The sequence below is a fragment of the Streptantibioticus rubrisoli genome, from assembly GCF_024436055.1.
Taxonomy (GTDB): Bacteria; Actinomycetota; Actinomycetes; order Streptomycetales; family Streptomycetaceae; genus Streptantibioticus_A; species Streptantibioticus_A rubrisoli.
Genome location: NZ_JANFNH010000001.1, coordinates 1 through 56,023, shown reverse-complemented (window position 1 = coordinate 56,023; position 56,023 = coordinate 1). Strand labels below are relative to the sequence as shown.

General features: G+C 70.8%; 52 protein-coding genes and 1 pseudogene (1 of these 53 cut by a window edge). 31 read left to right on the top strand and 22 right to left on the bottom strand.

From position 1 onward, the window contains the following. Positions 1-526: the 5' end (the start) of a LysR family transcriptional regulator gene (locus NON19_RS00265; protein WP_255924441.1), read on the bottom strand. Its footprint begins 539 nt before the window's first position; the window shows 526 of its 1,065 coding nt (coding positions 1-526); its start codon is at positions 524-526; the stop codon falls past the left edge of the window. Between the two features lie 471 nt (positions 527-997). Here NON19_RS00265 and NON19_RS00260 point away from each other — a divergent pair, with 471 nt between their 5' ends. Both NON19_RS00260 and NON19_RS00255 read left to right on the top strand, forming a co-directional pair. Further along, the gene (locus NON19_RS00260; protein ID WP_255924440.1) at positions 998-1,555 is read left to right on the top strand and encodes a hemerythrin domain-containing protein; all 558 of its coding nucleotides are present in this window, start codon (positions 998-1,000) and stop codon (positions 1,553-1,555) included. 24 nt (positions 1,556-1,579) lie between these two features. After that, positions 1,580-1,990 carry a phage holin family protein gene (locus NON19_RS00255; RefSeq protein ID WP_255924439.1) on the top strand — a complete coding sequence of 137 codons (411 nt, stop codon included), beginning with the start codon at positions 1,580-1,582 and terminating at the stop codon, positions 1,988-1,990. Positions 1,991-2,184: 194 nt separating this feature from the next. On the opposite strand, the gene NON19_RS00250 is transcribed toward NON19_RS00255, so the two are convergent. After that, on the bottom strand, positions 2,185-2,517 hold the full coding sequence (locus NON19_RS00250; RefSeq protein ID WP_255924438.1) for a cupin domain-containing protein: 333 nt from the start codon (positions 2,515-2,517) through the stop codon (positions 2,185-2,187). Positions 2,518-2,587: 70 nt separating this feature from the next. Between NON19_RS00250 and NON19_RS00245 the strand changes: the two genes are divergently transcribed. From NON19_RS00245 to NON19_RS00235, 3 genes are all read left to right on the top strand, one after another. Then, positions 2,588-3,535 (top strand): helix-turn-helix domain-containing protein, encoded by a 948-nt coding sequence (locus tag NON19_RS00245; protein WP_255924437.1) that lies wholly within the window; start codon positions 2,588-2,590, stop codon positions 3,533-3,535. 61 nt (positions 3,536-3,596) lie between these two features. Continuing rightward, positions 3,597-4,139 carry a nucleoside-triphosphatase gene (locus NON19_RS00240; protein WP_255924436.1) on the top strand — a complete coding sequence of 181 codons (543 nt, stop codon included), beginning with the start codon at positions 3,597-3,599 and terminating at the stop codon, positions 4,137-4,139. 76 nt (positions 4,140-4,215) lie between these two features. Further along, a complete protein-coding gene (locus NON19_RS00235; RefSeq protein ID WP_255924435.1) occupies positions 4,216-4,824 on the top strand; it encodes a mycothiol-dependent nitroreductase Rv2466c family protein in 609 nt (202 codons plus the stop codon). A gap of 134 nt (positions 4,825-4,958) precedes the next feature. On the opposite strand, the gene NON19_RS00230 is transcribed toward NON19_RS00235, so the two are convergent. Continuing rightward, positions 4,959-5,516 carry a DinB family protein gene (locus tag NON19_RS00230; protein ID WP_255924434.1) on the bottom strand — a complete coding sequence of 186 codons (558 nt, stop codon included), beginning with the start codon at positions 5,514-5,516 and terminating at the stop codon, positions 4,959-4,961. Positions 5,517-5,800: 284 nt separating this feature from the next. Here NON19_RS00230 and NON19_RS00225 point away from each other — a divergent pair, with 284 nt between their 5' ends. Beyond that, complete coding sequence (locus NON19_RS00225) at positions 5,801-6,424, top strand: hypothetical protein (protein WP_255924433.1); 624 nt, start codon at positions 5,801-5,803, stop codon at positions 6,422-6,424. 153 nt (positions 6,425-6,577) lie between these two features. Here NON19_RS00225 and NON19_RS00220 read toward each other — a convergent pair whose 3' ends face one another. Next, positions 6,578-7,087: a hypothetical protein gene (locus tag NON19_RS00220; protein ID WP_255924432.1), complete on the bottom strand. Its 510-nt coding sequence runs from the start codon at positions 7,085-7,087 to the stop codon at positions 6,578-6,580. A 168-nt stretch (positions 7,088-7,255) separates the two neighbouring features. Continuing rightward, on the bottom strand, positions 7,256-7,711 hold the full coding sequence (locus tag NON19_RS00215; RefSeq protein WP_255924431.1) for a transglycosylase SLT domain-containing protein: 456 nt from the start codon (positions 7,709-7,711) through the stop codon (positions 7,256-7,258). Between the two features lie 655 nt (positions 7,712-8,366). Between NON19_RS00215 and NON19_RS00210 the strand changes: the two genes are divergently transcribed. Further along, positions 8,367-10,247 carry an ATP-binding cassette domain-containing protein gene (locus tag NON19_RS00210; protein ID WP_255924430.1) on the top strand — a complete coding sequence of 627 codons (1,881 nt, stop codon included), beginning with the start codon at positions 8,367-8,369 and terminating at the stop codon, positions 10,245-10,247. Positions 10,248-10,399: 152 nt separating this feature from the next. Here NON19_RS00210 and NON19_RS00205 read toward each other — a convergent pair whose 3' ends face one another. Continuing rightward, positions 10,400-12,223: a putative Ig domain-containing protein gene (locus NON19_RS00205; RefSeq protein WP_255924429.1), complete on the bottom strand. Its 1,824-nt coding sequence runs from the start codon at positions 12,221-12,223 to the stop codon at positions 10,400-10,402. Positions 12,224-13,064: 841 nt separating this feature from the next. Between NON19_RS00205 and NON19_RS00200 the strand changes: the two genes are divergently transcribed. From NON19_RS00200 to NON19_RS00185, 4 genes are all read left to right on the top strand, one after another. Then, entirely contained in the window at positions 13,065-13,451 is a 387-nt protein-coding gene (locus tag NON19_RS00200; protein WP_255924428.1) for a hypothetical protein, read from the top strand. Next, positions 13,448-14,281, top strand: a complete 834-nt coding sequence (locus tag NON19_RS00195; RefSeq protein WP_255924427.1) for a transcriptional regulator — start codon at positions 13,448-13,450, stop codon at positions 14,279-14,281. Before NON19_RS00200 ends, NON19_RS00195 begins: the two co-directional genes overlap by 4 nt. A 34-nt stretch (positions 14,282-14,315) precedes the next feature. Next, entirely contained in the window at positions 14,316-14,768 is a 453-nt protein-coding gene (locus NON19_RS00190) for a roadblock/LC7 domain-containing protein (RefSeq protein ID WP_303653192.1), read from the top strand. A 73-nt stretch (positions 14,769-14,841) separates the two neighbouring features. After that, complete coding sequence (locus NON19_RS00185; RefSeq protein WP_255924425.1) at positions 14,842-15,216, top strand: hypothetical protein; 375 nt, start codon at positions 14,842-14,844, stop codon at positions 15,214-15,216. A 215-nt stretch (positions 15,217-15,431) separates the two neighbouring features. Here NON19_RS00185 and NON19_RS00180 read toward each other — a convergent pair whose 3' ends face one another. Next, positions 15,432-15,842, bottom strand: coding sequence for a Fur family transcriptional regulator (locus tag NON19_RS00180; protein ID WP_255924424.1), 411 nt, complete (start codon positions 15,840-15,842; stop codon positions 15,432-15,434). 305 nt (positions 15,843-16,147) lie between these two features. Between NON19_RS00180 and katG the strand changes: the two genes are divergently transcribed. Next, positions 16,148-18,367 carry a catalase/peroxidase HPI gene (katG, locus tag NON19_RS00175; RefSeq protein ID WP_255924423.1) on the top strand — a complete coding sequence of 740 codons (2,220 nt, stop codon included), beginning with the start codon at positions 16,148-16,150 and terminating at the stop codon, positions 18,365-18,367. A gap of 93 nt (positions 18,368-18,460) precedes the next feature. Here katG and NON19_RS00170 read toward each other — a convergent pair whose 3' ends face one another. The 4 genes from NON19_RS00170 to NON19_RS00155 all read right to left on the bottom strand — a co-directional run bounded on the left by NON19_RS00170 (position 18,461) and on the right by NON19_RS00155 (position 23,154). Next, a complete protein-coding gene (locus NON19_RS00170) occupies positions 18,461-19,345 on the bottom strand; it encodes a hypothetical protein (RefSeq protein WP_255924422.1) in 885 nt (294 codons plus the stop codon). After that, positions 19,240-21,093 carry an asparagine synthase-related protein gene (locus tag NON19_RS00165; RefSeq protein WP_255924421.1) on the bottom strand — a complete coding sequence of 618 codons (1,854 nt, stop codon included), beginning with the start codon at positions 21,091-21,093 and terminating at the stop codon, positions 19,240-19,242. The genes NON19_RS00170 and NON19_RS00165 overlap by 106 nt, the downstream gene beginning before the upstream one ends. 183 nt (positions 21,094-21,276) lie before the next feature. After that, on the bottom strand, positions 21,277-22,185 hold the full coding sequence (locus NON19_RS00160) for a COX15/CtaA family protein (protein ID WP_255924420.1): 909 nt from the start codon (positions 22,183-22,185) through the stop codon (positions 21,277-21,279). A gap of 177 nt (positions 22,186-22,362) precedes the next feature. After that, entirely contained in the window at positions 22,363-23,154 is a 792-nt protein-coding gene (locus NON19_RS00155) for an SDR family NAD(P)-dependent oxidoreductase (protein WP_255924419.1), read from the bottom strand. Positions 23,155-23,211: 57 nt separating this feature from the next. Between NON19_RS00155 and NON19_RS00150 the strand changes: the two genes are divergently transcribed. After that, on the top strand, positions 23,212-24,636 hold the full coding sequence (locus tag NON19_RS00150) for an amidase (protein ID WP_255924418.1): 1,425 nt from the start codon (positions 23,212-23,214) through the stop codon (positions 24,634-24,636). 5 nt (positions 24,637-24,641) lie between these two features. Further along, complete coding sequence (locus tag NON19_RS00145; RefSeq protein WP_255924417.1) at positions 24,642-25,208, top strand: TetR/AcrR family transcriptional regulator; 567 nt, start codon at positions 24,642-24,644, stop codon at positions 25,206-25,208. Positions 25,209-25,272: 64 nt separating this feature from the next. Here the strand turns inward: NON19_RS00145 and NON19_RS00140 are convergent, their stop codons facing one another. Beyond that, the gene (locus NON19_RS00140; protein WP_303653301.1) at positions 25,273-25,485 is read right to left on the bottom strand and encodes a PP2C family serine/threonine-protein phosphatase; all 213 of its coding nucleotides are present in this window, start codon (positions 25,483-25,485) and stop codon (positions 25,273-25,275) included. Positions 25,486-25,651: 166 nt separating this feature from the next. On the opposite strand from NON19_RS00140, the gene NON19_RS00135 reads away from it, so the two are divergent. From NON19_RS00135 to NON19_RS00120, 4 genes are all read left to right on the top strand, one after another. Continuing rightward, positions 25,652-26,440 carry a methyltransferase domain-containing protein gene (locus tag NON19_RS00135; RefSeq protein WP_255924416.1) on the top strand — a complete coding sequence of 263 codons (789 nt, stop codon included), beginning with the start codon at positions 25,652-25,654 and terminating at the stop codon, positions 26,438-26,440. Positions 26,441-26,600: 160 nt separating this feature from the next. Beyond that, positions 26,601-27,101: a hypothetical protein gene (locus tag NON19_RS00130; protein WP_255924415.1), complete on the top strand. Its 501-nt coding sequence runs from the start codon at positions 26,601-26,603 to the stop codon at positions 27,099-27,101. 5 nt (positions 27,102-27,106) lie between these two features. Then, positions 27,107-28,360 (top strand): MAB_1171c family putative transporter, encoded by a 1,254-nt coding sequence (locus NON19_RS00125; protein WP_255924414.1) that lies wholly within the window; start codon positions 27,107-27,109, stop codon positions 28,358-28,360. After that, positions 28,357-29,148: a class I SAM-dependent methyltransferase gene (locus tag NON19_RS00120; RefSeq protein WP_255924413.1), complete on the top strand. Its 792-nt coding sequence runs from the start codon at positions 28,357-28,359 to the stop codon at positions 29,146-29,148. The genes NON19_RS00125 and NON19_RS00120 overlap by 4 nt, the downstream gene beginning before the upstream one ends. A 9-nt stretch (positions 29,149-29,157) precedes the next feature. Here NON19_RS00120 and NON19_RS00115 read toward each other — a convergent pair whose 3' ends face one another. Continuing rightward, positions 29,158-29,991 carry an isocitrate lyase/PEP mutase family protein gene (locus NON19_RS00115; RefSeq protein ID WP_255924412.1) on the bottom strand — a complete coding sequence of 278 codons (834 nt, stop codon included), beginning with the start codon at positions 29,989-29,991 and terminating at the stop codon, positions 29,158-29,160. Between the two features lie 837 nt (positions 29,992-30,828). On the opposite strand from NON19_RS00115, the gene NON19_RS00110 reads away from it, so the two are divergent. The 4 genes from NON19_RS00110 to NON19_RS00095 all read left to right on the top strand — a co-directional run bounded on the left by NON19_RS00110 (position 30,829) and on the right by NON19_RS00095 (position 37,843). Further along, the gene (locus NON19_RS00110) at positions 30,829-34,758 is read left to right on the top strand and encodes a Pls/PosA family non-ribosomal peptide synthetase (RefSeq protein WP_372513939.1); all 3,930 of its coding nucleotides are present in this window, start codon (positions 30,829-30,831) and stop codon (positions 34,756-34,758) included. Between the two features lie 78 nt (positions 34,759-34,836). Next, entirely contained in the window at positions 34,837-36,252 is a 1,416-nt protein-coding gene (locus NON19_RS00105; RefSeq protein ID WP_255924411.1) for a M1 family metallopeptidase, read from the top strand. Positions 36,253-36,421: 169 nt separating this feature from the next. After that, positions 36,422-36,952, top strand: a complete 531-nt coding sequence (locus tag NON19_RS00100) for a universal stress protein (protein WP_255924410.1) — start codon at positions 36,422-36,424, stop codon at positions 36,950-36,952. Positions 36,953-37,057: 105 nt separating this feature from the next. After that, positions 37,058-37,843 carry a VOC family protein gene (locus tag NON19_RS00095; RefSeq protein ID WP_255924409.1) on the top strand — a complete coding sequence of 262 codons (786 nt, stop codon included), beginning with the start codon at positions 37,058-37,060 and terminating at the stop codon, positions 37,841-37,843. A 6-nt stretch (positions 37,844-37,849) separates the two neighbouring features. Here NON19_RS00095 and NON19_RS00090 read toward each other — a convergent pair whose 3' ends face one another. The 4 genes from NON19_RS00090 to NON19_RS00075 all read right to left on the bottom strand — a co-directional run bounded on the left by NON19_RS00090 (position 37,850) and on the right by NON19_RS00075 (position 41,710). Next, a complete protein-coding gene (locus NON19_RS00090; protein ID WP_255924408.1) occupies positions 37,850-38,896 on the bottom strand; it encodes a chitinase in 1,047 nt (348 codons plus the stop codon). A 252-nt stretch (positions 38,897-39,148) separates the two neighbouring features. Then, complete coding sequence (gene pcaG / locus NON19_RS00085; RefSeq protein ID WP_255924407.1) at positions 39,149-39,709, bottom strand: protocatechuate 3,4-dioxygenase subunit alpha; 561 nt, start codon at positions 39,707-39,709, stop codon at positions 39,149-39,151. After that, complete coding sequence (gene pcaH / locus NON19_RS00080; protein ID WP_255924406.1) at positions 39,706-40,341, bottom strand: protocatechuate 3,4-dioxygenase subunit beta; 636 nt, start codon at positions 40,339-40,341, stop codon at positions 39,706-39,708. Before pcaH ends, pcaG begins: the two co-directional genes overlap by 4 nt. A 172-nt stretch (positions 40,342-40,513) precedes the next feature. Then, positions 40,514-41,710: a thiolase family protein gene (locus NON19_RS00075; RefSeq protein ID WP_255924405.1), complete on the bottom strand. Its 1,197-nt coding sequence runs from the start codon at positions 41,708-41,710 to the stop codon at positions 40,514-40,516. 182 nt (positions 41,711-41,892) lie between these two features. On the opposite strand from NON19_RS00075, the gene NON19_RS00070 reads away from it, so the two are divergent. Then, positions 41,893-42,711, top strand: coding sequence for a hypothetical protein (locus NON19_RS00070; protein WP_255924404.1), 819 nt, complete (start codon positions 41,893-41,895; stop codon positions 42,709-42,711). A gap of 7 nt (positions 42,712-42,718) precedes the next feature. Here the strand turns inward: NON19_RS00070 and NON19_RS00065 are convergent, their stop codons facing one another. Then, entirely contained in the window at positions 42,719-43,468 is a 750-nt protein-coding gene (locus NON19_RS00065; RefSeq protein WP_255924403.1) for a GntR family transcriptional regulator, read from the bottom strand. A 223-nt stretch (positions 43,469-43,691) separates the two neighbouring features. Here NON19_RS00065 and NON19_RS00060 point away from each other — a divergent pair, with 223 nt between their 5' ends. The 5 genes from NON19_RS00060 to NON19_RS00040 are packed head-to-tail and all read left to right on the top strand — an operon-like array spanning position 43,692 to position 48,334. After that, positions 43,692-44,840, top strand: coding sequence for an ABC transporter substrate-binding protein (locus NON19_RS00060; protein WP_255924402.1), 1,149 nt, complete (start codon positions 43,692-43,694; stop codon positions 44,838-44,840). Then, the gene (locus tag NON19_RS00055) at positions 44,840-45,781 is read left to right on the top strand and encodes an ABC transporter permease (RefSeq protein WP_372513938.1); all 942 of its coding nucleotides are present in this window, start codon (positions 44,840-44,842) and stop codon (positions 45,779-45,781) included. The genes NON19_RS00060 and NON19_RS00055 overlap by 1 nt, the downstream gene beginning before the upstream one ends. Continuing rightward, positions 45,769-46,647 (top strand): ABC transporter permease, encoded by an 879-nt coding sequence (locus NON19_RS00050; protein ID WP_255924401.1) that lies wholly within the window; start codon positions 45,769-45,771, stop codon positions 46,645-46,647. Before NON19_RS00055 ends, NON19_RS00050 begins: the two co-directional genes overlap by 13 nt. Continuing rightward, positions 46,644-47,681, top strand: a complete 1,038-nt coding sequence (locus NON19_RS00045; protein WP_255924400.1) for an ABC transporter ATP-binding protein — start codon at positions 46,644-46,646, stop codon at positions 47,679-47,681. Before NON19_RS00050 ends, NON19_RS00045 begins: the two co-directional genes overlap by 4 nt. Further along, on the top strand, positions 47,678-48,334 hold the full coding sequence (locus tag NON19_RS00040) for an HAD family hydrolase (protein WP_308213642.1): 657 nt from the start codon (positions 47,678-47,680) through the stop codon (positions 48,332-48,334). The genes NON19_RS00045 and NON19_RS00040 overlap by 4 nt, the downstream gene beginning before the upstream one ends. 27 nt (positions 48,335-48,361) lie before the next feature. On the opposite strand, the gene NON19_RS00035 is transcribed toward NON19_RS00040, so the two are convergent. The 3 genes from NON19_RS00035 to NON19_RS00025 are packed head-to-tail and all read right to left on the bottom strand — an operon-like array spanning position 48,362 to position 51,974. After that, on the bottom strand, positions 48,362-48,766 hold the full coding sequence (locus NON19_RS00035; protein ID WP_255924399.1) for a DUF3592 domain-containing protein: 405 nt from the start codon (positions 48,764-48,766) through the stop codon (positions 48,362-48,364). 14 nt (positions 48,767-48,780) lie between these two features. Further along, positions 48,781-49,467 (bottom strand): response regulator, encoded by a 687-nt coding sequence (locus NON19_RS00030; protein ID WP_255924398.1) that lies wholly within the window; start codon positions 49,465-49,467, stop codon positions 48,781-48,783. Beyond that, a complete protein-coding gene (locus NON19_RS00025; protein ID WP_255924397.1) occupies positions 49,464-51,974 on the bottom strand; it encodes a sensor histidine kinase in 2,511 nt (836 codons plus the stop codon). Before NON19_RS00025 ends, NON19_RS00030 begins: the two co-directional genes overlap by 4 nt. Before the next feature lie 570 nt (positions 51,975-52,544). Between NON19_RS00025 and lnt the strand changes: the two genes are divergently transcribed. After that, on the top strand, positions 52,545-54,134 hold the full coding sequence (gene lnt / locus NON19_RS00020) for an apolipoprotein N-acyltransferase (RefSeq protein ID WP_255924396.1): 1,590 nt from the start codon (positions 52,545-52,547) through the stop codon (positions 54,132-54,134). On the opposite strand, the gene NON19_RS00015 is transcribed toward lnt, so the two are convergent. Then, entirely contained in the window at positions 54,106-55,032 is a 927-nt protein-coding gene (locus tag NON19_RS00015; protein WP_255924395.1) for a Gfo/Idh/MocA family protein, read from the bottom strand. The two genes, lnt and NON19_RS00015, sit on opposite strands and share 29 nt — an antisense overlap. A 169-nt stretch (positions 55,033-55,201) precedes the next feature. On the opposite strand from NON19_RS00015, the gene NON19_RS00010 reads away from it, so the two are divergent. Together NON19_RS00010 and NON19_RS00005 are read left to right on the top strand one after the other, a co-directional pair. Next, positions 55,202-55,705: a DinB family protein gene (locus NON19_RS00010; RefSeq protein ID WP_255924394.1), complete on the top strand. Its 504-nt coding sequence runs from the start codon at positions 55,202-55,204 to the stop codon at positions 55,703-55,705. Between the two features lie 111 nt (positions 55,706-55,816). Beyond that, positions 55,817-56,023 (top strand): annotated as a pseudogene (locus tag NON19_RS00005) (hypothetical protein); the annotation flags it as partial.

Here is a 56,023-nt window from a genome sequence, read left to right as displayed (position 1 = left end):
GCAGGGCGAAGACGGGCTCGGTGACCAGCGGGCACAGTACGACGCCTGCGTGCGGCGGGAGTTCGTGGCCGGGGTTGTCCCCGACGACGGCCGCCTCCAGGCGCCCCGCGGCCAGGTCATCAAGGAGCGGCGACGGGGAGTACTGGCATCGGGTCGACACCTCCGCCGCGGGGAGCACGCCCCGTACCGCCAGGACGAGATCGGCCAGCAGGGGGGCGCCCACCGAGCCGAGTCGGACACGGTCGGGGGCGCCTCGGGGCCGGGTGGCACGCGCGGTGTCGGCCAGCAGGTCGTCGATGCCGGGCAGGATGGCCCGTGCCCGGGTGAGCACCAGTTCCCCGAAGGGCGTGGGCACCGCCCCGGCCTGCCCGCGCTCGAAGATCGTCCCACCCAGCATGACCTCGATGCGCCGCAGCTGGGCACTGAGCCCCGGCTGCGTCATGTGCAGCGACACCGCGGCGCGGGTGAGACTTCCGGCCTCCGCGATCGCGCAGACCACCCGCAGATGCCGTACCTCCAGGTCCATGCCGCGGATGTTATGAACGGGAGGAGGTTCCCAACAGGGCTGGAACACGCGCGGTCTTGTGTGACATGTCACATGCGGCATTCCCTCGAACCGTGACGGCAGGCCTCCTGGCGACAGAACTCTTGGCGGACAGGACTGTTGAGGACTGGCCTCTTGGGGACCTCCCACCATGCCTGCGGCGGTGGTTGACGCGGCATCGACGCCTCGGTCGTCCGACCGCCGACCTGGGGTCCGACGCCCGAGCCGCCCTCCCATCGCTCCCGCGCAGCAGCATGCCCTTGGGTGGCACGCCGGTGGGGTGGGCAGTCCCCGGCAGCGAGCGGCCGAGTCGACCGGCTTCGGGGACGGCATCGTCCGAATGCCGTGCTGTGGGGAGATGTGCGCGTGTCGGCGGCGGCTTCGGGTAACCGTGCTGCGACGGTGAACTGGCCCGGCCACCCCCGGCTGGAGAAATTGGGAGAGGAAAACGGTATGGGACATGGTGGCAATGTCATCGCGGAGCTGACGGCGGACCACCGGGAGGTCGACGATCTGTTCGCCAAGATCGAGACGCAGCCGGTCGGCGACAACCGGCGCAGGGAACTGGTAGATGAGCTGACGGTCGCGCTGGTGCGGCACCTGGTCGCCGAAGAGCAGTACCTGTACCCGGTCGTCCGCAGGTATGTGGACGACGGTGACGACCTGGCGGACAAGGAGATCGAGGACCACGCGGGCATCGAGCGGCTGCTGAAGGACCTGGAAGGCCGTGCCGCCGAGGACGATCAGTTCGACCACTTGGTCGCCAAACTGAGGCTTGACGTGACTGAGCACGTTCGCGACGAGGAGGGCCGCCTCTTCGCGCTCTTGGCGGAATCCTGCGCGCCCGAGGTGCTGGACGAGCTCGGGGAGAAGATCCGCAAGGCCAAGAAAGCGGCTCCCACCCGCCCGCACCCGTCCGCGCCCGACACCCCTCCCGCCAACAAGATCTTCGCCCCCGGCGCAGGCATGGTGGACCGCGTGCGCGACCTGCTCACCGGCCGCCACCACTGAGCCCCTTCGTGAAAGGCGTACACGATGACGGAACAGCAGCCGGACCAGGGTTCGCCGACTGATTCCGGAACCGCAGCGGGCGGGCTTTCCGATGCCGCTGGGCGGCTGTCGCAAGACGTGGCGTCGTTGGTCCGCGCGGAGATCGACCAGACCAAGGCCGAGTTGGTGGCCACGGTTCGCCGAGCGGGCCTGGGCTCGGCGGCCGTGGCCGGGGCCGGGACCTGCGGCGTTCTCACGCTCGTGATGACGCACCAGACGGTGCTACGCACACTCGAACGCCGCTGGCCCGCCCACCGGGCTGCTGCCGCCCTGACGTGTGTCTACGCGACGTGCGCCGCGGCTTTGGCGTGGTATGGCTGCGACAAGCTGCAGCAGGCCCGTGCCGCGTCGCGGCAGGCACTGGAACAGATGGGCCGCGAGACAGCGGACAGCTGACGCCGCTCCGCGCCGGGAAGGTCGCACAGTGGTCCATGCCGCCGTACTCGCCCAGCGCAGGAGAACACTCGCCATCCCGCCGGACGCACGGCTGATCAACGGGGGCGGCGACACTGCTGTCCTCGCACGAGGCCGCGTGTCGCACAGGAAGGCCGCCCCCTGATGACGCATCAGATGGCACTGAAGGAAGCCGCCTAGCCTTCCGGGTAGAAGACGAACAGCGTGCAGCCCGTTGTCGTCTGCGGGACGTGGGAGGAGCCTGCGGGGGCGTGGATGAAGGAGCCTGCGGGGAGGTCCCGGTCGCCGTCGTTGAAGACTCCGGAGACCACGAAGACCTCCTCGGGGCCCGGCTCGTGGATGTCGACCCCCTGCCAGCACGTGTTGGGGTCCATCTCCAGCACATGAGCCTTCGCGCCGTTGTCCCCGCTCCACAGCGGGCGCAGGCGGATACCTGGGAACAACTCCTGAACCGGTGCGTCCTGCACGGCGGACCACACATACCCAGTCATGTTCTGTTTCGTCGTCATGGTGTCAGCCTGGCGGCCAGTAGCCGCCCCGCCGAGTGTCAGGAATGACATCGTGCGGTACTTTCCCGCCATGCATCGAGTAGTGGCACTCGTCCGCCCACCGCAGTCCACCTTCGAACTCGCCTGCGCGGCCGAGGTGTTCGGCCTCAAGCGGCGGGAACTTCCCGCGCGCTACACGTTCAGCGTGTGCACCGAGCGTCCCGGCCCCGTCGCCACACTCGCCGGGTACGACATGGTCGTGCCCGACGGCCTGGACGCACTCAGCCAAGCGAACACCGTCGTCATCCCGGGATGGCTGCCCATCGAGGAGCCGCCCTCGCCCGCAGTCCTCCAGGGCCTGCGCCGCGCACACTCCCGCGGAGCGCGGATAGTCAGCATCTGCTCCGGTGCTTTCGCGCTGGCGCACACAGGCCTGCTGGACGGACGGCAGGCGACCGCGCACTGGGCGCAAGCTGGCGAGTTGGCCGACCGCTTCCCGGCCGTCCAGGTCAACCCGGACGTGCTGTACGTGGACCACGGCGACGTCGCCACCAGCGCAGGCGCCGGTGCCGGCATCGACCTGTGCCTGCACCTGGTCCGCTCCGACCAGGGTGCCGGATACGCCGCGCACGTCGCACGGCACATGGTCATGCCGCCTCACCGCGAAGGGGGGCAGCTGCAGTACTCGGCGCCACCGCGCCCCGTACACATCGACGGCTCCCTCGCCCCGCTACTGCAGTGGGCGACCGGCAGACTCGACCAACAGCTGACCACTGAGGACCTGGCCGCCCACGCGGGCCTGTCCACGCGCACGCTCGCGCGGCGCTTCGCCGATCAGCTCGGCGCCAGCCCAGGCCAGTGGCTGCTGGCCCAACGGATCGCCGCGGCACGGGAGTTGCTGGAGTCATCCGACCTGCCACTGGACGCGGTCGCCCGCCGCTCCGGCCTTTCCTCGGCCACCAACCTCCGCAGACGCTTCCTCCGCTCCCTGGGCACAACGCCGGGCGCCTACCGCCGCGCGTTCCGGGCAGAGCCGTGATGCGGCTGTCGTGGGAACCTGGTACCTGGTAGGTGAAGCGCCCAGGCCGGAGAGCATCAGTATGCCGACGAGGATTCTGCTGGAGGGCCGCCCGGGCAGCGGCAAGACGACCGCCGTGCGCCGACTGGCCGCGTTGCTGCGCACCCGTGAGGTCGCCGGATTCACCACGGAGGAGATCCGGCAGACCGGCACCCGGGTCGGCTTCGCACTGGAGACGCTAGCGGGCCAGCGCGCCGTGCTCGCCCATGTCGACTTCCCCGGACCACCGCGGGTCGGGCGCTACGGCGTCGACCTCAGCGTCATGGAACGCCTGGCGCTTCCAGCGCTGAAGCCTCCGCCACCTGGTGCGCCCGCCGAGCGACTGCTGATCGTCGATGAGCTCGGGCGGATGGAACTGGCGTGCTCCCCGTTCCGGGACGCGGTCCGGGCGCTGTTCGAGGCCGACGTCGATGTCGTCGCCACTGTCCACGCGCACCGCGACCCGTTCACGGACGCCCTCAAGGGCCGCGCCGACATCGAACTCGTCCATCTGACATCGCAGAACCGTGACATGCTCCCCCAGGAACTGGCGGCACGGTTGGAGACCCGGTACCGCCCCCGGTAGGCCTACTGGATTGGCCCACTGGAACAAACCTGGATTGGCCAGTGCAACAGGCCATTACGACGCTTACGTTGGAGACATGCCAAAGACCCGAGTCGACTTCTACTTCGACCCCGCTTGTCCCTTTGCCTGGATCACCTCGCGCTGGATCCTCGAGGTGGAGCCGCTGCGCGACCTTGACGTCCGCTTGCACGTCATGAGCTTGTATCTGCACAACGAGGGCAACGAGTTGCCCGACTGGTACCGCGACCTCGTCGACCGCTCCCTCGGTCTGGTCCGGGTCGCCGTGGCCGCGGCCGAACAGCACTCCAACGACGTCCTCCGCGGCCTGTACACCGCGTTCGGCACCCGGATCCACGTGAAAGGTGAGAAAGACTTCGACACCGTCGCTGTCGAGTCCCTGGCCGAACTCGGCCTCCCCGCAAGCCTCGCGGAGGCGGCTCGCACGACCGACTACGACGCCGCCCTCAAGCGCAGCCACGACGCGGGAAAGGATCCTGCGGCGGGTGGCTATGTGGGCACGCCCACGATGCACATTGACGGAACGGCCTTCTTCGGCCCGGTGTTGAACAGCATCCCACGTGGTGCGGAGGCGGCGCGGCTCTTCGATGCGGTGCGGACGCTATCGGCACATCCGGACTTCTTCGAGCTGAAGCGGGAGCGCACCGGTAGCCTGCGGTTCGACTGACGCGTTGTGCCTGGCGGGCGTTGGGTGCTCTTCGACGACGCCGAGGTCATCAGCATCACCCGCTATGGCGGCGATGGTAAGCCACCGCACCGTCATCAATGACCCGCCACACAGTCCTTCACCCGCGCCGCTGGTCAGCCCATGCTTTTGGCGCCGTCCAGGGACTCACGGATGATGTCGGCATGGCCGGCGTGCTGAGCGGTCTCGGCGATGATGTGCATCAGCACCCGGCGGGCCGACCACTGCGCGCCGGGCTCGAACCACGGGGCTTTCGGCAACGGCCGCGTGGCCTCCAGGTCGGGCAGAGTGGCGACCAGGTCGTCGGTCCGGCGGGCCACCTCGGCGTAGTCGGCCAACACACCAGCCAGCGTCTCACCGGGCAGCAGCCGGAACTCGTCAGCCCGCCGAGCCCAGTCGGCCTCGGTCATGGCCGTGAAGTCTCCCATCGCGGATGGGCCGTTCAGGATGAAGTCCACCCAGTTCCGCTCGACCGCGGCGACGTGCTTGATCAAGCCGCCCAGGCAGAGCTCGCTGGCGGTGGTCCGGAGTCCGGCCTGCTCGTCGGTGAGGTCACGGGTGGTGAAGCGCAGGAAGTGCCGGTGCTTGGCCAGCATCTCCAGCAACTCGGCGCGCTCACCGGTGACGGCCGGAGCTCCGGCCAGGTCGCGGGTGGTCCGCTCGTCAAAGGTCATGGTCTGCGCCTTCCGGTGTTCGGTATTCCGTCGGTCAAGGACCACACTAGGAGCCATTGCGGTCAGGGCCTGTCCTAAAACGCGAAGGAAAGAAGGCAGAGCGCAGCGACGGCGGAGTCCCGTCACTCGCACCGCCGCGGCCGCCGCCCGGATCGGCAACCGGAGGCCAAGCGACCCTGGCCAAGGCCTCCCGGCTTCGGCCGCGAACCCACAGTCCGAACGATGAGCACGCATCGGTCGGCGGATCCGCACCGCTGACCCGGGACATTTGTCCTACCGAACTGATGACGGCCGCATCTGCCGGTGTGAACTGGCGGCTTGGCAGCATGGTCGACGCCACCAGGGAGGTGGCGCGCAATCCTCAGGGGGACGAGATGGCCAGCACTCCGACGTCGCAGCCGCAGGCTTTGCAGTCGATCGACGCCCCGTCGGTCAACGCACCGACGAGCGACGCACCGACGCCCGACGTTCCGTCGGCCACCGCATCGTTGACGGGCAGGTCGGCGATGGATCTCTCCCAGGTCAAGCCGCTTCCCGCGTGGTTCTTCGCGTTCGAGGGTGTGATGGGTGCGGCGTACGACCTGTGTCATGTATGGGCAGGTGCCTGGATGGTGCTGGTCGCGCTGGGCGCGGCGAATCTGGCCATCGGGCTGACGGTGCTGGGCAAGCGCCGGAAGTTGATTCGGGCGATGCTGAAGAACTCCCGCACTCGCCTCATCGCGCTCGCGCTGATCGCCGCCCGCCTCGGTGCCCATGTGCTGCTCGGTCTGGTCGGTGCCCAGGTGACGTCCGCAGCCGGGCATCTCGCCTTCGCCGTCGTCATGGCCTCCGCGACCGTCGCGCTGCTCTGGTTCGACCAGCGCATCACCTTCCGCACCCTCGGCCTGCCGACCGCCAAGTCCGCCTGAACCGCAGATCGCTCAGGCACCGGATGAACCATCGGCGTGCGTCGGGAACAGCGGCACGATCGGCGGCCGGAACCAGCTTGCGGGACCTGCCGACCAGCGACGGGCTCCCCAGCGAACACGGTCGGTGCCACTGCCTGCCGCGCGTCGTGCTGTTCAAGCCCAAAGGAGGCGAACAGCCCCGAGCGACTCGCCCACGACAACGACGGCCGTCCCATCCTCCGGCTGCACCAGCCGCGCGGTGACATCGTCACGCTCGGCCTGCACACCGCGATAGGGCGTGCCGTCGATCCGCATCGCCTCGGGCATGTCCTCGACCGTCACAGGAGGTTGGGTCGCCTGGGCGGTCAGCCACTCCTCGACATCAGCCTCAGTCACCAGGTCGGGGACGTGGGAGAAGGAAGCGACCGCGTCGATCAGCAGGTCCACCGTCGTCACTCCCGGCCGTACCGACGACGGGTGCCGGAGGGTCTTGACCTCGGCCCGCGGGTAGCGAACGTGGATCTCCCACGTCTCCTCCGACCCGTCGGGCAGGCTGCCTGCCGCGTAACCGATCAGCCCCATCGGCTCGTTGGCCAGGACCGCGATACGCCGTCCTAACGCCCTACGCGCCCATGCCACCGTCCGCACCTCATGCGACGGCGGCTCCTCGTTGCTGAACTGCATATCCCCACCTACCAGTTGGTCTCCTGCCTTGAGTGTCTCGCGCCTGGCGAGGCCAGGACCAGGTAGGGCCGAAGGGATCGAGTCACTTCGTCAAGCGGTGCAGCTGTTCCGGTGCATGCCGCGCGGGGTGGGAGTCTCGCCTGAGGGCTGGAGCCTTTGGGTTTGGGCTCAGTAGGCGGAGTTGACCTTGTCGATCGAGCCGTAGCGGTGTGCCGCGTAGTTGGCGGAGGCGACGATGTTGGCGACCGGGTCGTAGATGTTCGAGGACGTGCCAGCCACGTGGTAGGCCTTGAACGTCGGGTCGATCACCTGCATGAGCCCCTTCGAAGGGGTGCCGATCTTGGCGTTGGAGTCCCAGTTGTTGATGGCGTTGGGGTTGCCAGCGGACTCGCGCATCAGGTTGCGGTGGATGCCGTCGTAGCTGCCGGGGATGCCCTTTTCGTGCATGACGACCAGGGCCTGCTTGATCCAGCCGTCGACGTTGCCGCCCGGGGTGGCCGCGGAGGCGCTGGGGGCGCCGGCGGTCGCGGCGAGTACCGACAGGCCGGTGGCGGCGAGGCCGCTCAGGGCGAAGGTACGGGCCTTGGTCAGACGGCGGGTCGAAGACTTGGGGAAGCGCAGCATGCGAGGGTTACCTCTTTCGTCGGGGACCCCAGAAGCATTAACCAGGCATTCCGGGCAAAACAAGACATAGGAATCGGCGCATACTCCGAAGCCGCTTCGTATGAGGCAATTCGCTGGCGGGGGCGAGCCGCAGCCGCTGCGGGCCGACGACCACTAAGCGGCGTCGTATGTGACGCGCGCCATATCGGGGGCATCACAGCGGGCGCCAATAAATGTGACGCGGGTCATATTGCGCGCGTCACACGATTACGCCGGGGACAGAAAAACCCTCCAGGAGCAATAGGAGTAGGAAGGCGCATCGGACGGCTCAAGATGCAGTTGCCGCCCCTCGCGAAATCCGCAGCAGAGCGCGAGGCGACCGTTACTCAAGACGCGCAGTCGGCGCGGTTGCCGTCGGCGAGGTCCGGCAGCGGGCACGGGCGCGACGCAGGCCGCCGCGGCCTCGGTGCACCAGCGGGCTGGCCGCAACCGCGAAGGCCGTCGTGCGTGGCCGGGTGCAAGCCCTCTTTCAGCCAATCAGCAGCAAGATCCAGGCCCGATGGCTGCGAAGGGCCGTACCCACCACCCGTGCGGTGCCGGGCCACAACGCCGTCTGAAATCGAGTGCGTTCGATTCAGCGGCGGCCTCGTTGTGCTTTTGGGATGGGGAGGCAAGCGTGACCGACACCGTAGAGCACGTCGAAGAGTTGGACTTCAACCTCGCGCGGGATCCGTCGTGGAAGAGCGTTCAGGCGATCACCGCACGAGGGATGGCCGCGCGGCTTCCCCGGCTCGTGGTCCGGTCGTTGGGGATGGCGTGGCGGGCGGACAGGGCATCGGTGGCCGGCCTGCTGGCCTGCCAGACGGCGTCCGGCGTGGTACAGGCGCTCGGATTGCTGGCCACCACCGGCACCATCACCGCCATCATCGGGCACGGGGACATCGGCCACCGGCTGTGGGCGGCGTGGCCATCCCTGGCGGTGCTCGCGGGCGCCTCGGGAGTACGGGCGTTGTTCGGGGTGGTGATCTCGTGGCTGTCGTCCCGACTGGGGCCGGTGATGGCTCAAGAGGCCGAGCTGATGATGATGACCGCCGCGGTGAACGTGGAACTGGCCGCGTACGACAGCCCCGGATTCTCGGACCGCAAGGAGGCGGCCGAGATGGGCGTTCAGATCGGGCAGGACATCATCCAAGAGGGCCAGGACTTCATCGCCGCGTGCGCGTCGCTGGCGGCCGGTGCGGCGGTGCTGACCGCCGTGCACCCGGTGCTCCTGCCGCTGCTGCTGTTGGCCGCCTTCCCGCAGGGGATCGCGCAGGTGCAGTCGGCGAAGGCCAGTTACCTGGCCAACCTGGAGATGATCGGGCACCGGCGCATGCTGGCGTTGCTGCGCTGGCACACGACCGACAAGTACACCGCCGATCAGATCAGGTCGGCGACGATGGCGCCGTTCCTCCTCGACCGGGCCAGGCGCATCACCGACCGGGTCCGGGACGCTCAACGCCGGGCGTTCGCACGCGGGGCGCGGATGTCGCTGCTCGGATCCGTAGGCGGTGGGATGGCGCTGGTGGTGGTGTGGTCAGCGGTGGTGTGGCTGCTCGCGTCCGGACGCGTGTCGGTCGCTCTGGCGGGAACGGCGGTCTTCGCTCTGCGCTCGGCGAACGCGTCGGTTCAAGGGCTGGTGTCGGTGGGAGCGCGGATGTTCCGCACCGGCATGTACCTGGATGACTGGACGAAGTTCCTGGACGAGGCTGGGGGTTACCAGATGCGGCGCGGCCAGGTGGCGCCGAAGGACCCGCAGGAGATCCGTGTGACCGGTCTGGTGTACCAGTACGAGGGCGCCAAGCGAAACGCCTTGGACAACGTCGACTTGACGATCCGCCGGGGCGAAGTGCTCGCCCTGGTGGGTGAGAACGGGTCAGGCAAGACCACCCTCACCAAGCTGTTGACCGGCCTTTACCTGCCGACCGGCGGAGCCGTCGAATGGGACGGCATCGACATCCGGGAGATGGATCCCGTGATGTTGTGGCGGCGGATCGCGATGGTGCCGCAGGAGTTCGCGCACTGGCCGCTGAGCGCGCGGGAGAACGTCACACAAGGGCAGGGGCAGGACGCCCCGGGCGCCGAGGCGGCGTTGTGGGCGGCGCTGGAGGCATCCGGGGCCGACGAGGTGGTGAACCGGTTGCGGTCGGGGTTGCGGACACTGCTGGCCCGCGAATGGGTCGGCGGCGAGGAGTTGTCCGGCGGCCAGTGGCAGCGCATCGCGCTCGCCAGGGCGTTCTACCGCCCAGCAGGTCTGCTGGTGCTCGACGAGCCCACCTCCGCGTTGGACCCGCGGGCGGAGCACCGGATCTTCACCGGGCTGCGGCAACTCGCCACCTCCCGGGCGGTGGTGCTGGTGACGCACCGGCTGACGAACGTGACCGTCGCGAACCGGATCGTCGTCCTCGACCAAGGCCGGATCGTACAGTCCGGCACGTTCGCACAGTTGTCGACCCAGCCGGGGTTGTTCCGGGAGCTGTGGGAGCTGCAGAACGACCGGAGCAACGACACGAGGTAGACGACGAGGTGACGGCGCCGAGTGGAGCGGACCGGTACGGGGTGACGTGCATGCCCTCCCGCGCGTAGCTCAGCGACGGCCCGTGGCCCCGCCCGTAGAGTGCGGGGGCAGGGTCACGGGCCGCTGGCACAGCCCCGTCCAGGGGTGATGGGTCAGGACGCGTTCAGCGCCGTGTCATCGATGACGAAGCTGGTCTGCAGGCTGGAGTCCTCCGTGCCGGTGAACTTCAGCGTCACCGTCTGTCCCGCGAACGACGACAGGTCGAAGGACTTCTGCACGTACCCGCTGGCCGCGTTCACGTTGGAGTACGTGGCGAGCGTGGTGGAGTTCGCCTGGACGGTCAGCTTGTCGTAGGCGGTGCTGCCGGTCTCGGCGGTGTCGATGTGCAGCCAGAAGGAGAAGGTGGCCTTGCAGCCGGCCGGGATCGTCACCGTCTGGGAGAGTGTGTCGGTGTGCGTGGTCCCGTAACCGTCCAGCCAGGCGTCCCACGAGCCGGAGTGCGCGGGCTCGGACGCGGAGTTGTTGATGACTCCGGAGCTCGCGCTCCACGGGGAGGCCGTACCGGTCTCGAAGCCGGGGTTGCCCAGCAGTTGGCCGCCGGTGCATCCGCTGCCGCTGCCGGATCCGACGGTCCAGGAGAAGGTGGTGCTGCCCGAGGCGCCGGTGCTGTCCGTCGCGGTGACCGTCACGTTGGAGCTGCCCGCGGTGGTCGGCGTGCCGGAGATCAGGCCGGTCGCGGAGTTGATCGTCAGCCCGGCGGGCAGGCCGGAGGCCGAGTAGCTCAGCGTCGCCGAGGAGGACGAGTCACTGGCGGCGATCTGGAGGCTGGCCGCGGTACCGACCGTACCGGTCTGGCTGCCGGGGTTGGTCACCGTGACGGTGTTGGACGAGGTGCCGCCACCGACGATCGGGTGGGTCATCTCGCATCCACCAGCGCCGTTGTTGAAGTCATTGGACCAGGTGGACTGCATCGGGAAGGTGCCGGTGGAGAAGGCGACGTTGGCCGTGGCGCCCTGACCGGTCTTGATCCAGGCGCACTTGTCGCCGTCCTCCGCGCCGCTGCTGTCGGTCCAGCCTCCGGCGGGGTTCTGGTCGGTGATCGTCTCGGCGTACTCGTGCCCCTCGACGATCGTCACACCGTCCAGCGTGCCGGGGCTGTTCACCGACCCCTGGCCGCAGCTGGCGCCCGCGTCGGTGACGTACGGCAGGTTGGTGAAGGCGAGTTGGCCGTACGGGGAGCTGACCGCGCCGCCGCTCAGGGTCGAGTCACCGGTGTAGTCGTGCCAGGCGCAGAAGTTGCCGCTGGAGGTGTTGAAGCCGTCCGGGGTGGTGCCGGTGGGCGAGACGATGACGTACTGGTTGTCGCGGTTCGCGGCGGCGGAGGTGTTGCCGAAGTGGCCGGAGGCCTTGACGGCTTCGGCACCGATCTGGTTGCCGGTGGCGCTGCCCGGTGCGGCGGCGGAGGTGTCCACCCACACGCCCGCGAGGGCGCCGCCCGCCGGGTAGCCGACGTGCGCGGCGGTGCTCGGGCAGCTCTGCGAGCCGGTCGCTATGCCCTCGCAGTACTGCGTCATCACGCCCGACCAGGTCTCGTTGCCGGTCCCCAGCCCCTTGAACAGGGCCTGCAGGCGGGGAGCCATGCCGTTGGGGTCACCGCTGAGCGTGGTGTACCCGTTGCTGTCGGTGCCCGACGTTCCCCACTGCGAACCCCAGAAGACCAGGTAGACGTGGGGTGCTCCGGTGGTCACGCCGATGCTCGGACTGCCCGCGCCGCCACCGTAGTTGAGGTTGCTGGACGAGGTCGCGGCCGTGTTGGCGCCCGCCGCGTGGTGGGCGGCGCCACGCATGGGGACCGCACCGTGGCGGTACGGGTGCCCCTGGGCCGGATTGGGGAGCGTACTGCCCGTCGCCGCGTGAGCCGTCCCGGCGGCGGAGAAGCCGCCGACGGCGATCGCGAGCGACGTCAGCGCGGTCACCGCGCTGCGTCTGGCTCTCCCAGAACTGGGGGGATTTCCCATCGTTGAGGATTTCCTCTCTTGGGGCGGCACCACCCGCAGGGTGTACGGCGGTGACCGCATTCCTGGACATGGCCGACCGCCCGCCGCCGCGGCCCGTCCCACAGCGCCGACCGGGCCTCCCGGACCGCCGGAAATTCCACCCGCAACTCTCTTCGGGCATACGGGATTTGCCGGGCAGCGCTGAACAGGAAGTACACGAACCACGGCGCCGGGATTGATGCCACCACTGCGAGTGGTGTCCGTCTGCCGCGGGCAGCAAAGCAGGATTGATGAACATGGGTCAACGACGCGGGAAAAAGTTCGTGGGTTACGCCATGGCATCGTTGCCATGGCGTCGTCGCCATAGCGCACCAGCACGGTACGGATAGGCAGTCGGCATCCGAGATCCGGCAAAGGAACCGGATGCTCAACAAATTGGACGCGTATGAACCGATGAAGTGCGGCACATCGCGTCACCCTGTCGCACAGGAATTCCACAGCCTCCTCAGCGAATGCGCCTGTTGTGCAGCGGCCCGGAGCATGAGGCTGTTGGCGTAAGGGAATTGATTGGCCATCAGCGAATGTGCCGCCGTCTGCAGCCACGCCCCAGTCGCCGAGGTCCATCGCCCCTCCCCCCAACGCCACTGCGGTGCACGGCGATTCACGGTTGGGGCGCCCGATACCACACCTTGGCATATGCCGTCCGGGTATGGCTAAAACTGCGGGGCCTCAAACCCTCACCCGGTAGCGTCACGCGTCGAACTGGTGCCGGACGGGGCGCTGCGGCACATGCGTCATGGGCGAGGGAGGGTTCGTGGCGATGTCGAACATCGATCGGTGTCTTTTCGACGCCATGAGCATCACCGGGGCGCTCGGGGTCAGTCTGGTGGACTGGACCGGCGGACTCGCGCTCTCCACGGCCGGTACGGGGCCGTGCGGCGACCATGCGTCGGGCGCCGTCGACGCGGCGGAGCTGGCCCGTGCCGTGAAGCTACGGCAGGCCTTCGCCGACCCGGCGACCGGGAGTTCGTCGCCCGAGGAAGTGATCGTCACTTCCGAGACCGTCTATCACCTGCTCAGGTTCGTGGACACCACTTTCGACAGCAACCTCCTCATCCATCTGCGGCTCGACCGGAGCACGGCGAATCTCGCCATGGCCCGACTGCGGTTGGCCGCCATCGTCGACCGGATGGTTCCGGCGTTATGACACCGCGCACCGCTTCGATCCCCCTGCCACGGCGACGGCGCCGCACCGGTTCACTGCCGACCAGCACCTTCCAGGCCGCGCTCAGCGAACTCTGCGGGCGCCGCGCCACCGGCGCCCTGGTGGGGCCCGCGGGCGGTGTGTACCTGGTGGACGGCGCGGTGGTGCACGCGGAGAGCCCCTTCGCGCCGGACGTCGAGACGTTGCTCGCCGCAGGCCCTGAACCGGCCGAGCCGACCGGAGCACGGCCGCACGCCACCAGCCTCGTCACCTCCGGCGAACGGGAACTGTGCCAACTGACCGCGCTGTTGGACGCCGCCTACTTCGCCCTACCGCAGGATCGCGTGCCGCTCGACTTCAGAACCGGCCAACTGCCGCGCCTGGCCGCGGTCCACGTCCTGTCCGCCGACTCGTTGCGCGAGGCCGTCGGAAGACGCCGCGCACTGCTCCACCAGGTGTGGCCCTGGCCCGAGGTGGACACCGCCGCGGTGACCCAGCGCCTCGAACCGCCCGGCGAGGACCGTCGGTTGGCCGCCCGCGCCCCGAGGCAGCGCGCCGTGCTGGCGGCGGCCGACGGACTGCGCACCCCGCCGGAGATCGCCAGACTGCTGCGGCGGTCGGCCTTCGGCACGCTGCTGGACGTCCGGCAACTGGCGGCGACGGGACTGATCGAGACACCGGGGCGCCGGGCCGATCCGCCGTCCGCGCCCGATCCGCCCGTGGTGGACCGGCCGCCCCCACCGCCCTCGCGCGGCGAACCGCCCCATGACCTGTCAGACCCGGACGTCGCCCTGCTGCTGCGACTTCGAGCCGCCCTGGAGGCCCGGCTGTGAGTGCTCCACCCTTCGCCGAAGGCACCGCCCGGTCATGAAACGCACCCTTCGCCAACTGTCCGCAAGGAGTCAACCCGTGTCGATCGAACGGCAGTTGACCGTGGCGCCCGAGGTCCTCGCCGAACTCCACGGGCTACGCGGCAAAGTGCCGGAGCTCACCGGCTCCCTGGTCGCGACGACCGACGGGCTGGTCCTCGCACACGACATCGACGGCCCGGAGCCCGACGGGGTCGCCGCGCTCACCGCCGCGGCACTGGGCGTCGGCGCGCGACTGGCCGAGGCCACCGGCCAGGGCGCGTTCCAGGAGCTGCTCACGCGCGGAGAGCACGGCTACATCGCGACCTACGCGGTCGGCGCGTCGGTCGTGCTGACCCTCTTCGCCGGGCCGGACGCCAACGTGGGTCTGCTGCACTTCGAGGCCCGCCGGGCCGGAGCCCGCATCGCCGAACACACGAAGGCCGCGCCGCGCCGCCAGAGCCGACCCTGACCCCGTACTCCAACAGCCGCACCCACGCGACAGCGGATCACGCACCCCACTCCACCAGAGAGGAACAACCACCATGGCCAACACCGAACTCTCCCTGAAGGACGCCATGAGCTCGATCGACGGCGCCGTCGGCGTCGCCCTGGTCGACTACAACAGCGGGATGGCCCTCGGCACGCTCGGCGGAGGGGCCGAACTGGACCTCAACGTCGCGGCGGCAGGCAACACCGATGTCGTCCGCGCCAAGTTGCGCGCGATCGAGATGCTCAATCTCGGCGACAGCATCGAGGACATCCTGATCACCCTGGGCAGCCAGTACCACCTGATCAGGCCGCTCACCAGCCGCTCCGGCAAGGGCCTGTTCCTCTACCTGGCGCTGGACCGCAACCGCGCCAACCTCGCCATGGCACGGCACCAGCTGCGCCGGATCGAATCCGACCTCGAGGTCTGACCCGGCGGTGGCTGTCGTGCACGCCAGGGAAGGCGCGTGCACGACGGCCGGGTCTGAACGGCCCTCCGGGCGGTGTGTCCGCTGCGGTTCGGCAGCGCCCGAAGGGGTGCGGGGCTGTGTTCATGTGCGGCTCCGCCGCGTGGGCGCGACCAGCCACAGCGGCGCCGCAGACGATCGACGGCACATCACCGCACCCGCACCCCCAGCGGGAGCGCCTACGCGCAGTCCGGGCACAGTCCCCGGTAGGTGACCTCGGCCTTGGACACCGTGAAGCCGAACCGTTCCGCTGTCGGCAGGTGGGCCAGCGGGTCGCCGGTCGGGTGGACATCGCGGATGGTGCCGCAGTGGGAGCAGACCAGGTGCTGGTGCGGGTGGTGTGCGTTGGGGTCGTAGCGCTTGGCGCGGCCGTCGGTGGAGACCTCCGCGACCTCACCGAGGGAGACCAGCTCGCCCAGGGTGTTGTAGACGGTCGCCCGGGAGATCTCGGGCAGCCGCCGTGCCGCGCGGGCGTGCACCTCGTCGGCGGTGAGGTGCACGTGGTCGCCGTCGAGGACCTCCGCAACGACACGCCGCTGGGAGGTCATCCGCCAGCCGCGCCCTCGCAGTCGCTCCAGCAGGTCGCTCATGTCGGTTCACCTGTTCAGGTTCCGTGGGATGCCCGAAGTAGTCCACCAAGCGAACGTCCGGGGTCCGATGGGATATGGGCTTCGCATGCTTCTTGACTTGGACTCAGTCCATCGTAGGATCGTTTCCGGTGATAACCAAGGGACAGGATGACTCCAGTACGGCAGGAGACAGAGACATGGCGGGACCGCCGCCGGGGAACCGCGCGGTGCCGGCCTGTGGGTGACAGCCGCCCCCGTCGTGCCCCGACCGTTCCACCGTCCGCAGCTCCGGAACACCGTGATCCGCCCAGTCCGGAAGGATTCCCATGTCTGAGAACCACGATGCAATCGTCGTAGACGCCAAAACGGAGGGCGGAGGTGGCTGCCCGGTCGCGCACGGGCGCGCCCCGCACCCGACTCAGGGCGGCGGAAACCGCCAGTGGTGGCCGGAGCGGCTGAATCTGAAGGTCCTGGCCAAGAACCCCGCCGTGGCCAACCCGCTCGGCGAGGACTTCAACTACGCCGAGGCGTTCGAGTCCCTCGACTTCCCGGCCGTGAAGCGGGACATCGCCGAGGTGCTGACCACCTCGCAGGACTGGTGGCCCGCCGACTTCGGCCACTACGGCCCGTTCATGGTCCGGATGGCGTGGCACAGCGCGGGCACCTACCGGATCAGCGATGGCCGCGGCGGCGCCGGGGCTGGTCAGCAGCGCTTCGCCCCCCTCAACAGCTGGCCGGACAACGCGAACCTCGACAAGGCCCGTCGGCTGCTGTGGCCGGTCAAGAAGAAGTACGGCCGCAACCTCTCGTGGGCCGACCTGCTGGTCCTCGCCGGGAACGTGGCCCTGGAGTCGATGGGCTTCAAGCCCTTCGGCTTCGGCGGCGGTCGCGAGGACGTCTGGGAGCCCGAGGAGGACGTCTACTGGGGCCCCGAGACCACCTGGCTCGGCGACGAGCGCTACACCGGCGACCGTGAGCTGGAAAACCCGCTCGGCGCGGTCCAGATGGGTCTGATCTACGTCAATCCCGAGGGACCGAACGGCAACGCGGACCCGCTCGCGGCGGCCCGGGACATCCGTGAGACGTTCCGCCGGATGGCGATGAACGACGAGGAGACGGTCGCGCTGATCGCGGGCGGCCACACCTTCGGCAAGACCCACGGCGCGGGCCCGGCGGAGCACGTCGGCCCCGACCCCGAGGCCGCCCCGCTGGAGGAGCAGGGCCTGGGCTGGAAGAGCACGTACGGCACCGGCAAGGGCGCGGACACCATCACCTCCGGCCTGGAGGTCACCTGGACCACCACGCCCACCCAGTGGAGCAACAACTTCTTCGACAACCTCTTCGGCTACGAGTGGGAGCTGACCGAGAGCCCGGCCGGGGCCAAGCAGTGGAAGCCGAAGGACGGCGCCGGTGAGGGCACCGTCCCGCACGCCCACGACTCCTCGAAGAAGATCGCGCCGTCGATGCTCACCACGGACCTGGCACTGCGCTTCGACCCGATCTACGGGCCGATCTCGCGCCGCTTCCACGAGAACCCCGAGGAGTTCGCGGACGCCTTCGCCCGGGCCTGGTACAAGCTGACCCACCGCGACATGGGCCCGAAGTCGCTCTTCCTCGGCCCCGAGGTCCCGCAGGAGACCCTGCTGTGGCAGGACCCGCTGCCGGAGGCGGACCACGAGGTCATCGGCGCCGAGGACGTCACCGCCCTCAAGGCGAAGATCCTCGACTCGGGCCTGACCGTGGCCCAGCTGGTCTCCACCGCGTGGGCGTCGGCCTCGACCTTCCGCGGCAGCGACAAGCGCGGCGGCGCCAACGGCGCCCGCATCCGCCTGGAGCCGCAGAACGGCTGGGAGGTCAACGACCCGGGCGAGCTCGCGACGGTGCTGCGCACCCTGGAGAGCATCCAGCGGGAGTTCAACTCCGGCGCCAAGAAGGTCTCGCTGGCCGACCTGATCGTGCTGGGCGGCAGCGCGGCCGTGGAGAAGGCGGCCAAGGACGCCGGGTTCGACATCGAGGTGCCCTTCGCCCCTGGCCGCGTCGACGCGACGCAGGAGCAAACGGACGCGGAGTCGTTCGCCGCGCTGGAGCCGACCGCTGACGGGTTCCGCAACTACCTCGGCAAGGGCAACCGCCTGCCCGCCGAGTACCTGCTGGTCGACCGGGCGAACCTGCTGACCCTCAGCGCCCCCGAGATGACGGTACTCGTCGGTGGCCTGCGTGTCCTGGGCGCCAACTACGACTCCTCAAAGCTCGGCGTCTTCACCGACACCCCGGGGAAGCTGACCAACGACTTCTTCGTCAACCTGCTCGACCTTGGCACCACCTGGAAGGCCACCTCGGAGGACGCGAACACCTTCGAGGGCCGTGACGCCACCGGCCAGGTCAGGTGGACCGGCAGCCGCTGTGATCTGGTCTTCGGGGCCAACTCCGAGCTGCGGGCGCTCGCGGAGGTCTACGCGAGCGATGACGCGAAGGAGAAGTTCGTGCGCGACTTCGTCGCGGCGTGGAACAAGGTGATGAACCTCGACCGGTTCGACCTCGTCTGATCACGGCGTCCAGGTCGGCCCGCGGGCCGGTCTGGACGCCCTCAACTCGGCAGGCGCTGGCGGCTTCCGGTCTCGTCGCAGGCGGCGCCGGGCTCAGTGCCCAGCCGTTCGCGCGGCGTCCACGGCGGCCGCTGAGATGTAGAGGGTCAAGGACTCGCGGTCCCTGACGAGCTTCGTGGCCGCCCAATGGAACGGGTTTTCCGGCTCGTTGGGCGGCACCACGGCCGCGTGCCGGGTGACCAGGCGCTCGATCGCGCGGAAGTGACGTGGCGCGAGCGTCTTCCGTAGCCGACCGAGGGTCTGCCCGCCCTCGGGTGCGTACTGGTTGAAGGGCAGGTACAGCGTCGCGTCAACGGGACGATGGTGGCATCGCGCGGTCATGCTCCAGCACAGTGTCGGTCGGACTCCCGGTTGCGCGAGTGCTTCCGCCGCGTCTACCGCCGTGTTTTCCAGGAACCCGGCGGCGGTGCGTCGGGCGGTGTCGGAGAACGGGGCCAGGCGTGCGGCGAGTTGGCTGGCGGACCGTTCCGCCACAGTTGTGTAGAACTTGACCCTGGCGTCGGGCGAACCGTCGACGTCAAGGGCGAAGAAGGCGGGCATGAGGTGGGTCATGCCCGCCGGGTCGTGCTCTTGCAGCCAACTCCATGCGGCGCCAAGGCCGATCCGGTTCAATGCCTCCGCGAGCACCTGCCGGTTTCGTTCCGTGCCCGCCGCCAGGGTGTCGAAGTACACCTTGACGCGGCCGACCGTGAGCGGCTGCACCGACGCCGCCAGGCACAGCCCGAACGCCGCCTGCCGACTGCGCGGGCGGAAGAGGTCACCGAGGCCGCGGGCGCGCTCCAGATGCGCGCGGTCACGCTGTTCGAGACGGGTCAGAGTCCGCCAGCCCTGCTCCCAGCTGGCGTCGGCGTCGGTGGCCCCTTCGGCGGCCAGCGGCCGGAAGAACAATCGTACGTCGACGCGATCGCCGCTGAGCACCAGCGAGTACTCGAACGGGGCGCCGCGCCGCGCTTGTTCGGACTCCTCGATGCCGCGTGCGCGGCGGTGCCCCCAAGCGCCGAAAAGCGCCATGACGTTCTGCTCGGCCGACGCTGCGAAGTCCGGCCCCAGTTCGAGGAGTTCTCCCAGGCTGGCAGCGCTTCGGCGCGCGAGATGGCCAGCGCGGCTTCGAGGACCTTGTCGTCCATGTACGGCAGCGAGAGCGTGACACCCTGGTGCTGCATGAGCGCTCGCAGCGGTCCCAGCCGCTGGCCGCCGATCCGTTGGCCGGCGATGCAGGTGTGCGCCGCACGGCTGGGGGCCTGTGGCCGGCAGGCGGCGTCCTCGGCGCGGGCCAACGACCTGATCGCCTCGACGTTGACCGGTGTGGACCATGGAGTCACCCGCAGCGGCGGGCCCCAGTTGACGGTGGGCCCGAGGGTGTCCGGCCGGGGCAGACGCAAGTCGCGCAACTGCTCCTCGAACCAACCCCGGTACGACTGCTGGCGTGCGAGTGACCGCAGCACACTCTTCAGGCTCCACCGGCGCAGACGGGCGAGGTCGCGGATGCCCCGGATCGCCTTGAGGGGTGAACTCGCGTACAGATCACTGAAGTACGACGGTGGCACGGTGAACAACTCGTCGCCGCCGAAGCCGCCGATGTGGACCGTCGCACCGGTCGCCGCGAACAGCTTTGACATGGCGGCCTTGCGTGCCCGGTTGCGGATCAGCGTGTACGGCTCACCGAGCCCGTAGGGAACCGTCTGGACCAGTCCTTCATCGCGTTCCCAGATGCCGTCGTAGGGCCCCGGTATGTCGTCCGGCTGGAGGACCGTCAGTTCCCGATCCATCTCCCGAGCGGCGATGGCCGCCCATCGCGCGTCGTCGTGGTTGGGATCGATGGTCTGCTCGACGAACGCCTGGAACCGCGCTCCCTGCTCGGCCAGCAGAAAGCAGAGCGAAGTGGAGTCCATGCCCCCGGACAGGTCCGCGGACAGGCCCCGGGCCGTGCCGACCCGGACGGCCACCGCTTCGTCGAGCGCGGACCGCAGCCCGGGCGCGCCTTCCGCGATCGACAGCGCTGGCACCGGTGGGCTCCACCAGGTGGAGCGTTCGACACGATCGCCGGTGAGGTGGAGGCGCTGGTCGGCGGGGAGCCGACGGACGCCCTTCCAGTAGGTGCCCTCGGTCAGACCGTAGTCGAAACCCGGGTGCACCATGCCCCATGCGACCATCTCGATTCGGGGGCCACCGCCGCACAGCCGGGCCAGCAACTCCACGGAATCCGACGCCACATGGGCGTGGTCCGCCAGCCTGGCGTAGAACACCTGGCGAAGGCCGGAAGCACTTCCCTGGACGACCATGGTTCGACCGTCAGTGTAGAGGATGTGGAAGCTGCCCGGTATTTCGTGTGCGGCGGCCATCACGTCACGCGCACTGCCATGGCGTTCGAGGAGGCGCGCCAGACGCCCCACTTCGATATCCGTCTCACCGAAGAGCGCAAGGCGTCTGGCGCTGGCTTCAGCAGAAACCAGGCGAGAATGCGAGTCGTCCGCGACCACCCACGTTCCGCCGGAGGCCTGCTTCAGCACTGCGGTTCCGCTGGCCAGAAAAGGTTGACCGAGAAATGCGCCATCCAGCATCTCAGGCGCCTCGTATTCGACGACTTCGTTTTCAGCCATCTTTGTCACCCCCCTCCCCCAGGTGAATGAATCCATATGGTAACCACCGGGCAGAGCAGAACGCAAGATTCTTCACGGATGCGGCAATGATCCATGAGTGGCCACGGAAACCGGGCGGAGGAAATGATTCCAGAAAGGGGTGGAGGGCGAGGTTCCGAAAGATTAGGCAGCGCAAGATTAGCCAGATGAAAAGATCCTGAAACCATTCTGTGCAAAATATGCGCCGACGGCCATGTCATCTGATCCTTTTCAGGAGCCGCTGAGATGGGGTATCGCGCCACCGCTCGGGGAGTCCGATACGGTCTCGAATTCAACCACTGCTTCGGCCGAGTCCGGCATCCGCACCGCGCAGTACACCCGCAGCGTACCGGCCCATACCAGCGACGCTCCCAGCAGGTGCAGGCCGACGGCCAGTCCGGGCAGACCCGACAGGGACTGCCACAGGCCGACGGCCCCCTGGGCCAGTACCACGGCGAGGAAGCACGCCGTCCTCCGGCGAGCGCTGTCGGCACCGCCCCCGGTCAGCGCGGACCAGATGAAGCCCGCGGCACCCAGGACCACCACGGCCAGCGCTCCATGGACGACCGCGACGAGCGTCCAGTCGAAAGGCATGCGCGCCACGTCCGAGGAGTCCCCCGCATGCGGACCGGCCCCGGTCACCAGCGTTCCCGCCACGACCAGCAAGGCCGTCGCGGCCACCAGCACCACCGAGGCGGTGCGCACCCGCGACGGCGGGGGCGCCGGCTCCCGCGGCGGGACCTGGTGCTGGCGGACCCGCTCCCAGGTGATCACCGCGGCCGTGAGCAGCAGCATGGCGGCGAGGAAGTGCGCCGCCACGATGTAGGGGCTCAGCCGCATCAGGACGGTGACGCCGCCGACCACCGCGTTCAGCACGACCACCCAGAACTGGAGCCAGGAGCCGCGGAGCACCGAGGGCATGGAGACCTTCTGCAACCGGGCGGCGATGATGAGCCATCCGACGACCGCGCACAGCACGCCGGTCAGTATCCGGTTGCTGAACTCGATCGCGCCGTGCACGCCCATGGCGGCGGTGGGGGCCAGCGTGTCACCGGTGCACATCGGCCACTTGGGACAGCCGAGTCCCGAGCCGGTCAGACGAACGACTCCGCCGGTGACGACGATCAGGATGCTGGCCACGACCGAGGCCAGTGACGCTTACCGGACACTTCTCGGCTTGAGCGAATATCTGTCGGCCAGCCAGGCCAGAGGTGTCTGCACGATCGGCCTTTCCCCATGAACGCGGATGATTCGGTGCGTTCAGCCTACGCCGCGGCTTGCGGCACGCCGGAACCGGCAACCGGCGCCCCGCACCGGCTACCGCCGGTCCCGCTGCGCCTCCACGATCTGGCGGACCGTCCGCCGCGCGGCGGAACCGCGCTGCACCCGCTCCGCGATTCCCGGGAACTGCCCGGCGATCGCGCTGAGCACCCGCAACTCCACCGGCGCCACGTTGACTTCGCACAGGTCGCGCTCGACTGCCCGTACGACCGCCGTGGCGACCTGGCCCGGGGAGACCGTGCGCATCCCGGCGGGCGGGGTGGCTCCCGTCACCGCGAACATGCCCGCGTCGCGGACGAAACCGGGCTGGACGAGTGAGACGCCCACCCCCGTACCGTGCAGGTCCTGGCGGAAGCCCAGGGCGAAGCCGCGCAGGCCGAACTTGGTGGCGTTGTAGAGCGAGGTGGACCTGCTGGCGGTCTTCCCGGAGATCGAGCCGACGAAGGCGATGTGTCCGCGGCCCGCCTCGACCATCCGGGGAGCGAGCGCCCGGGCCAGCATGACGGGGCTGCGCAGGTTCACCGTGAGCGCCCGGTCGATCTGCTCGGGTGTGTACTCCAGGAGGTCGCCGCTGGAGGGCAGGGCGGCGTTGGCGATCAGGATGTCGGTGTCCGCGCACGTTTCGGCGAGTTGGTCGACCTGGTCCGGGTCGGCGAGATCGGCGGTGACGGCACGGGCGCCGAACTCGGCGGCGATGGGCTTCAAAGCGTCGGCGCGGCGCCCGGAGAGCACCAACTTGGCTCCCCTGACCGCGAGTTCACGGGCGATGGCCTGACCGAGACCGCCGGTGGCCCCGGTCACCAGCACGGTTGATCCTGCGATGCGCATACGAGTAGCCTCCCGAAAGCTGTTCGTTCGAACGAACGTTAGGGAAGGGGAACGGCCGTGTCCACAGCCGGTTTCACCGGACTCGCTGAGCAGGTCCGGTCCCTGGCAGCGGGGGAGACGACATCGGTGGCCCTGGTGCGGGCCTCGCTGGAACGCATCGCGGCGACCCAGGGCACCCTCAACGCCTTCCGCCACGTGCGCGCGCGGCAGGCGCTGCGGGAGGCGGAGGATGCGGACCGCGCACTCGCCGCGGGTGAGCGGTTACCGCTGCTGGGCGTGCCGATAGCGGTCAAGGACGACACCGATGTGGCGGGGCTGCCGACCCGGTTCGGCTGCGGCGGCGAGGCCGAACCGAAGTCGGCGGATGGCGAGTTGGCGAGACGGCTGCGCGCGGCGGGGGCGGTGGTCGTCGGCAAGACGAACGCCTGCGAACTCGGCCAGTGGCCCTTCACCGAGGGCGCCTTCGGCGCCACCCGCAATCCCTGGAACACCGCCCACACGCCCGGCGGTTCCTCCGGCGGCTCGGCCGCGGCGGTCGCCGCCGGACTCGTACCGGCCGCCGTCGGATCGGACGGCGGCGGTTCCATCCGCATCCCCGCGGCCTGGACCCATCTGGTCGGCATCAAGCCGCAACGCGGCCGGGTCTCGCTGTACCCGTACACCGATGCCTTCCACGGTCTGACCGTCAACGGCCCGTTGGCCCGTACCGTCGCGGACGCGGCACTGCTGCTAGATGTGATCGCTGGCCCGCACCCGACGGACGTGGGGTGCCCCGCGCCGGTCAACGCCTCGGCGGCATGCCGTCGCGAACCGGGCCGACTGCGCATCGCGCTGGCCTGGCGGCCGCCGCTCACCCTCACCGGCACGCGCCCTGATCCCGACGTACGCCGTGCCGTCACCGCCATCGCGGAGACCCTCGCCCGGCTCGGCCACCACGTCGAGGAGGCAAGGCCCCGCTACGGGCTGATCGGACTGAGCTTCGTACCCCGCGCGGCGGCGGGCGTGACGCAGGCCGCCGCCCAGCACGCCGTACCGCACCTGCTCGACGCGCGCACCCGTAGCACGGTGCGCACCGGCAGACGACTCGGCGGGCGGGTCCTGCGCATCGCCAGGGGCCGTGAACCCCGCCAACACCGCAGGATCGGCGGCATCTTCGACGGGTACGACATCGTGCTCACCCCGACCACCGCCGTGCCGCCGCCGCGCATAGGCGCCTTCGACGGGATGGGCGCCTTGCGGACCGACCGGGCGATGATCGCGGCCTGCCCGTACGCATGGCCGTGGAACGCGCTCGGCTGGCCCGCGATGAACGTTCCGGCGGGCTTCACCCGGGACGGACTGCCGGTCGGCGCCCAGTTGCTCGGACCCGCCTGCGGTGAGGAGTCGCTGGTGTCTTTGGCCGCCCAGTTGGAGGCCGAGTTGCGCTGGCCCGAACTGCGCCCGGCCCTCGACTCCACCGGGAGGGCGCCGGTGGAACAATGATCGCCATGTCCAAGCCCCCCGGAACCCGGCAGTGCATCATCGACGCCGTGCTGCGCATCATCGGTGAGGACGGCATCGCGGGAGTCACCAACCGGCGGATCGCCAAGGAGGCGGGGGTCTCGCTCGGTTCGGTCACCTACCACTTCGCCACCCAGCACGAGTTGCTGCGCGAGAGTCTGCTGCACTTCGTCGCCGAGGAGACCCGGCGGTTCACCGAACTCGCCGACCAGTGCCAGACCGAGGGCATGGACCTCGATCGGGCCGCCTTCGTGGTCGGTCAGGTCGCGCGGGGCACGGAGTTCGACAGCAGACACATCGCGCCGTTCGAACTGTACGTTCAGGCTGGCCGTGACGAGCGGCTGCGCGCCGCGGCCGCGCAGTGCTTCGCCGCGTACGACCGGTTGGCCGCCCGGATCCTGACCGGACTGGGGGTGTGCGACGCGGAACGGTGGGCGAGCAGTGCCGTCGCCCTGGTCTTCGGGCTACAACTGCGCAGCCTGGCCACGGGATCCCCCGCGGAGGAACTCGTCGACGCGCTGCTGCTGTTGGCCCGTGGGGCGCAGCACGGCTGATCCGTTCCGCGCGTCGCCGAGAGCCAGGCTGCCCCGGACTGCGGCCGGTTGGCGGGCGCGGAGGTCAGCGGTAGGGATGGGTGCGGGCGATGAGCAGGGCGACGTCGTCCGGGTCGTCGGGTGAGCGCAGTTCGCGCAGCAGCCGGTCGCAGGTCTCCTCCAGCGGGCGGTCGCCGGCGTCCAGCGGGTGGCGCAGCGCGTCGAGGCGCCGGTCGATCTTCCGCGCCCCACCATGGGTGCTTCGGGTTCCATGGTCTCCTGGGCGGGCCGATGACACGTCCCCTGCTCGCGTGCGGCGGGAGATGGCCGTCGAAGATCGTTCTCGCCGTCGGCGGCGCACGCCGGGGAACAGACCTCACGAGATCAAGTATCTTGACGCCGAGAGATATACCGGGGAAGCTTACAGGTACCTTGACGTCAAGATATCTGGCGGAGGCGTCACCATGACCGCACCCAACTGGGACCCGCAGCAGTACCTGCGCTTCGCGAAGGAGCGCACCCGGCCGCTACGCGAACTGCTGGCCCGGGTACCGGAGTTGCCCGCCGCACCCGTCGTCCTCGACCTCGGCTGCGGCCCAGGCAACTCCACCGCCGTGGTACGCGAGCACTGGCCACAGGCCCGGATCACCGGCGTCGACAACTCCCCCGAGATGCTGCACACCGCCCGCACCACCGGCGAGCCCAGCGCCGACTACCTGCTCGCCGACGCCGCCGAACACGACCCGGCGCCCGCCCGGCCCGACCTGATCGTCAGCAACGCGCTGATCCAGTGGCTGCCCGGCCATATCAAGCTGCTCCCCCGCTGGGTGCGGGCACTGCGCCTCGGCGGCGTACTCGCCTTCCAGGCCCCCGGCAACTTCGACGCCCCCAGCCACACCCTGCTCAGCGAGCTGATCGGCAGCCCGCGTTGGAGCCGGAAGCTGGACCTGGCGCCCAACCGCTCCGGCGTGCACGAACCGGCCGAATACCTGGACGCCCTGCTGGCTCAGGGCTGCGCCGCGGATGTGTGGGAGACCACCTACTACACGGTGCTGACCGGCCCCGACCCGGTCCTCGACTGGACCAGGGGCACCGCACTGCGCCCCGTCCTCAGCCAGCTCACCGACCCGGCGGACCAGGCCGCCTTCCTCACCGAGTACGGCGCGCTGCTGCGCGAGGCGTACCCGGCCGGGCCGCACGGCACGGTCTTCCCGTTCCGCCGTCTGTTCGCGGTCGCGGTGCGGCAGGGCTGAATTCGAACAGCGCCGCACGCCATTCCGCTTCGTTTTCTGACCACTTGTCAACGGCAACCGATATTGACGACCAACGTACGGCGTTGGTTGGCTAGGGAAGAGTGGTCCTACGGCCCGGGCCGACCGCGGGCCAAGGGCGATGGGAGGGTACAGCCGCACCATGACCACACGGCGCGTCCGGAACAAGTGCCAAGCGCTGGTCAGTACGCTCACCCTCCCCCGCCCGTTCTCCGTGGAGCGCCTCATCCACGACCTGTCCTTACAGCGTGGCCGTGCCATCCGGCTGCGCAGCCTGCCCAGCGGCTTCGGAGCCCATGCCTGCGGACTGGTGATCTCCACCGACACGGCCGACGAGATCTACGTCGAGGAGAAGACGTCCCGGTTTCACCGCGACCACATCGCCCTCCACGAAATCGGCCACATCCTGATGCACCATGACAACGGAGGCTGGGAGGACCCCGGTGCGCTGGCCGGGTTGCTACCGAGCCTCGATCCGGAGGCGATTCGACGCATCCTGGGCCGCACCAGTTACACCACCGAGCAGGAACAGGAAGCGGAACTCGTCGCGAGCCTGATCCGGGCCAAGGCCGGAACGCTCGCGCCGCTGCCGTCCACCGGGGTGCGCGGCAAGCTCGAAGTGTCCCTCGGAATCCGCGAGTAGGAGTCATGGACGACGCCTCGGTGTACAACATGGGCTCTGCCGTTGAGCTGTCCGGCGCGCTGGTCATGTGGTTGGCGGTGTTCCTGCGGGTGCCCACGGCCCGGCGCTCGCGCCAGCAGCGGATGCTGCTGCTCGCCGTGGCGGGACTGGCCGGGTCGATCACCGTCTATCTGGACCCGGTCACCGCGGCGCTCGACCGGACCTTCGTGTTCGCCCAGAGCTGCGGCCTGTTCATGAACGTGTGGGGCGTCTTCAGCTCCGCGCTCATCCTCGACTTCGTGCTGGCCGCCATGTCACGGCGCCGCCCCTGGCTGGTCTACGGCGCGATGGCGGTCACCACCGTGACGTTGGTCGTGCTCAACGCCACCATCGCGCCGAACTCGGGCTGCGTCACCTCCGAGCACGTGCCGTGGTACAGCCTGTTCTGGTGGATCCTGGTCGCGGCGCATCTGACCGGAACGATTCCGTGTGCGGTGATGTGCGTGCGCTACAGCCGCCAGGCGAAGCGGGACCGGGCCTTCCGCCTCGGGCTGGTGCTGCTCGCCGGCGGCTTCATCTCGTCCTCGGTGTTCTGGACCGTCGTGCTGGCGTTCCTGCTCGCCCGCCCCGCCTGGCTCGGTGCGCTGTTCCCGCTCAACATCGGCATCACCGCATGGCTGATGACCGCCGGGACCGCGCTTCCGCTGCTGCTCACCGCGCACCGGCTGGCCCGCAACGCGGCAGCCCTGTGGCGACTGCGGCCGCTGTGGCGGGAACTCGTCGAAGCGGTTCCGCATGTCGCCCTGGACGCTCCACGCGGCCGGTTCCGGGAGACCCTCGGCGGACCCCAGGCGGTGTACCTGCGGCTGTACCGCGAGGTCATCGAGATCCGCGACGCCATCTTGGTACTGCGTGACTATGTGACGCCGCAGACCGTGGAGCGCGCCCGCGAGTACGTCAGCATGCGCGGTCTGCCGGAGCACCGGTTCGAACCGGCGGTCGTCGCCTGCTGGTTGGCGGAAGCCCGGCGGACGAAGGCGAACGGGGCCCTGCCGCTGCCCAATCCGACCGCCTCCGCGAGCTTTAGGGGACACGATCTGCACGATGAGATCGAGTTCCTCCTCGAGGTGCACCGGGCGCGCAGAATCGTCGCGGGCTTTCCGCCGGATTCCGTGCGGCCCACCCGCTCCACGCCCGTACCGGATGGATACGGCGAGCAGATGGCCGAGGCCGTCCGGCCCGAACCGCAGCCGCAATCAGGAGCTCAGCGAGAACCATGAACCGTCCCGCCGCCAACGACCGTTATAGCACCGGCATGTTGGGCAAGAACTCCCCGCAGGAACGCAACCGGCTGGAGTCCATCCAGAACAGCGTGGACGCACGGACGATCGCGGTCATCGAGGACCTGTCCGTCGAACCCTCCTGGCGCTGCCTGGAACTGGGCGCGGGTGCCGGGTCCATCGCTTACTGGCTGGCCGGGCGCTGCCCGGACGGACAGGTGACCGCGGTCGACATCGACACCCGGTACCTCGACGCCGACCGGGCCGACAACCTCGTCGTCCAGCAGGCCGACGTGCTCAGCGAGGAGTTCCCGCCGGGCGGCTTCGACCTGATCCACGCCCGCTATCTGCTCTGCCATCTGCCGCGGCGCGAGGAGGTCATCGCACGCGCCACCCGCTGGCTGGCGCCCGGTGGCTGGCTGATGGTCGAGGACCCCTACCAACTCCCGGCGGACACCTCGCCGTTCCCGTTGGTGCGACGGCTGATGGCGGCGTACGAACGCAAGTACAACGAGCACGGCGCCGATCTGACCTGGGCGCGCGGCCTGCCCGCGGTGCTCGCCCGCAACGGGCTGCGAGACGTGGGATTCACCGGCAACCTGGGCTGTATGGGCCTGCTCGGCAAGGACCGCTGGCGCCCGCTGATCAACCAGGCCGGTCCGGCGCTGGTCGCCGACGGCCTGATCACCGAGGCGGATCTGAAGGGGTTCTTCGAACTGCTCGATGATCCGGCCTTCGTCGACATTCCACAGGTCACCATCTCGGCATGGGGCCGCCGACTGCCGTGACCAACCGCCCTACGAGAACAGGCTGTTGAGGTGGGAGGCTTCGAGCGTACCCTCAAGGCCCTTGAACGTGCCCTCGTTCAGCAGCTCCAGCGCGGCCTCGCGGGCCGCCGAGTACGCGGCCCGGGCCACCCCGGCACCGAGGCTGATCCTGCGTACCCCCGCCTGCGCGAGCTCGGCCACGCTCGGGCCGCCGGGCATGGCCAGCGCGTTGAGCGGCAGCGGCGAGGCCTCGGCGAGCTCGCGCAGGGTGTCCAGGTCGAGCAGGGCGGGCACGAAGAAGCTGTCGGCACCCGCCTCCGCGTAGGCCACCGCCCGGTCCAACGCCTCGCCCAGCCGGTACTCGGCCGCACCGGTCTGTGAAAGGTACACATCCGTACGGGCGTTGATCACCAGCTCGGGCAGTCCCGCCTCCACCGCGGCCGCCCGGGCCGCACGGATCCGGGCGGACTGCCGCTCAACGGTGAACAGCGGTCCGCGCGGCACCGTGGAGTCCTCCAGGTTCAGCCCGATGGCACCGGCCGCGATCACCGCGGTCGCGGTGGCCACGGCGTCCTCCTCCGTCGGGCCGTAGCCCGCCTCGGCGTCCACGGTCACCGGCAGCTCGACGGCTGCCACGACCCGGGCGGCGGCCCGCGCCATCTCCTCCCGGCTCATCTTCTGACCGTCGCCGCGCCCCAGCGACCAGGCCATCGCGGCGCTGCTGGTGGCGATCGCCCGGGCGCCCGCCTCGGCGATCACCGCGGCACTCGCGGCATCCCAGGCGTTGGGCAGCACGAGCACCGATTCCAGCGCCAACTCCCGGAACCGCCGGGCCTTTTCCTTGGTACGGGCGTCAACAGCCATGGCTCTCCTCGTTGGTCGGGGTTCATCGGGACTGCGTCCAGGGGCGACGGTACGCCGCGGGCAGCGCGAGCAGAAGATCCAATCGGCGGCCGTGTCACTGCGCCATTTCCACCCGGTCCGCCGCCACCCGCCGGGCATCTGGCGGCTGGTCGGCTCGGCGCCACCCGGGACCGCGGCAAGCCCGCACCGCCCCGCGATCGCCCCGGTACCGGACGCGTCGCCTCCACACCGCCTCCACATCGCGCGAGCGGAAAGTGAACCTTGATGTGCGGAAGGTGAATTGAAGGCGCCATCCTTGACCGGGCGCCCCCGCGACCAGGCATCGAGGAGTCCTTCGGACGGGACTGTTCGCCGTGACCCGCTCGCATCGCGGCGGAATACGGCTGAGGCCGTGACGGGGGCGTGACGGCGGCGCGAGCGAATCGAAAATTCTAGCACATCCATCGAATTGCCAAGTGCGCCCGCACCGGCCCGCACTCGCACGCGTGTACACCGGGTGAGGTTTCGAAATCGCCGGTCACACCCCATGAAACGGCTGGTAAAGCCGTTCGGAAAGCGGATCGTTGCGCGACCTGAGCGCCCTCTCAGCTTTCTCTTATGTTCTTCTCATGCTTGGCTTACCAGCGTCTTATCCGAGACGCCAGCCGTCGGCTGACGTCTTTTCGAACAGATTTTGAGGAGGACCTACGGACTCTTGGTCCACTGTTTGCGCCTTTGTCGCCAACTGCGCCAGCTCATCGCGCGTCTGTATATGTGCAACAAACCGCCGCTGTACGGGGCAGCGGCCTTCGTGACACACGCCCCGCCCACACAGGGCGTAATCCAGAAGGACCTTCCTTGACACCGCGACCGCAGTACGCCACCTCGCCATGCCGGATTCCGTCCCAGCAGGACACACTGACCGACTCTCCCGTCTCCGGGGCGCTCTGGTCGGCGGTACCGCCCGCGCCCGCCCGTACACTCATCGACGTCCTGGAGACCTCCGCCCAGACGCATCCCACAGCTCCGGCCCTGGAGGCCGGGGGCGTTGTCCTCGACTACCGCGGCCTGCTCGCCGAAGTCTCCGTGTTCGCCGACAAGTTGAACGCCCAGGGCATCGGCGCGGGCGACCGGGTCGGCATACGTGTGCCGTCAGGCACCTCCGACCTGTACGTGGCCGTGCTCGGCGTGCTGTACGCGGGCGCCGCCTACGTACCGGTGGACGCCGACGACCCTGACGAGCGGGCCGAGATGATCTGGTCCGAGGCCGCGGTGTGCGCCGTCATCGGTGCCGGGCTGTCCGTGGTCGCCCGTCCCGAGGCCCCGCCGCAGGGCAGGCGGCGCAGACCTTCGCCGCAGGACGACGCCTGGATCATCTTCACCTCCGGAACGACGGGCAAGCCCAAGGGAGTTGCCGTCACCCACCGGTCGGCCGCCGCGTTCGTGGACGCCGAGGCCCGGCTGTTCCTCCAGCGGGCACCGTTGGGCCCCGGTGACCGGGTGCTGGCCGGTCTTTCGGTGGCGTTCGACGCCTCCTGTGAGGAGATGTGGCTGGCCTGGCGGCACGGCGCCTGCCTGGTCCCCGCGCCGCGCTCGCTGGTGCGGGCGGGCACCGATCTGGGACCGTGGCTGGTGGACCGTGCGATCACGGTGGTCTCCACGGTGCCGACGCTGGTCGCCCTGTGGCCGGTGGAATCGCTGGACCGGGTACGGCTGTTGATCGTCGGCGGCGAGGCCTGCCCTGCCGAACTGGTGGACCGGCTCGGCGGCGAACGCGAGATGTGGAACACCTACGGCCCCACCGAGACCACCGTCGTCGCCTGCGCCACCCGGATGCTGCCGGGCGAGCCGGTGCGCATCGGCAAACCACTGGACGGCTGGGAGATCGCCGTGGTGGACGCCGAGGGCCGACCGGTGTCCTGGGGCGAGTCCGGTGAACTGGTGATCGCCGGTGTGGGCACCGCCCGCTACCTCGACCCGGCCAAGGACGCCGAGAAGTTCAGCGCCCACCCCGCGCTGCCCGGCCGCCGCGCCTACCGCAGCGGTGACCTGGTGCGGGCGGAGCCGGAGGGGCTGGTGTTCGTCGGCCGGGCCGACGAACAGGTCAAGCTCGCCGGACGCCGGGTCGAACTCGGTGAGATCGACGCCGCGTTGCAGGCGCTGCCGGGGGTACGGGCCGCCGCGGCGGCGGTGCGCAGCACCTCGGGAGGCGGCCAGGTGCTGGTCGGCTACCTGGTGCCGAGCGAGGACGGGCTGGACACCACGGCCGCCCGCCGTCAACTCCTCGACCAGCTACCGCAGTCACTCGTTCCGGTGCTCGCCGTGGTGGACGACCTGCCCACCCGTACCTCGGGCAAGGTCGACCGAGGCGCACTGCCGTGGCCGCTGCCGAACGCGCGACCGCAGGTGGAGCAGGAGTTGACGGGCACCGCGGGCTGGCTGGCGGCGCGCTGGCAGGATCTGCTGGGCCTGCCGGTCTCCGCGGAGTCGGACTTCTTCGCGCTCGGCGGCACGAGCCTGTCCGCCGCCAAGCTGGTCTCCACACTGCGCGAGCGGTATCCGGACGTGTCGGTGGCCGACGTCTACCACTGCTCGGGGCTGCTGGCGCTGGCCGAACGACTGGACTCGCATCGCGAGTCCTCGGAGGCCCAGCGCGAGGTGCGGCCGACACCGAAGCGCGCCGGAGTGGTGCAGTGCCTGGTGCTGGCCGTGCTGTACACGGTCACCGGCATGCGCTGGCTGCTGGGGCTGGCCACGCTGGACAACCTGGTGGGGCCGCTGCCGTGGGCGCCGCACACCTCGTGGTGGGTGGTGCTCGGCGGCTGGCTGGTGCTCTACAGCGCGCCCGCCCGGCTGGCGATCGGCGCCGGTGCGGCCCGGCTGCTGACCCGGGGGCTGCGGCCCGGTGCGCATCCGCGCGGTGGTGCGACGCACCTGCGGCTGTGGGCGGCCGAGCGCGTGGTGGCCACGTTCGGTGTGCCGGGGCTGATCGGTACGCCGTGGGCCGCGCGGTACGCCCGGGCGCTGGGCTGCTCGGTGGGCCGTGATGTGTCGCTGCACACCATGCCGCCGGTGACCGGCATGGCCGAACTCGGCGACGGCTGCGCCGTGGAGCCGGAGGTCGACCTGGCCGGTTGGTGGCTGGACGGGGATGTGCTGCACCTCGGCCGGGTGAAGGTCGAGGCGGGCGCCCGGGTGGCGACCCGGTCGACGCTGCTGCCCGGCGCCGTGGTCGGTGCGGGCGCCGAGGTCGCACCCGGCTCGCTGGTGAGCGGTGTGGTACCCGCGCGGCAGCGCTGGGTCGGCAGCCCGGCCAGGCCCGCCCGGGACGCGGATCCGGCGGGCGCTGAGTGGCCCGAGCCGCGCGGTAGCCACTCCAAGCGGTGGTATCCGGCGTACGCCGCGGCGCTGTTGGGCTTCAACCTGCTGCCGTTGGTGTCCGTACTGCCCGCGCTGGCGGTGTTGTACCGGATCGCCGGGCGCGACGCGTCGCTGGGCGTACTGCTGGGCCAACTGCTATGGACCGCACCGGCGTTGACCGCGTTGACCATGACCTGCTACGCGGGGCTGCTGGTAGTGCTGGTCCGGCTGGCGGGCCGGGCGCTGAAGCCCGGTTTCCATCCGGTGCACGGCAAGGCGGCCTGGTGCGCCTGGGTCGCCTCGGGGCTGATGGACCAGGCGCGCGGTTCCCTTTTCCCGCTGTATGCCAGCTTGTTCACTCCGGTGTGGATGCGGCTGCTGGGCGCCCGGGTGGGCCGCCGGGCCGAGTTGTCCACGGTGCTGGCGCTGCCGGGGCTGATGACGGTCGAGGACGGCGCGTTCCTGGCGGACGACACGCTGGTGGCGCCGTACGAAGTGCGCGGCGGCTGGCTGCGGTTGGGGCGGTCCAGCGTGGGTCGGCGCTCGTTCGTCGGCAACTCGGGCATCGTCGGGCCGGGCCGGGCGCTGCCCGACGAGTCGCTGGTCGGGGTGCTCTCCGACGCGCCCGCGCACGCCGAGCCCGGGTCGTCCTGGCTGGGCCGCCCGGGCTTCACCGTCGCCCGCAACGCGGACGGCGCCGATCCCAGCCGTACCTTCGCGCCGCCCAAGCGGCTGGTGATGGCCCGCGCGGCGGTGGAACTGTGCCGGTTCATCCCGCTGTTGTGCACCGCGGTGCTGGGCGATGTGTCGTTCGTGGCGTTGCAGGAGCTGGTGGACCTGGACGGTTGGACGGCGGCGCTGGCGCTGGCCGGGTTGGTGCTGCTGGCGGCGGGCGCGGTGGCGTGTGCGACCACGACGGCGGCCAAGTGGCTGCTGGTGGGCCGGTTCCGGCAGGGTGAGCATCCGCTGTGGTCCTCCTTCGTGTGGCGCAACGAGCTGTACGACGTGTTCGTCGAGGAGTTGGCGATGCCGTGGCTGGCCGGTTCGCTGATCGGCACGCCGCTGCTGAACATCTGGCTGCGTTCGCTGGGCGCGCGGATCGGCCGCGGGGTGTGGTGCGAGAGCCACTGGCTGCCGGAGACCGACCTGGTGCGGCTGGGCGACGGGGCGAGCGTGAACCGAGGCTGTGTGCTGCAGACGCATCTGTTCCACGACCGGCTGATGCGTGTTGACGGCGTCCGGCTGGGACGAGGCGCGACACTGGGTCCGCACTCCATCGTGCTGCCCGGTTCCGCGGTCGGCGACGGTACCGTGATCGGTCCGGCGTCCCTGGTGATGCGCGGCGAGCAGGTGCCGTCCGGCACCCGCTGGCTGGGCAACCCGGTGTCCTCGTGGACGTCGGACGCCGAGCCGGTCGCCTCGGCGTGAGCCGTCTTCCGGGGTCCGTCGCGTCGTTCTGACGCGGCGGACCCGGCAAAGCCCCTGGACTTCCAAGGAGATCGAACCGTGTGTCCGTGGACTCGCCGGGCGTTCGTGGCCGGTGCGCTGTCCCTTCCGGTGACGTGCGCCGCGGCGGACGCCTACCAGGGGTCCGGTGCCGCGGGTGCGGCTGCCCAGGCCCGCTACTTCCCCAACCACGGCGACCCGGGTCTGCATGTCGCCGAGTACGACCTGCGGCTGACGTACCATCCGCCGATCCGCACGCTGGACGGCGTGGCACGGGTGACGGCGACCGCCGACGCGGCGGGCGACGGATTCGGGCTTGACCTGTCCTCGGCGCTCACCGTGTCGGCGGTGGACGTGGACGGGGTGGCCGCCCAGTTCCGGCACCGGCGGGGCAAGTTGCGTGTCACTCCGGCCGGTGGGCTGGCCGCCGGTCGGCGGTTCGTCTGCGAGGTGCGCTACTCGGGGCGGCCCAAGCCGTTGCGCACCCCGTTCGGTGAGATCGGCTGGGACTACACGACGGGCTCGCCCGGCGGTGTGCTGGTGGCCAGCCAGCCGCTGGGCGCCCCCTCGTGGTACCCGTGCAACGACCGGCCGGGCGACAAGGCCGCGTACCGGATGGCGGTGACGGTGCCGGAGGGCCACCAGGTCGTCGCCAACGGGGTGTTGACCGACCGCACGACCGTGCCGGGGACGGGGACGACCTGGACGTACCAGCACCCCGGGCCGATGGCCAGCTATCTGGCGACGCTCAACATCGGCCGCTTCGTCTTCACCACGCAGGACGGCGGCCCGGTGCCGATCCGCAACGCCTATCCCATGCGGCTGGCCACCGCGTTCGACCATGACTTCGGACGGCAGCCGCAGATGATGCGGCTGTTCCAGGACCTGTTCGGACCGTACCCGTTCGAGGTGTACGGGTCGGTGGTGGTCGACGCCGAGCTCGACCAGCCGGTGGAGAACCAGACGTTCTCGCTGTTCGGCGTGAACCACGTGGACGGCAGGCGCGGAAGTGAGCACCTGGTGGCGCACGAGCTGGCCCACCACTGGTTCGGCAACAGCGTGAGCCTCGCCGAGTGGCGGCACATCTGGCTCAACGAGGGGTTCGCCACCTACTGCGAGTGGCTGTGGTCCGAGCACTCCGGCGGCGCCAGCGCCGACCAACTCGCGGCGGACAACTGGACGGACCTGGCCGACGACGGCCAGCGGCTGCGGATCGGCGACCCCGGACCCGACCGGATCTTCGACGACCGGGTGTACTCCCGTGGCGCCTGTACGCTGCACGCGCTGCGCACCACGGTCGGGGACGAGGCGTTCTTCGCCACGCTGCGCGCCTGGGCGACCGAGTACCGCCACGGCAACGCGGCGACGGGCGAGTTCATCGCCCTGGCCGAGCGGCACGCCCACCGCAAGCTCGACGAACTGTTTCGGTCATGGCTGTACGAGAAGCGGCTGCCACCGTTGCCGCAGCGGGTCTGACCAGCTCGCTGTCCCCGCACATCAAGGACGCGTCAAGCAGTGGGCGGCCGCCGTACGAAGCCCGTCAAGACGACCGTCGCCGGGCATATGACGGACGTCCACTGGAGGTGCGGATCACCCGGGGCGGCAGGGGCCCCGGGAGCGGAGCGGAAAAGGGAAGCGAACGATCATGGCCGAGGACACGCGGGTCGTCGTGGGGGTCAGCGGATCGCTGAGCAGCCTGGCGGCGCTGCACCGCGCGGTGGACGAGGCGCGCCGCAGGGACGCCGTCCTCGTGCCGGTGCTCGCCTGGACCCCGGTGGGCGGCGAGGCCACGTACCGCCGCAGCCCCTGCCCGGCGCTGCTGAAGGAGTGGGAGATCGCCGCGTGCAAGCGGATGGACACCGCCTTCGAGCAGGCCTTCGGCGGCTACCCGGAGGGCGTGCGGATCCAGGGCCGGGTGGTGCGCGGCGACGCTGGCCAGGCACTGGTGCACACCGCGGACCGGCCGGATGACCTGCTCATCGTGGGGAGCGGCAGGCGCGGTCGGCTGCGGCGGATGTTCCACGGTGCGGTGAGCCGCTACTGCCTGGCGCACGCCAGGTGCACCGTGCTGGCTGTCCCACCCTCGGAGCTGCTCGACACCCTGGAGCGGGCGCTGCGGGTCGGCGACCCGATGACCATGCTGGCCCGTACGGCGCAGGCCGCCCCGGCGCGCTGACCCCCGAGTGGCGGTCGGCACCGGGCTCGGCAAGGGTGGGTGGCGAGGGGATGGACATCGTCCGCCGTGGTGGGCGGCGGACCGCCGAGATGTGGAGGCGAGGGCATGTCCGAGGTCACAGCCGCGCACCCGGTGGGGACCCCGTGCTGGGTGGATCTGATGGTCGGCGATCAGCAGGCCGCCCTGGACTTCTACGGCGAGCTGTTCGGCTGGTCCGGCGAGGTCGGCCCCGAGGAGGTGGGCGGCTACACGGTCTGTACGTTGCATGGCAAGCCCGTTGCCGGAATCGGCAAGGCGATGGCGATGGAGGGCCAGCCCGCGCCGCCCACCGCCTGGACCACGTACCTGTCGGTGGACGACATCGACGCGGCGGTACGGGCGGTCGGCGAGTACGGCGGACAGGTCTGCATGGGGCCGATGGACGTTCCGCCCAACATCGGGCGGATGGCGGTCTGCGTCGATCCGACCGGCGGGGTGTTCGGGTTCTGGCAGCCGTTGGACTTCTTCGGCGCGCAACTCGTCAACGAACCGAACACCCTGTGCTGGAACGAACTCAACTCGCGGGACCCGCAGGCGGCTTCGGAGTTCTACTCCCGGGTGCTCAGCGTCAGCTTCACTCCGTACCAGGAGATGCCCGGCTACTTCACACTGCACGCCGGGGGCCGAACGGTCGGCGGACTACAGGGACTTGAGCAGTTCCCCGAGGGCACGCCCTCACACTGGCTGGCGTACTTCTCGGTGAACGACACCGATGTCACGGTCGAACTGCTGACCAAGGCCGGCGGGGCGGTGTTGCAGCAGCCCTATGAGATCCCCGCGGGCCGGATGGCCGTGGTCCGCGATCCACAGGGCGGGGTGTTCGGCGTGATCGCCATGCCGCCGTCGGCCTGACGCCGGTCAGCCGGTGTAGCCGGTCATCGTCTGACCGTACGCGCCGGGGCTCTGGTCGACCGAGGAGCAGGTCGGCTGGGCGTAGCCGGTCGAGCCGCCGGGGCAGGGCTGGTCGCGGGTGGCGGACCAGAACGACAGCCAGGCCAGGTGCTTGCCCTGGGCGAACGAGACCAGGCTGGCGGCGTCGTCGAGGGTGAACGTCTCACTGGTGTTGTCGTTGAGCCCGATCATCGGGGTGACCGCCACCTTGTTCCACGCCTGGTCGTCGCTGAGGTCCGGCCAGACCGACTTGATCTGCGCCTGGGTCGCGGTGGCCGCGTCGATGGCGTTCTGCCCCATGTCGGTGGGGAACGACGAGCCGTAGTCCATGGCCATCACGTTCACCGCGGCGATGTTCGCGCCGTTGTTCCTGGCGCTGTTCAGGACGTTGACGCCGTCCGAGGTCAGTCCGTTCGGCAGCACCGGCAGGGTGTAGGAGACCTGGAGCGAGGGGTTGTTCTGCTCCAGGAGGGCGATCGCCTGGTTGCGGCGTTCCACTGACGCGGAGTCGGCGACCGAGGCGCCCTCGACGTCGAAGTCGATGTCGGTGAGCGCGTACTGGTCGATGACCTTCTGGTACGCGGCGGCCAGATCGGTGGCCGAGGAGCAACCGGTCGCCAGCTCCGTGCCGTTGGCGCCGCCGAACGAGACCCGTACGTCGCCTCCGGCGGAGCGCAGCGCGGCGATGTTGTCGGTGGTGGTCTGGTCGGTCAGGTCGGTGACGCCGCCCCATTTGGGGTCGCAGCCGCCGCCGTCGGTGACGAACGCCAGGTTGAAGTACTTGGTGCCCTCGGTCGAGGCGCCGCCCGCCAGGTTGTACTGCGGGTAGAGCGACAGGTCCGCGTACGGGGAGAAGGCGCCGAAACCGCTGGCCGCCGGGTGCTGGCCCGCGGTGGCGGCCGTGGCGCTGCCGGTGTTGGCGGTGAGCGCCATGGATCCCGCGAGGAGCGTGGTGGCGAGCAGCGTGGTGCGGCGGTGCTTGGTCTTGGTGGGCAGGGCGGAGCGTTGCGGCATGGCGGACTCCGGTTGTGGGGGGATGGAGCCCGCGCCGGGCGGCGTGGTCGGGCACGGCCGTCCCGGCGCGGGTGATGGCGGCGCCGCGGCCAGGGGGCGGCGTCCGGGCGTGCTGGGGTGGCATACGGCGCGGGCGTCCCGTGGGACACCGCGGTCACCGCATGCCCAATAAATTGGCCTGGACCAATGACCCGCGTCAAGACACCGGCGGGAAATCACTGCCGCGCCAACGCCCTTCGCGCGCCGCGGAGTTCACCGGAACGCGAGGAAGACCGTCTCCTCGTGCTCCCCGTCGCCGCGCAGCCGTACGTCGAAGCGGTGGACCCCGGTGCGCTCCGGCACCGCGATCAGCGTCGCGCGGCGCCGGGCGTCCAGCGAGGACAGCAGCGGGTCGGCGGCCTGGCTCAGGTAGGCCCGGGTGAAAAGGTTGCCCAGCAGTCCCCGGGCGAAGACGCACACCGACAGGTACGGCACCCCGCCCGGCCTCAGGGTGCGCACCACGTAGCCGCCGTCCGCGCCGGTGGCGACCCGTCCGAACCCGGTGAACGCCACACCGTCCCGGCCGACGGCCGTACCGTCCACCGGGTCGCGGCGCAGTGAGCCGGGCGCCCCGGTGCGCGAGCCGTCCGGTGCGGGCTGCCAGAACTCCAGCAGGGCGTCGTCCACCGGCGCGCCGCAGCCGTCGAGCACCCGGCCGTGGACGGTGACGGTGTCCGGGTGCCCGGTGGGTGCGATCCGGCCGCCCGCCGGATGCGGCAGGGCGTGGCCGAAGTAGGGGCCGATGGTCTGGGACGGGGTGGGCTCAAGCGTCATCGCGGGCCTCCGTCCAGGACGATGTCCCAGCGGTAGCCCAACGCCCGGCCGGGGACGGACAGTTCGGGATCGTAGGCGGCGACCAGCCGCTGCCGGTCGGCGTCGGGCACACCGCACCAGATGGGGTCCAGCGGGAGCAGTGGGTCGCCGGGGAAGTACATCTGGGTGACCAGCCGCTGGGTGAAGGCGGTGCCGAACAGCGAGAAGTGGATGTGGGCGGGCCGCCAGGAGTTGGAGTGCTCGCCCCACGGGTAGGCGCCGGGCCGGATCGTGGTGAACCGGTAGTGGCCCTGGTCGTCGGTGAGGCAGCGTCCGGCGCCGGTGAAGTTGGGGTCCAGTGGGGCGTGGTGCTGGTCGCGGCGGTGCGCGTAGCGTCCGGCGGCGTTGGCCTGCCAGATCTCGACCAGTTGGCCGTGCACCGGGCGGCCGGTGCGGTCAACCACACGGCCGCTGACGGTGATTCGCTGACCCAGCGGCTGGCCGGGGTGCTGGCGGGTGAGGTCGCTGTCGATCGCGGTGACGTCGGCGGCGCCGAACACCGGTCCGGTCAGCTCGACGGCCTCGGGGTCGTCCACCACGACCAGCGGGCGCTGCGGTTGGCGGGATAACGCGCCACGGTACGGCTCCGGCATGTGCGGCCTCCTAGCGGTGCGGTCTCCTACGGCCTGTCCGGTGACTTCTGGCGGGTGTGCGGTCGGCTCGGCGGTGCGACAGCGCCCTGAAGGGACGCGGGGAACCGCACGACCAGCCGCAACGGTGCCGCGGACGATCCACGGCGGATCCCCGCACTCCCCCGCGGAGCGCCTAGCGTTCGAGGACGAGGGCGAGGCCCTGGCCGACGCCGATGCACAGGGCGGCAAGGCCGGTTCCCGAACCGGCGGCGGCGAGTTGGTGGGCGACGGCCCCGGCGAGCCGGGCGCCCGAAGCGCCGAGCGGGTGGCCGATGGCGATGGCGCCGCCGCGTGGATTGACCACGGCCGGGTCGAGGTCCGGCCACTCGGCGAGGCAGCCCAACGCCTGGGCGGCGAAGGCCTCGTTGAGCTCGAAGGTCACAAGGTCGGCGAAGCGGCGGCCGGAGCGCTGGAGGGCGCGCTCCACCGCCTCGACCGGGCCGAGCCCGAACAGGTGCGGCTCGATGCCGGTGACGGCGCTGGCGCTGATCCGGGCGAGCGGTTCGCGGCCGGTCGCCGCCAGGCCCGCCTCGTCCACGATCAGCAGCGCGGCGGCGCCGTCGTTGAGCGGTGAGGCGTTGCCCGCGGTCACCGTGCCGCCCTCGCGGAACACCGGCTTCAGCTTGGCCAGCGCCTCCAGCGAGGTGGCGTCGCGGATGGTCTCGTCCCGCACCAGATCGGTACCGTCGACCGGTACCACCTCCGGTGCGTACAGCCCGTCCTTCCAGGCGCGGCTGGCCTTCTCATGGCTGGCGAGGGCGAAGGCGTCCTGTGCCTGGCGGGTGATGCGGTGCCGGTCCGCGACGAGTTCGGCGCCCTCCCCGAGGGAGACCGTCCACTCCTTGGGCATCCGGGGGTTGGTCATCCGCCAGCCGAGGGTAGTGGAGTACATCTCCTGGTGCCCGGTGGGGAACGCCCGTTCCGGCTTGGGCACCACCCACGGCGCGCGGCTCATCGACTCCACGCCGCCCGCGATGGCGATCGAGGCGTCACCGAGCGCGACGGCGCGGTACGCCTGGATCACGGCTTCCAGACCGGATCCGCACAGCCGGTTGACGGTCGAGCCGGGCACGGTGACCGGCAGTCCGGCGAGCAGCACCGCCATCCGGGCCACGTCGCGGTTCTCCTCGCCCGCGCCGTTGGCGTTGCCCAGCACCACGTCGTCGATCCTGGCCGGGTCCAGCTGCGGGCTGCGGTCGACCAGGGCGCGTACGACATGCGCGGCGAGGTCGTCCGGGCGCACTCCGGCGAGCGCGCCGCCGTACTTGCCGACGGGGGTGCGCACCGCGTCGGCGATGTACACATCACGGGCTGCCACGCCAGTACTCATCGGTGTCCTTCCCTGCGCCCTGCCCTGTTCGCCCGGCGAGCCGAAGATCGCGGCGGTTCGCGCCCGAGTCTGTGCCCGGTCGTCGGCGCTGTCAACGCCTCCTCCCCGCCACCGCCGTAACCGGGCGGGCGCCGGGTAGGTTGATCTTGTGGCAGCCGCTGAGCAGCGAGAAGGGGGAGACCGTGTCGGCGCAGCCCGTCGATCTGGCGCAGCACGTCCAGGCGTTCATCAGGGGCTTTCCGATGGCCGACGGCTACCGGGTGCCGGACCGGGCGGAGCGGGCGGCGCTGGCGGCCGGGGTGCTTGAGGTGCTCGACGGGCGGCCCGAGGCGGCGAGCGGGCGGCTGGCGGCGATCGGCTACACGGTGCGCAGACTGCGCCGGGCCACCGGTGAGCTGGCGGAGGTGTGCGAGACGGCGTGGACCGGGCGGGGCTGGGGCCGGGTGTACGTGGATGTGACCCGGCCGGCGCACTGGAGCGTGCAGGCTCCGCATCCGCGCTCCGACCTGCGCACCGGGCTGCTGGCGGCCGAGCTGTTCGACCGGGCGCCGGGCGGGGTGCTGGTGCTGGCCGGTGCGCTGCGCACGGCGGGCGAGGGGAACTGCGCGGATGTGGCGCACCGGGCGGACTCCGCCTTCAACGCGGTGTGCGACGCGCTGGTGGCACGCGGACTGCCCGCGATCCAGGTGCACGGTTTCGCCGATGCCAGCGCTCCCGGGCACGACGTGGTGGTCTCACCGGGTCCGGCGCCACCGGGCGACGCGGTGCGGCGGGCGGCGCGGCTGCTGGACGAGAAGGGGTTCCGGGTGTGCCGGGTGTGGCGGGAGCGCTGCGACGGCCTGGAGGGCACCACGAACGTGCAGGCCCGCCGGGCGGCCGCGGACGGGGTGCCGTTCGTGCACGTCGAGAACAGCTTCTCGGTACGGCACGACCCGGCCGCCCGGGGCCGGGCCGCCGACGCCCTGGCCGAGGTGGCGCGGAGCTGGCTGCACGAGAGTTGACGGTACGTCAGGAAGCGGTGCGCCGTGAAAGCGCGGCCGCGGCCGAGGAGTTGTGCACGGTGAACGCCACCGTACCCGGCAGGTAGCGGTCCTCGGACCACTCCACGGGCGTCCCGGTGGGATCGGTGCTGCGCCGCCGTTCGCGCAGCAGCGCGTCACCGACACGGCAGTCGAGCAGCGCGGCGTCGTCCGCGTCGGCGTAGGTCAGATCGATGGTGTGGTGCACGTCGGTGAACCGCACGCCGTGTTCCTCCAGCGGCACGGTGTGCGAGACGGCGGCCGGGTCGAGCCCGGCGACGATCTCCCCGATGTGCCGTGGGTACACGGAGCGTTCGACCATCACCGGCACCGCGGACAGGGTGCGCACCCGCAGCACCAGGCACACCTCGTCGCCCTCGGCCAGCCGCAGCTTCTCACGCTCCACGGGTTCGGCCGCGCGCCGCACCACGTCCACCACCCGGCCGCCGGGCTCCTCGCCCAGCGAGCGCGCCCAGCGGGTGAAGCTGACGGTCTCGCTGAACGTCTGCACCCTGGCGGTGCCCAGCACCACCCGGCGGGTGCCGCGCCGGGAGGTGACCAGGCCGTCGGCGCGCAGCAGGGCGAGGGCCTGCCGGATGGTGCCCCGGGAGACACCGTAGGTCTGCGCGAGCGCGGACTCGGCGGGGAGCCTGCCGCCGGAGCCGTAGGCGCCGTCGGATATGCCCTGCCGCAGTTCGGCGGCGACCTTCCGGTACATCGCCTGGCGCCCGTCCGCCACGATCATCCCCGTCCCACGTCCAGCGCACCTGATCAGTGCGTGTGCCACGTATGTGATCGGGAGCCTAACCGCAACCTGTGGGCAGCATCGGGCCGTTCCCGTCGCCTTCGTCGAATTTCGGCCACTCGTTCACTTTCCGGCCATCCGGCTCGTACCTACTTGGCGCGTCAAGTTGTACAGCCAACCTGGCCGCCCCCTCTCAGAACCTCGCAAGGAGACCGAAGTGAACGTGCCCAGACTCCGAGCCATCGGCGCCGCGGGCGTCCTGGCCACGACGGCACTCACCCTCAGCGCCTGTGGCGCCGCTCCCGCCACCAGCACCACGGCGAGCGGCAAGAGCGCCGCGGCCGCCACCTCGGCCGCCGACTTCGGCGGAACGGACGCACTGGTCGCCGCCGCGAAGAAGGAGGGCACGCTCAACGCCATCGCGCTCCCCCGCGACTGGGCCAACTACGGTGCGGTCATCGACGGGTTCACCAAGAAGTACGGCATCAAGGTCAACGACGAGAACCCCGAAGGCGCCAGCCAGGACGAGTTGAACGCGATCACCTCCCGCAAGGGCCAGGACCGCGCCCCCGACGTGGTGGACCTCGGCTCCTCGTTCGCGCTCAGCGGCGCACAGCAGGGGCTGTTCGCCGCCTACAAGGTGGCCGGGTTCGACAAGATCCCCGCCGCGCAGAAGGACGGCCAGGCCCGCTGGTACAACGACTACGGCGGCTACATCTCGATCGGCTGCGACACCAAGCGGGTCAAGGACTGCCCGAAGACCTTCGCCGATCTGCTCAAGCCCGAGTACAAGGGCCAGGTGGCGCTCAACGGCAACCCGACCAAGGCCGGTGCCGCGTTCGGCGCGGTGTACGCGGCGGCGCTGGCGAACGGCGGCTCGTTCGACGACATCCAGCCCGGCATCGACTTCTTCGGCAAGCTGAAGAAGGCTGGCAACTTCGACCCGGTGCAGGCCACCCCGGCGACCATCCAGAAGGGCGAGACCCCGATCAGCGTCGACTGGGACTACCTCAACTCCGGTTACGCGGACGAGTTCCGCGGCAAGGGCGTCGACTGGCAGGTCACCGTCCCCTCCGACGGCCGGTACTCGCAGTACTACTCGCAGGCGATCAACGCCTCCGCACCGCACCCGGCGGCGGCCCGGCTGTGGGAGGAGTACCTCTACAGCGCCGAGGGCCAGAACCTGTTCCTCAAGGGGTACGCCCGCCCCGCCCTGATGGACGCCATGAAGCAGGCCGGAACGCTGGACACCGCCGCCGCGGGCAAGCTCGCCGCGGTCAGCGGCACGCCGAGCTTCCCGACCCCGGGCCAGACGGACAAGGCCAAGCAGGTCGTCACCGAGAAGTGGGCAGCGGCCGTCTCGTGATGAACGTCGCCACTTCGGCTGATACGGGTCCGCTCCCGGAGCAGGCCCCCTGCCCCCGGAAGCTCCTCTTCCGGGGGCAGGCCCCAAAGCCCCCACACCGCCGGGCGCTTGGACCGCCGCTGGCCGTCGCCCCGCTGCTGGTCTTCATGGGAGCGGCCTTCGGGCTGCCCGCGATCGCCATCGCCACGGGGGCGTTCACCACCAGCGCCGACGCCCCCGGCGGGGTGCGCTGGACGCTGTCGAACCTGACCACCTCGGTGCACGGCGCCTATCTGACCGCGCTGTGGGGCAGCGTCAGGCTCTCCGCGCTGTCGGCGCTGCTGGCGACGGTGCTCGGGGTGCCGCTGGCGCAGGCCGTGGTGACCTCGGGCAGCCGGGCGCTGCGCGACGCGGTGATGTCGGCCTCCGGCGTGCTCGCCAACTTCGGTGGCGTACCCCTGGCGTTCGCGTTCGTCGCCACCCTGGGCAACGCCGGTGTCCTCACCACACGTCTCCACCTGGCCGCCCGGGGCTGGAGCCTGTACAGCTTCTGGGGCCTGGTGGTGGTGTACCTGTACTTCCTGCTGCCGCTGATGGTGCTGACCATCGCGCCCGCCCTGGAGGGGCTGCGCGCCGGTTGGCGCGAGGCGGCCCGCAACAACGGGGCCACCTCCTGGCAGTTCTGGCGGCATGTGGCGCTTCCGGTGCTGGCGCCGTCGCTGCTCGGCGGCTATGTGCTGCTGTTCGGCAGCGCCTTCGCCGCCTACGCCACCGCCGCGGCGATGGTGGGCAGTTCGGTGCCGCTGCTGACCTCGCAGATCGCCGACGCGTTGTCCGGCAACGTCCTGGTGGGCCAGGGCAACGTGGCACTCGCGCTCAGCGTCGACATGGTGGTGGTCGCGGGCGCGGTGATGGCGGTCTACGTCCCCCTGCAGCGAAGGAGCGCCCGATGGCTGGCCTGACGAACCGGCGAGGGATCCGCTGGTGGCGCGGCGCGGTCGCGCTCGCCGCCGGGCTGTACTTCCTTGTGCCACTGGCCTGTTCGGTGCTGTTCACCGTGGACGTGCCAGGCCGGGGCTTCACCCTCGGCGCGTACACCGGCATCCTGAGCGCCAGCGGTTTCACCAGCAGCCTGCTGCTCACCTTGGAGCTGGCCGCCGCGACCATCGTGCTGGTGCTGGGGCTGCTGGTCCCGGCGCTGCTCGCGGCGCGGCTCGGCGCGCCCCGGCTGCGGCCGCTGCTGGAGGTCGTGTGCTCGCTGCCGCTGGTGGTGCCCTCGGTGGCCTTGGTCGCCGGATACAGCGGGGTGCTGCGCTGGGGGCCGCAGTACCTGTCCCGCACCCCGCTGTTCGAGACCTTCGTGGCGGTGCAGAACGCCGACTTCCCCGTGGTGCTGGTGCTCGCCTACAGCGTGATGGCGCTGCCGCTGGCCTACCGCGCCCTGGACGCCGGGATGCGCGCGGTGGACGTGCGTACCCTGATGGAGGCGGCCCGCAGCTGTGGCGCGAGCCCGGTGCGGGCGGTGTTCCAGGCGGTGCTGCCGAATCTGCGCGGTGCGCTGATGAACGCCAGCTTCCTCACCCTGGCGCTGGTGCTCGGTGAGTACACCGTCGGCGCGCTGCTGGGCTTTCGGCCGTTCGCGGTGTGGATCGTGGGCATCGGCGGCAGCCAGGCCCAACTGTCGGTGGCGGTATCGGTGTTGAGCCTGCTGCTGACCTGGGCGCTGCTGCTGGTGTTCGCCGCCGCGAGCCGCCCCCGTACCCGTACCCCCCGCCGGGCGCGTGCCAAGGCCGCCCCGGCGCTCGTTCCGCAGGAGTCGGCCACATGACCGTCGAATTCCGGGCGCTGCACAAGTCGTTCGGCGCCACCAAGGCCCTCGATGGGCTCGATCTCACCGCCCGCCAGGGCGAGTTGCTGGCCCTGCTCGGGCCGTCCGGGTGCGGCAAGACCACCGCGCTGCGGATGCTGGCGGGCTTCGAGAGGCCGGACTCGGGGCAGGTGCTGGTGGACGGTGAGGACATCAGCGACATCCCGGCGCACCGCAGGGACGCCGGGATGGTGTTCCAGTCCTACAGCCTCTTCCCGCATCTGACCGCCGCCGACAACGTGGCGTTCGGGCTGCGGATGCGCAAGGTCGGCGCGGCCGAACGGCGCGCCAGAGCCGCCGAGTTGCTGGAACTGGTCGGCCTGCCGCAGCACGCCGACCGCTACCCGCACCAGATGTCCGGCGGCCAGCAGCAGCGGGTGGCGCTCGCCAGGGCGCTGGCGCTGCGCCCTAAGGTGCTGTTGCTGGACGAGCCGCTGTCCGCGCTGGACGCCAAGGTCCGGGTGCAACTGCGGGAGGAGATCCGGCGGCTGCAGCAGGAGCTGGCGATCACCACGGTGTTCGTCACCCACGACCAGGAGGAGGCGCTGTCCACCGCCGACCGCGTCGCGGTGATGCGGGACGGCCGCCTCGAACAGTGCGCCAGCCCGGCCGAGTTGTACGACAGCCCGTCGACCCCGTTCGTCGCGGAGTTCGTCGGCACCATGAACCGGCTGCCGGGCCTGGCCACCGGTGACGGCAGCGTGGAGGTGCTCGGGCAGCGGCTGCCGGTACGCGGCGACGCGGCCACCTCGGGCACCGTCGATGTGCTGGTGCGGCCCGAGGCGGTGGACGCCGCCGCCGACGAGCAGGGTTCGGCGCGGGTGACGGCCACCGCGTTCCACGGCGCCGTCACCCGGCTGACGGTGGCGCTCGCCGACGGCACCACGGTCAAGGCCGACATCCCCAGCCACCGCGCCCGCGGCCTGGTGGCGGGCGCCGCGGCGACCGTGACGCTGCCCGAGCGGCCGGTGCTGGTGGAGGCGCGCGCCGCATGACCCTGGCAGCGGTTCTCTTCGACATGGACGGCACCTTGGTGGACACCGAGGACGTGTGGTGGCAGGCGGTCGACGACATCGCCCGCGGCCTCGGCTACCGGTTGACCGAGCGGGACCTGCCCGATGTACTCGGCCGCCCGGTGGAGCACACCGCGGACCACCTGTTGCGGGTCACCGGCACCGGACGCGAACGCGCCGCGCTGGCCGCGGAGTTGGACGGCCGGTTCGCGGAGCTGGTCGAACGCGACATCCGGCCGCGGCCGGGAGCACTGGCCCTGCTGGACGCGCTACGGGCGCAGCGGCTGACCACCGCCTTGGTGTCGGCCTCGCCGCGCCGGGTGGTCGACATGGTGCTGCGGGTCCTGGGCCGCGACCGGTTCACGGTGACGGTCTCGGCCGACGACACCGCGCGCACCAAGCCCGCGCCGGACCCGTATCTGGCCGCGGCCCGGCTGCTCGGCGTGGCCCCGGCGCGGTGCGTGGCGGTGGAGGACACCCCGACCGGGGTGGCCTCGGCCGAGGCGGCTGGCTGCCAGGTGCTGGCGGTGCCTTCGGCGGTACCGATAGCGGCGGCGCCGGGGCGCACGGTACTGCGTTCGCTGGAGGAGGCGGAACCGGCGTTGCTGCGCTCGCTGGTCCCCAGCCCGCGGTAGCGCGGACGGTGAGCGGGCGGGTGGGAGTCAGTCGGCGACGGCGAGCAGCACTCCACAGGTCACGACGAGAACACTGCCCGCCACGATGAACCCGTACTCCAGTCCCACCCGCTCCCGCCGGTGTACGACAACGGTCCGCGGATCGGCGGGATCGTAGAAGACCAGCACCGTCTCACCGTCGCGCAGCGGCCGCCGCCGATCGGGCGGCACGGGGCTGACCACCTCGACGACCCGGCCGTCCGCGGTGGTGAACTGCAAACGCGGCCGCGGCGGACACGGCTCCCCGGCGACATCCCCCGGCGCCCGCTTGACCAGCGCACCGGCGGGCAGGCCGACCCGCCGCATCCGCCGGGCCTCGCGCAGCCCGGCGACCCCGGCCAACACCGCGACCAGTCCGCACATGCCGGTGATCGCGGCAAACACCCCCACCACCACGCCCGCCTCCCTCAGGGGTCGAAGCGGTATCCCATCCCGGGTTCGGTGATCAGATGCCGTGGCCGGGACGGATCCGGCTCAAGTTTGCGGCGCAACGCCGAGATGTAGATCCGCAGATAGTTGGTCCGGTCCTCCCGCCCAGGCCCCCATACGTCGCGCAGTAGTTGGGCGCCCGTCAGCAGCCTGCCCGGATTGCGCAGCAGCGGCACCAGCAACCGCCACTCGGTGGGCGTGAAATGCAGCGGTTCGCCCCCGCCCAAGGTCGGCACCGCGGTGTGGGAGTCCAGGTCAACGGTGAAGTCGGCCACCTTGACCGTCTGCCGCCGTGGCGGGGCGACTGCCGGGCGGCGCAGTACGGCCCGTAACCTGGCCAGCAGCTCATCCATGGAGAACGGTTTCGTCAGGTAGTCGTCGGCACCCGCGTCGAGCGCCTCGACGGTGACCTCGGGACCACTGCGCCCGGACAGCACGATGATCGGCGCCGAACTCCAGGCCCGCAGCCCCGCGATCACCTCGACACCGTCCACGTCCGGCAGGCCGAGGTCGAGGACGACCGCGTCCGGCGGGCACCGGGAGGCCAGGCGCAGCGCGGTGGTGCCGTCCGGCGCGGTGGCCACCGCGTACTGCCGGGCCTTGAGGTTGATGCCGAGAGCACGCAGCATCTGCGGCTCGTCGTCGACGACCAGGACCCGCCTCATGCCACCACCTCATCCCGTAGCGGGCGGGCGGCGGGCAGCGCGACCACCATGGTCAGCCCGCCACCGGGTGTCTCCTCCGCGGTGAGGGTGCCGCCCATCGCCTCGGTCAGCCCCCGGGACAGCGCGAGGCCCAGGCCGAGGCCGGTGCTGTTGTCGGTGTCGCCCATGCGCTGGAACGGCTCGAACGCCCGCTCCCGGTCGGCCGGTTGGATGCCGGGGCCGCGGTCCACGACCCGTATCTCCACCCGGGAACCCAGCGCGCTGGCGCTGACCGACACCGGTTTGCCGGGCGGCGAGTGGCGTACCGCGTTGGCCACCAGGTTGGCCAGCACCCGCTCCAGCAGCGGCGGATCGGCGAGCACGTCGGCCGCCTCCTCAAGTCCCGGAGCGAGCACCGCGACGGAGCTGTCCGGCAGGGTGTCCAGGGCCAGCGGCAGCACCTCGGCGGGCGCGGTCGGCCGCACCCGCAAGGTGAGCGCCCCGGCCTGGAGCCTGCTCATGTCGAGCAGGTTGTCCACCAGCCGGTTCAGCTTGGCCAGCGACTCCTCGGCGGTGGCCAGCAGTTCCTCGCGGTCCTGGTCGCTGAAGTCCACATCGCGGCTGCGCAGCCCGCTGACCGCGGCCCAGCCGCTGGCCAGCGGGGTGCGCAGATCGTGGCTGACCGCGGCCAGCAGCGCGGTGCGCATCCGGTCGGCGGCCTTGACCGGCTCGACCTCGGCGGCGGCCTCGGCCAGCCGGGCCCGCTCCAGTGCCGCCGCCAGATGCGCGGCGAACGCGGTCAGCACCCGGTGTTCGGACGCTGCCAGATCCCGTCCCTTGAGCAGCAGCAGGCTGTCCGGGCCTATCGGGACGCTCAGGTCGGCGTCGTCGCCCGGACCCGCCGCGTCACCGCCGCGGCGCCGCACCAGGACGGCGGACTCCATGCCGAAGGTCTCCCGGGTCAGGTTCAGCAGCGCGGAGACGGCCTGGTCTCCGCGGAGGATGTGCCCGGCGAGCGAGGAGAGCGTCTCTGCCTCGGCGGTGGCGTTGGCCGCGCGCCGCGACAGCCTCAGCGAACGGTCCACGATGGCGGCGACGACGACCGCGACCACGGTGAACGAGGCCAGCGCGAGGATGTTGTTGGGCTCGGCGATGGTGAACTCGCCGATGGGCGGGATGAAGTAGTAGTTGAGCAGCAGCGAGGCGCTGATCGAGGCGAGCACCGCCGAGCCGACCCCGCCGATGCACGCCACCGCGACCACGGTGGTCAAGAACAGCAGCGTCTCACTGGTGAGGTTCAGGTGCAGCGCGTGCGCGCCGGTGCGCAGCAGCACGGTCAGCAGCACCGGCAACACGATTCCGGCGAGCGGTCCGGCCACCCGCCGGGAGACCGGCAGCGCGTTCCCGGGAAGCGGCAGCAACCGTCCACCGCCCGCCCGTTCATGGGTGACCATGTGGACGTCGATGTCGCCGGAGGACGCCACGGTGGTCTCGCCCACACCGCGCTCGGCCAGCATCCGGCGCAGCCGACTGCGGCGGCTGGTGCCGACGACGAGCTGGGTGGCGTTCTCGGCGCGGGCGAACTCCAGCAGCGCGGTGGGCACATGGTCGCCGACCACCGAGTGGAAGCTGCCGCCAAGGCTCTCCACCAACTGCCGCTGAGCGGCCAGCGCGGCCGGTGAGGAGTCGGTCAGACCGTTGCTGCGCACCACGTGGACGGCGAGCAGATCGCCGCCGGAGGAGCGCGCGGCGATCCGCGCGGCCCGGCGAATGAGCGTTTCTCCCTCCGAGCCGCCGGTGAGCGCGACGACCACCCGCTCCCGGGTCTCCCACACCTTGCCGATGCGGTGCTCGTAGCGGTACTTCTGCAGCGCCTCGTCCACCCGTCCGGCGACCCACAGCAGCGCCAGCTCGCGCAGCGCGGTCAGGTTGCCGACCCGGAAATAGTGGGAGAGGGCGGCGTCGATCTTCTCCGGCGGATAGATGTTGCCGTGCGCCATGCGGCGGCGCAGGCCCTCGGCGGGTATATCGACCAGTTCGATCTGCGCGGCGCGGCGCACCACCTCGTCGGGCACGGTCTCCCGCTGAGGCACACCGGTGATCTTCTGGACGACGTCGTTGAGCGACTCCAGATGCTGGACGTTGACCGTGGTGACCACGTCGATCCCGGCGGCCAGCAGTTCCTCGATGTCCTGCCAGCGTTTGGCGTTGCGCCCGCCGGGCACGTTGGTGTGCGCCATCTCGTCGATCAGCGCGACCTCGGGGCGGCGCTCCAGCACGGCGGCCAGGTCCAGTTCGGTGAAGTCGGCCCCGTGATAGGTACGTTGGGCCCGGGGAAGGATCTCCAGGCCGTCCAGCATCGCCTCGGTGTGCGGACGGTGGTGGCATTCGGCGAGCGCCACCACCACGTCCCTGCCGCGTCCGGCGCGGCGCCGTCCTTCGTCCAGCATCCGGTAGGTCTTGCCCACTCCGGGCGCCGCGCCTAGAAAGACCTTCAGTTCGCCGGGTGGGACGGCGCTGTGCACCACCTGGAGCCCCTCCTTGTGTCGTCAGGCATCGTGCCGCGCTTCTCAGACGTCGTGCCGCGCGATAGGGCCGGTTCCGCGGGCACTCCCAGCGTGCTGCCCCGTTGGTTCGTAGCGTGCTGCCCCGGTACGCCGGTCACGGCGACCGTTAGCGGTGTCCTTACACGATCACGTGACTCCTTGACGGCGCCTTGACGCGGTACGGCCGCCATAGGGACATCGGCACCGGGAAGTCCGGTCGGCCGGGACGCGCGGCGCTCCGGGATCGCCGGGAGCCCCCGAGCGGCTGCGCGCGCAGGAACAGGACCGCACGACGGCGAACGCGTATCGTCAGGTGCGTATCGACGTACACAGCGGTCGAAACCGCCGAGCTGCGCCGGCTGTACCACCTCACCGGATCAGCGACACCACCCCGGCGGCGCGTCCAACGCCGTCTCGACCTGGAGGAGGCCCGACTGGGCGAGGGCTGAGCCGTCCGGACCCCGTCCCTGACGGCAACCGTCGGCCCGGCACTCCCCGACCCGTACCGCCGCCGCCCGGTTGCCGCCGAGCTGACCTGGGGAGTCTACGAAGGTGACCACCGTCCCGAAGCTCACCAACCCCCGCCGCCGCAGCCCCGGCGCGACACGGCGCCAGGAACCGCCGCCCCGGGACGCCAGCGGCCACCGGCCCTCGCTCGCCTCGCCCTGGTGGCGCGGCGGCGCCGCCGTCGCCGCCGGAGCGGTGCCCGCCCTGGCCTTCCCGGCGCCCGCGCTGTGGTGGCTGGCCTATGTCGCCCTGGTCCCGCTGACCCTGCTGGCGCGCTCGGCGCCCACCCGCCGCCGGGGCGCGCTGGACGGCTGGCTCGGCGGCACCGGGTTCATGATCGCGGTGCACCACTGGCTGCTGCCCAGCCTGGGTCCGTTCATCGTGGTGATCGCGGCGCTGCTCGGCCTGGTGTGGCTGCCCTGGGGATGGCTGGCGCAGCGGCTGCTCGGCGGCTCACCCGGGGTCGGCAGCGCACTGGCAGCGCTGGTGCTGCTGCCGTCGGCGTGGCTGCTGGCCGAAATCGTCCGCTCCTGGCAGTACCTCGGCGGCCCATGGGGACTGCTGGGCGCCAGCCAGTGGCAGGTACCGGCCGCCCTGCGGCTGGCCTCGGTGGGCGGAGTGTGGCTGCTGAGCTTCCTGCTGGTGTCGGTGAACACCGCGGTCACGGTGCTCATCGCGGTGCCCTCGGCGCGCCGTGCCGCGGTGGCGGCGCTGCTGACGGTGGCGCTGGGCGGTACCGCGGCGTGGTTCTGGGTGCCGACGGCGCCAGCGCACGGAAGCGTACGGATCGCCGTCGTGCAGCCGGGGACGATCGAGAACGCGCAGGCGCGGTTCGACCGCAGCGCGCGGCTCACCGCCCAACTGTCCGGCACACATCCGGATCTGGTGGTGTGGGGCGAGAGCAGCGTCGGCTTCGACCTGAACGCCCACCCGGCGCTCAGCACCCGGCTGGCCGCGCTGTCCCGGCAGGTCGGCGCCGACCTGCTGGTCAACGTGGACGCACAGCGCGCCGACGGACGCGGCATCTACAAGACGTCCGTACTGGTGGGCCCGAACGGCCCGACCGGGCAGAGCTACGACAAGATGCGGCTGGTGCCGTTCGGCGAGTACATCCCGCTGCGCTCGGTGCTCGGCTGGGCCACCAAGGTCGGCAAGGCCGCCAGCGTCAACCGGCACCGCGGCACCCACCAGGTGGTGATGGACGTCGGCACGCTGCGCATCGGGCCGCTGATCTGCTTCGAGACCGCCTTCCCCGATATGAGCCGCCATCTGGCCGACATGGACGCCCAGTTGCTGGTGGCACAGTCGTCCACCTCGACGTTCCAGCACAGTTGGGCACCGGCCCAGCACGCCTCGCTGGCGGCGCTGCGCGCGGCGGAGACCTGGCGCCCCATGGTGCACGCCACCCTCACCGGCATCAGCGCGGTCTACGACGCGCACGGCGCCCGGATCGGCCCGCGCATCGGTACCTCAAGCAGCGCCGCCCACGTCTACACGGTGCCGCTGTCGGGCGGCCGCAGCCCCTACGACCGGTGGGGCGACTGGGTGATCGAACTATCCGTCGGCCTGCTGGCGCTGAGCGCCTGCTACGAGGGCTACCGCGCGGTCAGGAAGCCCGGCGCAGGGCGACGTTGACGATCCGCTCGCACAACTCGTGGGTCACCAGGTCGTCCTCGGCGCTGAGCACCTTGCCGGTGCGCACCGCGTCCAGGAAGGCCAGGGTGATCTGCTCGATGCCGCGCTGGCGGGCCACCGGCACCCAGTCACCGCGCCTGCGCACAGTCGGCTGCCCCTTGTGGTCGATGACCTCCGCGAGGTTGACCACCTGGCGCTTGGTGTCCTGGCCCATCACCTCCAGGACCTCCTCGCTGGAGCCGCTCATCCGGTTCATGATGCCGAGCGCGGTGAACCCGTCACCGGATAGTTGCAGCACCACATGGTGCAGCAGACCGCCCTGCGACCTGGTGCGGATGTCGACGTGGTCGATCGTGCCGGGCGCGAGGAAGCGCAGCGTGTCCACGACGTGGATGAAGTCGTCGAAGACGAACTCCCGTGGCTCCGCGGCGAGTCCGACCCGGTTCTTCTGCAGCACGATCAGGTCGCGGGGGTGATCGAGGCACTGGGTGTAACAGGGCGCGTAGCGGCGGTTGAAGCCCGTCATCAGGCTCACACCGCGCTGCCGCGCGCGACGCACCAGCGCCTCGGCACCCGCGTGGTCGGCGGCCAGCGGCTTGTCGACGTAGACCGGGACCCCGGCGTCGATCAGCGCCCCGGCGATCTCGGCGTGCACCGCGGTGGGGGCGTGTACGAAGGCGGCGTCGAGCCCCTGGTCGATGAGGGCGCGCAGTTCGGTGTGCCGGTGGTCCGCCGGGACGCGATGGCTGTCGCCGACCTGGTCCAGCGTGCCGCGGGTACGGGTGTGCAGATGGGGATCGATGCCGGGCAGCGCGGTGAGCACCGGCAGATAGGCCTTGCGCGCTATGTCACCGAGGCCGATGACACCGACCTTGAGCGGCCTGCCCGGTGATGCCACTGCTCGTCTCCCGTTGTCCCGCGGTACGAGTGTTCCCTTCCGTGCAGCATACGGGGCCTGCGGGGGCGGTACGGGTGGGGACGGCGGCCGGGGGCTGGCGGCAGGGCCGGGTGGAGGCCGGTGGAAAATGCCGCGCCGTCTGCCCCCTGGCCGCGTCATGATGACGGCCATGACGGGGATACAGCGAACCGATACGCCCACCACCGCGGACGAGCGCACCACCTTGGAGGCGATGCTGGACTACCACCGGGCGACCTTGGCGATGAAGTGCGAGGGGCTGTCCGATGAGCAACTGCGCGCCCCCACCGTGCCGCCGTCGGAACTGACGCTCCTGGGCCTGGTACGGCATATGGCGGAGGTGGAGTCCGGCTGGTTCCGTGGCGTGCTGGGCGCGCAGGACGCCAAGCCGATCTACTACTCGGAGGAGGACCGGGACGGCGAGTTCCACGACCTCGACACGGCGGACACCATGGAGGCCTTCGCCACCTGGCGGGAGCAGATCGACCGCGCGAAGGAGATCGCGGCGGCGCGCTCACTGGACGACACCGGGACCCGCCGGGGCCGGACGTACTCGCTGCGTTGGATCTACACGCACATGATCGAGGAGTACGCCCGGCACAACGGGCACGCCGATCTGATCCGCGAACGCATCGACGGCGCCACCGGCGAGTGAGACGGCGGCTGCCGATCACCCCTGCGAGGATCACTACTGCGGCGGTCACCCTGCAGCGATCACTCCTGCGGGGAATGGCCAACTACCTTGGCACGGCCCAGAGTTGGGTAGGTGCGCCGATTTCCCCTAGCGGCCGTCATGGCGGCGGCCACACTGCTCACCGGATGCGTCAACGTCTCCGAGCGGCCCGACCCACCGGACCGTCCGGCGCCGCCACGGCTACCGGCGCTCGTACGGATCGCACCACAGCCCGCCCGCGAGGAGCTGACCACCACCCTGCCGAACCCGGGGGCTTCCCCCTCCCCCTCCCCTCCCGCC

Excerpts from the sequence above, each read along its gene's own strand:
- NON19_RS00090 (WP_255924408.1), bottom strand. The coding sequence starts at position 38,896 with ATGCCGCAACGCTCCGCCCTGCCCACCAAGACCAAGCACCGCCGCACC.
- NON19_RS00045 (WP_255924400.1), top strand. The coding sequence starts at position 46,644 with ATGACCGTCGAATTCCGGGCGCTGCACAAGTCGTTCGGCGCCACCAAG.
- NON19_RS00255 (WP_255924439.1), top strand. The coding sequence starts at position 1,580 with ATGACGGAACAGCAGCCGGACCAGGGTTCGCCGACTGATTCCGGAACC.
- NON19_RS00220 (WP_255924432.1), bottom strand. The coding sequence starts at position 7,087 with ATGCAGTTCAGCAACGAGGAGCCGCCGTCGCATGAGGTGCGGACGGTG.
- katG (WP_255924423.1), top strand. The coding sequence starts at position 16,148 with ATGTCTGAGAACCACGATGCAATCGTCGTAGACGCCAAAACGGAGGGC.
- NON19_RS00055 (WP_372513938.1), top strand. The coding sequence starts at position 44,840 with ATGAACGTCGCCACTTCGGCTGATACGGGTCCGCTCCCGGAGCAGGCC.
- NON19_RS00095 (WP_255924409.1), top strand. The coding sequence starts at position 37,058 with ATGTCCGAGGTCACAGCCGCGCACCCGGTGGGGACCCCGTGCTGGGTG.
- NON19_RS00155 (WP_255924419.1), bottom strand. The coding sequence starts at position 23,154 with ATGCGCATCGCAGGATCAACCGTGCTGGTGACCGGGGCCACCGGCGGT.
- NON19_RS00040 (WP_308213642.1), top strand. The coding sequence starts at position 47,678 with ATGACCCTGGCAGCGGTTCTCTTCGACATGGACGGCACCTTGGTGGAC.
- NON19_RS00010 (WP_255924394.1), top strand. The coding sequence starts at position 55,202 with ATGACGGGGATACAGCGAACCGATACGCCCACCACCGCGGACGAGCGC.
- NON19_RS00145 (WP_255924417.1), top strand. The coding sequence starts at position 24,642 with ATGTCCAAGCCCCCCGGAACCCGGCAGTGCATCATCGACGCCGTGCTG.
- NON19_RS00075 (WP_255924405.1), bottom strand. The coding sequence starts at position 41,710 with ATGAGTACTGGCGTGGCAGCCCGTGATGTGTACATCGCCGACGCGGTG.
- NON19_RS00115 (WP_255924412.1), bottom strand. The coding sequence starts at position 29,991 with ATGGCTGTTGACGCCCGTACCAAGGAAAAGGCCCGGCGGTTCCGGGAG.
- NON19_RS00130 (WP_255924415.1), top strand. The coding sequence starts at position 26,601 with ATGACCACACGGCGCGTCCGGAACAAGTGCCAAGCGCTGGTCAGTACG.
- NON19_RS00030 (WP_255924398.1), bottom strand. The coding sequence starts at position 49,467 with ATGAGGCGGGTCCTGGTCGTCGACGACGAGCCGCAGATGCTGCGTGCT.
- NON19_RS00180 (WP_255924424.1), bottom strand. The coding sequence starts at position 15,842 with ATGAGCGACCTGCTGGAGCGACTGCGAGGGCGCGGCTGGCGGATGACC.
- NON19_RS00120 (WP_255924413.1), top strand. The coding sequence starts at position 28,357 with ATGAACCGTCCCGCCGCCAACGACCGTTATAGCACCGGCATGTTGGGC.
- NON19_RS00245 (WP_255924437.1), top strand. The coding sequence starts at position 2,588 with ATGCATCGAGTAGTGGCACTCGTCCGCCCACCGCAGTCCACCTTCGAA.
- NON19_RS00260 (WP_255924440.1), top strand. The coding sequence starts at position 998 with ATGGGACATGGTGGCAATGTCATCGCGGAGCTGACGGCGGACCACCGG.
- NON19_RS00125 (WP_255924414.1), top strand. The coding sequence starts at position 27,107 with ATGGACGACGCCTCGGTGTACAACATGGGCTCTGCCGTTGAGCTGTCC.
- NON19_RS00100 (WP_255924410.1), top strand. The coding sequence starts at position 36,422 with ATGGCCGAGGACACGCGGGTCGTCGTGGGGGTCAGCGGATCGCTGAGC.
- NON19_RS00135 (WP_255924416.1), top strand. The coding sequence starts at position 25,652 with ATGACCGCACCCAACTGGGACCCGCAGCAGTACCTGCGCTTCGCGAAG.
- NON19_RS00230 (WP_255924434.1), bottom strand. The coding sequence starts at position 5,516 with ATGACCTTTGACGAGCGGACCACCCGCGACCTGGCCGGAGCTCCGGCC.
- NON19_RS00250 (WP_255924438.1), bottom strand. The coding sequence starts at position 2,517 with ATGACGACGAAACAGAACATGACTGGGTATGTGTGGTCCGCCGTGCAG.
- pcaH (WP_255924406.1), bottom strand. The coding sequence starts at position 40,341 with ATGCCGGAGCCGTACCGTGGCGCGTTATCCCGCCAACCGCAGCGCCCG.
- NON19_RS00190 (WP_303653192.1), top strand. The coding sequence starts at position 14,316 with ATGAAACGCACCCTTCGCCAACTGTCCGCAAGGAGTCAACCCGTGTCG.
- NON19_RS00240 (WP_255924436.1), top strand. The coding sequence starts at position 3,597 with ATGCCGACGAGGATTCTGCTGGAGGGCCGCCCGGGCAGCGGCAAGACG.
- NON19_RS00200 (WP_255924428.1), top strand. The coding sequence starts at position 13,065 with ATGTCGAACATCGATCGGTGTCTTTTCGACGCCATGAGCATCACCGGG.
- NON19_RS00050 (WP_255924401.1), top strand. The coding sequence starts at position 45,769 with ATGGCTGGCCTGACGAACCGGCGAGGGATCCGCTGGTGGCGCGGCGCG.
- NON19_RS00185 (WP_255924425.1), top strand. The coding sequence starts at position 14,842 with ATGGCCAACACCGAACTCTCCCTGAAGGACGCCATGAGCTCGATCGAC.
- NON19_RS00235 (WP_255924435.1), top strand. The coding sequence starts at position 4,216 with ATGCCAAAGACCCGAGTCGACTTCTACTTCGACCCCGCTTGTCCCTTT.
- NON19_RS00215 (WP_255924431.1), bottom strand. The coding sequence starts at position 7,711 with ATGCTGCGCTTCCCCAAGTCTTCGACCCGCCGTCTGACCAAGGCCCGT.
- NON19_RS00225 (WP_255924433.1), top strand. The coding sequence starts at position 5,801 with ATGACGGCCGCATCTGCCGGTGTGAACTGGCGGCTTGGCAGCATGGTC.
- pcaG (WP_255924407.1), bottom strand. The coding sequence starts at position 39,709 with ATGACGCTTGAGCCCACCCCGTCCCAGACCATCGGCCCCTACTTCGGC.
- NON19_RS00195 (WP_255924427.1), top strand. The coding sequence starts at position 13,448 with ATGACACCGCGCACCGCTTCGATCCCCCTGCCACGGCGACGGCGCCGC.